At 53.9% G+C, this 56,474-nt stretch carries 54 protein-coding genes and 1 tRNA gene (1 of these 55 running past the window's edge); 27 read left to right on the top strand and 28 right to left on the bottom strand.

Going from position 1 to position 56,474, the window contains the following annotated elements; all coding sequences use genetic code 11:
- From JXQ85_RS16170 to JXQ85_RS16155, 4 genes are all read right to left on the bottom strand, one after another.
- Positions 1 to 630, bottom strand: partial view of a flagellar hook assembly protein FlgD gene (locus JXQ85_RS16170; RefSeq protein WP_421750002.1) — the 5' portion only. The gene continues 42 nt to the left of window position 1, outside the view; only the first 630 of its 672 coding nucleotides appear in the window; the start codon lies at positions 628 to 630; its stop codon lies beyond the left edge, outside the window.
- A gap of 10 nt (positions 631 to 640) precedes the next feature.
- Positions 641 to 2,065: a flagellar hook-length control protein FliK gene (locus JXQ85_RS16165; RefSeq protein ID WP_421750001.1), complete on the bottom strand. Its 1,425-nt coding sequence runs from the start codon at positions 2,063 to 2,065 to the stop codon at positions 641 to 643.
- A 129-nt stretch (positions 2,066 to 2,194) separates the two neighbouring features.
- Positions 2,195 to 2,656: a hypothetical protein gene (locus JXQ85_RS16160; RefSeq protein WP_421750000.1), complete on the bottom strand. Its 462-nt coding sequence runs from the start codon at positions 2,654 to 2,656 to the stop codon at positions 2,195 to 2,197.
- Between the two features lie 332 nt (positions 2,657 to 2,988).
- Positions 2,989 to 3,687: a response regulator transcription factor gene (locus tag JXQ85_RS16155; protein WP_421749999.1), complete on the bottom strand. Its 699-nt coding sequence runs from the start codon at positions 3,685 to 3,687 to the stop codon at positions 2,989 to 2,991.
- 262 nt (positions 3,688 to 3,949) lie between these two features.
- Between JXQ85_RS16155 and JXQ85_RS16150 the strand changes: the two genes are divergently transcribed.
- The 3 genes from JXQ85_RS16150 to JXQ85_RS16140 all read left to right on the top strand — a co-directional run bounded on the left by JXQ85_RS16150 (position 3,950) and on the right by JXQ85_RS16140 (position 6,296).
- Complete coding sequence (locus tag JXQ85_RS16150; protein ID WP_421749998.1) at positions 3,950 to 4,156, top strand: hypothetical protein; 207 nt, start codon at positions 3,950 to 3,952, stop codon at positions 4,154 to 4,156.
- Between the two features lie 182 nt (positions 4,157 to 4,338).
- The gene (locus tag JXQ85_RS16145; RefSeq protein ID WP_421749997.1) at positions 4,339 to 4,815 is read left to right on the top strand and encodes a MucR family transcriptional regulator; all 477 of its coding nucleotides are present in this window, start codon (positions 4,339 to 4,341) and stop codon (positions 4,813 to 4,815) included.
- A 164-nt stretch (positions 4,816 to 4,979) separates the two neighbouring features.
- Positions 4,980 to 6,296 (top strand): flagellar motor protein MotB, encoded by a 1,317-nt coding sequence (locus tag JXQ85_RS16140; protein WP_421749996.1) that lies wholly within the window; start codon positions 4,980 to 4,982, stop codon positions 6,294 to 6,296.
- Between the two features lie 2 nt (positions 6,297 to 6,298).
- On the opposite strand, the gene JXQ85_RS16135 is transcribed toward JXQ85_RS16140, so the two are convergent.
- Positions 6,299 to 7,477 carry a hypothetical protein gene (locus JXQ85_RS16135; RefSeq protein ID WP_421749995.1) on the bottom strand — a complete coding sequence of 393 codons (1,179 nt, stop codon included), beginning with the start codon at positions 7,475 to 7,477 and terminating at the stop codon, positions 6,299 to 6,301.
- A gap of 198 nt (positions 7,478 to 7,675) precedes the next feature.
- Here JXQ85_RS16135 and motA point away from each other — a divergent pair, with 198 nt between their 5' ends.
- Positions 7,676 to 8,542, top strand: a complete 867-nt coding sequence (gene motA / locus JXQ85_RS16130) for a flagellar motor stator protein MotA (RefSeq protein ID WP_421749994.1) — start codon at positions 7,676 to 7,678, stop codon at positions 8,540 to 8,542.
- Positions 8,542 to 8,982, top strand: a complete 441-nt coding sequence (locus tag JXQ85_RS16125) for a hypothetical protein (protein WP_421749993.1) — start codon at positions 8,542 to 8,544, stop codon at positions 8,980 to 8,982. Before motA ends, JXQ85_RS16125 begins: the two co-directional genes overlap by 1 nt.
- 111 nt (positions 8,983 to 9,093) lie before the next feature.
- Here the strand turns inward: JXQ85_RS16125 and JXQ85_RS16120 are convergent, their stop codons facing one another.
- Positions 9,094 to 9,468 carry a VOC family protein gene (locus tag JXQ85_RS16120; protein ID WP_421749992.1) on the bottom strand — a complete coding sequence of 125 codons (375 nt, stop codon included), beginning with the start codon at positions 9,466 to 9,468 and terminating at the stop codon, positions 9,094 to 9,096.
- Between the two features lie 39 nt (positions 9,469 to 9,507).
- On the opposite strand from JXQ85_RS16120, the gene JXQ85_RS16115 reads away from it, so the two are divergent.
- Positions 9,508 to 10,047 (top strand): winged helix-turn-helix transcriptional regulator, encoded by a 540-nt coding sequence (locus JXQ85_RS16115; RefSeq protein ID WP_421749991.1) that lies wholly within the window; start codon positions 9,508 to 9,510, stop codon positions 10,045 to 10,047.
- A 72-nt stretch (positions 10,048 to 10,119) separates the two neighbouring features.
- On the opposite strand, the gene JXQ85_RS16110 is transcribed toward JXQ85_RS16115, so the two are convergent.
- The 4 genes from JXQ85_RS16110 to JXQ85_RS16095 form a co-directional block, all read right to left on the bottom strand.
- Positions 10,120 to 10,515, bottom strand: coding sequence for a response regulator (locus JXQ85_RS16110; RefSeq protein ID WP_421749990.1), 396 nt, complete (start codon positions 10,513 to 10,515; stop codon positions 10,120 to 10,122).
- Between the two features lie 31 nt (positions 10,516 to 10,546).
- The gene (locus tag JXQ85_RS16105) at positions 10,547 to 13,876 is read right to left on the bottom strand and encodes a PhnD/SsuA/transferrin family substrate-binding protein (RefSeq protein WP_421749989.1); all 3,330 of its coding nucleotides are present in this window, start codon (positions 13,874 to 13,876) and stop codon (positions 10,547 to 10,549) included.
- The gene (locus JXQ85_RS16100) at positions 13,866 to 14,222 is read right to left on the bottom strand and encodes an Hpt domain-containing protein (protein WP_421749988.1); all 357 of its coding nucleotides are present in this window, start codon (positions 14,220 to 14,222) and stop codon (positions 13,866 to 13,868) included. The genes JXQ85_RS16105 and JXQ85_RS16100 overlap by 11 nt, the downstream gene beginning before the upstream one ends.
- A 251-nt stretch (positions 14,223 to 14,473) precedes the next feature.
- Positions 14,474 to 15,418 (bottom strand): response regulator, encoded by a 945-nt coding sequence (locus JXQ85_RS16095; protein WP_421749987.1) that lies wholly within the window; start codon positions 15,416 to 15,418, stop codon positions 14,474 to 14,476.
- Positions 15,419 to 15,748: 330 nt separating this feature from the next.
- Here JXQ85_RS16095 and JXQ85_RS16090 point away from each other — a divergent pair, with 330 nt between their 5' ends.
- Positions 15,749 to 15,871 carry a hypothetical protein gene (locus JXQ85_RS16090; protein ID WP_421749986.1) on the top strand — a complete coding sequence of 41 codons (123 nt, stop codon included), beginning with the start codon at positions 15,749 to 15,751 and terminating at the stop codon, positions 15,869 to 15,871.
- An 8-nt stretch (positions 15,872 to 15,879) separates the two neighbouring features.
- Here the strand turns inward: JXQ85_RS16090 and JXQ85_RS16085 are convergent, their stop codons facing one another.
- From JXQ85_RS16085 to JXQ85_RS16070, 4 genes are all read right to left on the bottom strand, one after another.
- Positions 15,880 to 16,908, bottom strand: a complete 1,029-nt coding sequence (locus tag JXQ85_RS16085; protein WP_421749985.1) for a LysM peptidoglycan-binding domain-containing protein — start codon at positions 16,906 to 16,908, stop codon at positions 15,880 to 15,882.
- A 12-nt stretch (positions 16,909 to 16,920) separates the two neighbouring features.
- Positions 16,921 to 18,003, bottom strand: coding sequence for a peptidoglycan-binding protein LysM (locus tag JXQ85_RS16080; RefSeq protein WP_421749984.1), 1,083 nt, complete (start codon positions 18,001 to 18,003; stop codon positions 16,921 to 16,923).
- A 91-nt stretch (positions 18,004 to 18,094) separates the two neighbouring features.
- Positions 18,095 to 18,868 carry a hypothetical protein gene (locus tag JXQ85_RS16075; protein WP_421749983.1) on the bottom strand — a complete coding sequence of 258 codons (774 nt, stop codon included), beginning with the start codon at positions 18,866 to 18,868 and terminating at the stop codon, positions 18,095 to 18,097.
- Between the two features lie 186 nt (positions 18,869 to 19,054).
- Complete coding sequence (locus tag JXQ85_RS16070; protein WP_421749982.1) at positions 19,055 to 20,149, bottom strand: hypothetical protein; 1,095 nt, start codon at positions 20,147 to 20,149, stop codon at positions 19,055 to 19,057.
- 101 nt (positions 20,150 to 20,250) lie between these two features.
- On the opposite strand from JXQ85_RS16070, the gene JXQ85_RS16065 reads away from it, so the two are divergent.
- Positions 20,251 to 20,778, top strand: a complete 528-nt coding sequence (locus JXQ85_RS16065; protein ID WP_421749981.1) for a hypothetical protein — start codon at positions 20,251 to 20,253, stop codon at positions 20,776 to 20,778.
- Between the two features lie 56 nt (positions 20,779 to 20,834).
- Here JXQ85_RS16065 and JXQ85_RS16060 read toward each other — a convergent pair whose 3' ends face one another.
- Positions 20,835 to 22,499 carry a BCCT family transporter gene (locus JXQ85_RS16060; RefSeq protein WP_421749980.1) on the bottom strand — a complete coding sequence of 555 codons (1,665 nt, stop codon included), beginning with the start codon at positions 22,497 to 22,499 and terminating at the stop codon, positions 20,835 to 20,837.
- 201 nt (positions 22,500 to 22,700) lie between these two features.
- Between JXQ85_RS16060 and JXQ85_RS16055 the strand changes: the two genes are divergently transcribed.
- Entirely contained in the window at positions 22,701 to 23,627 is a 927-nt protein-coding gene (locus tag JXQ85_RS16055) for a LysR family transcriptional regulator (RefSeq protein ID WP_421749979.1), read from the top strand.
- On the opposite strand, the gene JXQ85_RS16050 is transcribed toward JXQ85_RS16055, so the two are convergent.
- Complete coding sequence (locus JXQ85_RS16050; protein WP_421749978.1) at positions 23,624 to 24,622, bottom strand: LacI family DNA-binding transcriptional regulator; 999 nt, start codon at positions 24,620 to 24,622, stop codon at positions 23,624 to 23,626. The two genes, JXQ85_RS16055 and JXQ85_RS16050, sit on opposite strands and share 4 nt — an antisense overlap.
- A gap of 177 nt (positions 24,623 to 24,799) precedes the next feature.
- Between JXQ85_RS16050 and gap the strand changes: the two genes are divergently transcribed.
- Together gap and JXQ85_RS16040 are read left to right on the top strand one after the other, a co-directional pair.
- The gene (gene gap / locus JXQ85_RS16045) at positions 24,800 to 25,801 is read left to right on the top strand and encodes a type I glyceraldehyde-3-phosphate dehydrogenase (protein ID WP_421749977.1); all 1,002 of its coding nucleotides are present in this window, start codon (positions 24,800 to 24,802) and stop codon (positions 25,799 to 25,801) included.
- A gap of 303 nt (positions 25,802 to 26,104) precedes the next feature.
- Positions 26,105 to 27,526 carry an FAD/NAD(P)-binding protein gene (locus tag JXQ85_RS16040; RefSeq protein ID WP_421749976.1) on the top strand — a complete coding sequence of 474 codons (1,422 nt, stop codon included), beginning with the start codon at positions 26,105 to 26,107 and terminating at the stop codon, positions 27,524 to 27,526.
- Between the two features lie 158 nt (positions 27,527 to 27,684).
- Here the strand turns inward: JXQ85_RS16040 and JXQ85_RS16035 are convergent, their stop codons facing one another.
- Both JXQ85_RS16035 and JXQ85_RS16030 read right to left on the bottom strand, forming a co-directional pair.
- Entirely contained in the window at positions 27,685 to 28,740 is a 1,056-nt protein-coding gene (locus tag JXQ85_RS16035) for a ParB/RepB/Spo0J family partition protein (RefSeq protein ID WP_421749975.1), read from the bottom strand.
- Entirely contained in the window at positions 28,740 to 30,116 is a 1,377-nt protein-coding gene (locus tag JXQ85_RS16030) for an AAA family ATPase (RefSeq protein ID WP_421749974.1), read from the bottom strand. Before JXQ85_RS16030 ends, JXQ85_RS16035 begins: the two co-directional genes overlap by 1 nt.
- 614 nt (positions 30,117 to 30,730) lie before the next feature.
- Here JXQ85_RS16030 and JXQ85_RS16025 point away from each other — a divergent pair.
- From JXQ85_RS16025 to dld, 3 genes are all read left to right on the top strand, one after another.
- Complete coding sequence (locus JXQ85_RS16025) at positions 30,731 to 31,996, top strand: replication initiation protein (protein ID WP_421749973.1); 1,266 nt, start codon at positions 30,731 to 30,733, stop codon at positions 31,994 to 31,996.
- A gap of 191 nt (positions 31,997 to 32,187) precedes the next feature.
- Positions 32,188 to 34,404 carry an NADP-dependent isocitrate dehydrogenase gene (locus JXQ85_RS16020; RefSeq protein WP_421749972.1) on the top strand — a complete coding sequence of 739 codons (2,217 nt, stop codon included), beginning with the start codon at positions 32,188 to 32,190 and terminating at the stop codon, positions 34,402 to 34,404.
- Positions 34,405 to 34,568: 164 nt separating this feature from the next.
- On the top strand, positions 34,569 to 36,260 hold the full coding sequence (gene dld / locus JXQ85_RS16015) for a D-lactate dehydrogenase (protein WP_421749971.1): 1,692 nt from the start codon (positions 34,569 to 34,571) through the stop codon (positions 36,258 to 36,260).
- Here the strand turns inward: dld and JXQ85_RS16010 are convergent.
- Entirely contained in the window at positions 36,249 to 37,319 is a 1,071-nt protein-coding gene (locus tag JXQ85_RS16010; protein WP_421749970.1) for a response regulator, read from the bottom strand. The two genes, dld and JXQ85_RS16010, sit on opposite strands and share 12 nt — an antisense overlap.
- A 324-nt stretch (positions 37,320 to 37,643) precedes the next feature.
- Between JXQ85_RS16010 and JXQ85_RS16005 the strand changes: the two genes are divergently transcribed.
- Genes JXQ85_RS16005 through JXQ85_RS15995 form a run of 3 tightly spaced genes read left to right on the top strand, consistent with a single transcriptional unit; the run spans position 37,644 to position 39,296 of the window.
- The gene (locus JXQ85_RS16005) at positions 37,644 to 38,042 is read left to right on the top strand and encodes a flagellar biosynthesis regulator FlaF (RefSeq protein ID WP_421749969.1); all 399 of its coding nucleotides are present in this window, start codon (positions 37,644 to 37,646) and stop codon (positions 38,040 to 38,042) included.
- A gap of 3 nt (positions 38,043 to 38,045) precedes the next feature.
- On the top strand, positions 38,046 to 38,468 hold the full coding sequence (locus JXQ85_RS16000) for a flagellar biosynthesis repressor FlbT (protein WP_421749968.1): 423 nt from the start codon (positions 38,046 to 38,048) through the stop codon (positions 38,466 to 38,468).
- 9 nt (positions 38,469 to 38,477) lie between these two features.
- The gene (locus JXQ85_RS15995; RefSeq protein ID WP_421749967.1) at positions 38,478 to 39,296 is read left to right on the top strand and encodes a DUF1217 domain-containing protein; all 819 of its coding nucleotides are present in this window, start codon (positions 38,478 to 38,480) and stop codon (positions 39,294 to 39,296) included.
- Here JXQ85_RS15995 and JXQ85_RS15990 read toward each other — a convergent pair whose 3' ends face one another.
- From JXQ85_RS15990 to fliF, 5 genes are all read right to left on the bottom strand, one after another.
- On the bottom strand, positions 39,297 to 40,319 hold the full coding sequence (locus JXQ85_RS15990; RefSeq protein ID WP_421749966.1) for a flagellar motor switch protein FliG: 1,023 nt from the start codon (positions 40,317 to 40,319) through the stop codon (positions 39,297 to 39,299).
- Between the two features lie 121 nt (positions 40,320 to 40,440).
- Entirely contained in the window at positions 40,441 to 41,187 is a 747-nt protein-coding gene (fliP, locus tag JXQ85_RS15985; RefSeq protein WP_421749965.1) for a flagellar type III secretion system pore protein FliP, read from the bottom strand.
- Positions 41,188 to 41,270: 83 nt separating this feature from the next.
- Positions 41,271 to 41,657 (bottom strand): flagellar motor switch protein FliN, encoded by a 387-nt coding sequence (gene fliN, locus JXQ85_RS15980; RefSeq protein WP_421749964.1) that lies wholly within the window; start codon positions 41,655 to 41,657, stop codon positions 41,271 to 41,273.
- A 3-nt stretch (positions 41,658 to 41,660) separates the two neighbouring features.
- Positions 41,661 to 42,335 (bottom strand): hypothetical protein, encoded by a 675-nt coding sequence (locus tag JXQ85_RS15975; RefSeq protein WP_421749963.1) that lies wholly within the window; start codon positions 42,333 to 42,335, stop codon positions 41,661 to 41,663.
- Positions 42,332 to 44,113, bottom strand: a complete 1,782-nt coding sequence (gene fliF / locus JXQ85_RS15970) for a flagellar basal-body MS-ring/collar protein FliF (RefSeq protein WP_421749962.1) — start codon at positions 44,111 to 44,113, stop codon at positions 42,332 to 42,334. The genes JXQ85_RS15975 and fliF overlap by 4 nt, the downstream gene beginning before the upstream one ends.
- A 159-nt stretch (positions 44,114 to 44,272) precedes the next feature.
- Here fliF and JXQ85_RS15965 point away from each other — a divergent pair, with 159 nt between their 5' ends.
- The 4 genes from JXQ85_RS15965 to JXQ85_RS15950 are packed head-to-tail and all read left to right on the top strand — an operon-like array spanning position 44,273 to position 46,883.
- The gene (locus tag JXQ85_RS15965) at positions 44,273 to 44,911 is read left to right on the top strand and encodes a flagellar basal body-associated FliL family protein (RefSeq protein WP_421749961.1); all 639 of its coding nucleotides are present in this window, start codon (positions 44,273 to 44,275) and stop codon (positions 44,909 to 44,911) included.
- An 8-nt stretch (positions 44,912 to 44,919) separates the two neighbouring features.
- Positions 44,920 to 45,873 carry a flagellar motor switch protein FliM gene (locus tag JXQ85_RS15960; RefSeq protein WP_421749960.1) on the top strand — a complete coding sequence of 318 codons (954 nt, stop codon included), beginning with the start codon at positions 44,920 to 44,922 and terminating at the stop codon, positions 45,871 to 45,873.
- Positions 45,854 to 46,192, top strand: coding sequence for a flagellar motor switch protein (locus JXQ85_RS15955; protein ID WP_421749959.1), 339 nt, complete (start codon positions 45,854 to 45,856; stop codon positions 46,190 to 46,192). Before JXQ85_RS15960 ends, JXQ85_RS15955 begins: the two co-directional genes overlap by 20 nt.
- A 25-nt stretch (positions 46,193 to 46,217) precedes the next feature.
- Positions 46,218 to 46,883 (top strand): MotE family protein, encoded by a 666-nt coding sequence (locus JXQ85_RS15950; protein WP_421749958.1) that lies wholly within the window; start codon positions 46,218 to 46,220, stop codon positions 46,881 to 46,883.
- A gap of 135 nt (positions 46,884 to 47,018) precedes the next feature.
- On the opposite strand, the gene JXQ85_RS15945 is transcribed toward JXQ85_RS15950, so the two are convergent.
- A complete protein-coding gene (locus JXQ85_RS15945; protein ID WP_421749957.1) occupies positions 47,019 to 47,762 on the bottom strand; it encodes a YdhR family protein in 744 nt (247 codons plus the stop codon).
- Between the two features lie 92 nt (positions 47,763 to 47,854).
- On the opposite strand from JXQ85_RS15945, the gene JXQ85_RS15940 reads away from it, so the two are divergent.
- Positions 47,855 to 48,274: a winged helix-turn-helix transcriptional regulator gene (locus JXQ85_RS15940; protein ID WP_421749956.1), complete on the top strand. Its 420-nt coding sequence runs from the start codon at positions 47,855 to 47,857 to the stop codon at positions 48,272 to 48,274.
- Between the two features lie 368 nt (positions 48,275 to 48,642).
- Positions 48,643 to 50,157 (top strand): ABC-F family ATP-binding cassette domain-containing protein, encoded by a 1,515-nt coding sequence (locus tag JXQ85_RS15935; RefSeq protein ID WP_421749955.1) that lies wholly within the window; start codon positions 48,643 to 48,645, stop codon positions 50,155 to 50,157.
- Between the two features lie 53 nt (positions 50,158 to 50,210).
- On the opposite strand, the gene JXQ85_RS15930 is transcribed toward JXQ85_RS15935, so the two are convergent.
- The 3 genes from JXQ85_RS15930 to JXQ85_RS15920 all read right to left on the bottom strand — a co-directional run bounded on the left by JXQ85_RS15930 (position 50,211) and on the right by JXQ85_RS15920 (position 52,501).
- The gene (locus JXQ85_RS15930) at positions 50,211 to 51,182 is read right to left on the bottom strand and encodes an NAD(P)H-binding protein (RefSeq protein WP_421749954.1); all 972 of its coding nucleotides are present in this window, start codon (positions 51,180 to 51,182) and stop codon (positions 50,211 to 50,213) included.
- 262 nt (positions 51,183 to 51,444) lie between these two features.
- On the bottom strand, positions 51,445 to 52,062 hold the full coding sequence (maiA, locus tag JXQ85_RS15925) for a maleylacetoacetate isomerase (protein ID WP_421749953.1): 618 nt from the start codon (positions 52,060 to 52,062) through the stop codon (positions 51,445 to 51,447).
- Positions 52,055 to 52,501 carry a MarR family winged helix-turn-helix transcriptional regulator gene (locus JXQ85_RS15920; RefSeq protein ID WP_421749952.1) on the bottom strand — a complete coding sequence of 149 codons (447 nt, stop codon included), beginning with the start codon at positions 52,499 to 52,501 and terminating at the stop codon, positions 52,055 to 52,057. Before JXQ85_RS15920 ends, maiA begins: the two co-directional genes overlap by 8 nt.
- A 153-nt stretch (positions 52,502 to 52,654) precedes the next feature.
- Between JXQ85_RS15920 and hmgA the strand changes: the two genes are divergently transcribed.
- From hmgA to JXQ85_RS15900, 4 genes are all read left to right on the top strand, one after another.
- Complete coding sequence (hmgA, locus tag JXQ85_RS15915) at positions 52,655 to 54,016, top strand: homogentisate 1,2-dioxygenase (protein ID WP_421749951.1); 1,362 nt, start codon at positions 52,655 to 52,657, stop codon at positions 54,014 to 54,016.
- Positions 54,013 to 54,864, top strand: a complete 852-nt coding sequence (locus JXQ85_RS15910; RefSeq protein WP_421749950.1) for an MBL fold metallo-hydrolase — start codon at positions 54,013 to 54,015, stop codon at positions 54,862 to 54,864. Before hmgA ends, JXQ85_RS15910 begins: the two co-directional genes overlap by 4 nt.
- Before the next feature lie 41 nt (positions 54,865 to 54,905).
- Complete coding sequence (fahA, locus tag JXQ85_RS15905; RefSeq protein WP_421749949.1) at positions 54,906 to 56,165, top strand: fumarylacetoacetase; 1,260 nt, start codon at positions 54,906 to 54,908, stop codon at positions 56,163 to 56,165.
- Positions 56,166 to 56,319: 154 nt separating this feature from the next.
- A tRNA-Thr gene (locus JXQ85_RS15900) sits at positions 56,320 to 56,377 on the top strand.
- Positions 56,378 to 56,474: the final 97 nt, after the last annotated feature.

Below are 56,474 nucleotides of genomic sequence, written 5' to 3'. Positions count from 1 at the left end.
TTCATCACCAAACAGCTTGAAATAATTCTGCCCCTCAGTGAATAGCACCTCTTCCACCAAAGCCTTACGATAAGAGAAATGCTGAACCGCATTATCGTCACCGTCCACTGCGGTGAGCTTCACCGTGTAGTTGCCATCCAGAACTGAATTGCCGTTGTCATCCAGACCATCCCATTCAAGCTTAAGCAGCTTATCGTGCTCTTTTGGCAAATCAGTAAGCGTGCGCACCACTGTATCGGTCAACGGATCGCGAATTTCGGCGGTCACAGACGCTGTACCCTCGGGTAGCTGGTAATAGCTATCAACGTTTCCACTATCCAATGTGACTTGCGTAGAACTGATCGTCACCTCACGACCAATTAAGTCTGACCCACTTGCGGACAGCAAAGATGTCATCTGTGCGCCCAGATCTGTCAAATTGGTGTTGGTTTGAACGGCCTGTTCCACCTGACTCAGCTGCGCCAGCTGTGACACAAACTGGGTGGCATCCATCGGCTGCAACGGGTCTTGATACTGAACCTGCGCGGTCAAAAGTGTTAGAAACCGCGTATAATCTTCGCCCAGCTGGGACAGTGAATTGCTGCCCCCTGTGGCCGAGGTCCCGCCTGATGTAATTGGTGCAAGTCCCATGGTTCCTACCTTATGTTGTCAGATCCAATTGGCCATTGCCAATGGTCTGAGTGTCCTCGGTATCAGAAAGTTCCAAGCTCGTACCGTTGCCAGCTTCATCCTCAAAACCACCTGCTGAGGCAGCGTTCTCGCTAAATTCCTGTCCCTGATCAGAGCCGAATTCCTGAAAGTCCAAAGTGCCTTCGCCTGATTGCCCGACGATCTGAGCAAGCAGATCGGTCTCACTGCGCAAGCTGCTTAAAACATGCGCGCTTTCTGCACGCACCACGACTGACAGCGTGCCATCACTATTAGTTTTCATCTCGACTTCAACTTGGCCAAGACCACGTGGATTTAGTGCAACCTTCGTAGTGCCTTCTTTGAACTCAAAAGAGCGCAATTGCCCCACAACAGCCTGCGTGAATTTCGCTTGCGGCGTATCTGGCCGCGCCTGTTGCGCAGCTTCAACCGACTTTGCGTCGATACTCAATTCAGGTGTCGACTGAACCAGGCTGACCGCCTCTTGCGGCACGATTTGGATCATCTCGCGTGGCAGATCGATCGCGCCGGGGTTCATTGGGTTTAACTGTGCTGGCGGCGTACCAACTTGAATCGATGGAGTTGAAGTCGCCTTGTTGGCTCCGAAGCGTGTCAGCGGCACAGTGAAATCTGTCTTCTCGCCCGCCTCCGCATCAAAAGGTCCAGCATCTGTCGTCAATGCAGCCGACGTAACAAAGCCAGGCTGTGGTGTGTTTGCGCGTTGCATAACAGATTGTGATGTTTGATTTACAAACACAGTTTTCTGTTCAAGATCCGGTGTCACCACAACCGGATGCATCGCCGCGACAGGACGCGCCAGCTTTTGTACATCACCCAAAACCTGCATAATCGCACCCAGTTGCAGTGCTGGCTGTGAGGTCTTTAGGTTTGGCATCGCTGCACTCAGAGTTTGCTCCAGCTCTTGCAATCCCTGATGTAGGGTCTGCACTCCATTGGCCTGAGGCGGCAGCTCTGAATTTGCCCCATTACTTAATTCTGCCAAAAACGCCTTTGGTATCGCCCCGTCACGCTTTACCGCGACGGTTTGCAATTGCTCAATCGCGCCTGCAAGCTTTTCAATTGCACCTTGGATCTTCTGCGAAAGTTCCGCAGGAACATCCGGCGCATGCGCCAGTTCAGTCAATTGATCCAGAACGCGCGTTATCTGATCCATCAAGGCGGACAATGGCGAAGGCTGATCATCAATCCCCGCCTCGGATAGTAATATGTCGGAGTTGTCAGACGATGGCGCCAGTGGCGCATCAGAAATCAGACCGGCAAAGCTGAACATGTTCGGCGCTGCGGTCTCCGGATCTGCCTGATCGTCCACGGCCCCATTAAGGCCCGAGATCATCGCGGGATCACCGGGCTTTTTTAAGCCCAAAGATAGGAGCAATGGATTCATCGCTGTTTGCATTGGTTTTCACTGCCTCACGAAATCTTCGTCTCGTTAAGGATAAAAGACCACATAAGCAAGAATACGCAAAGACAAATGTGATTAACGCTTGCTTAAAGCTAAACCGCCTCAAGGATGAGGCAGAGCCATTTATTGTAACCGGGATCCGCTTAAACCGCTAAGTTTCAAAGCGGCTGCTTGCCCGGATGCGGCCAGATGGACCAGATCTTTTGCCTTACCCGAGACATCCGGAGTGACAGAATACTGCCCCTGCGTCATGTCCAGAATGATATGGCCAAGGATTTCGCCAAGCTTTTGACCTGACATATCTTGTGATCGAGAAAAATCCTTCGGCATGACCAAGATCAGCGCACCATACGGTACATCGATCCCCATTTCTTCTGACAGCACATCCCCAAGGCTGGCGCCGTCTAAAATCTCGGTTTCTTCCATGACAGCGATTGGGCGCTTCATCTCGGCGTCAGACGCCAATGTAATGACTTGCACATCCATCAGAGACTCCAAGAGACCCGCCAGAGGCGATCCTTGTAGGCTCTCGCCTTCGGAAAGATCGCCACCCCAGATTTGCGCGATTAGACCGTTGCGTTCCACTATATATTCCCCCACGACATATTTTTTGTCCTGATAACTCAACTTAACGTTAATCACCTGAAAGGAGAATTATTGCTTTGTAAAAGGTTCACACTCACCCTGAGGTCGCAATTTAGTGTCAGATTGAGAAATTAGAGAGACTCTAAGTTGTAACAAAAACTTAACTTTCGCCAATTCATTCAACAAATCTTATGAACTAGGCAGATTTGGGGGGCATTTAAAAGTTATCCACAAGCCCTAGTGTGACCACCCAAGAAAAATGCACCCTGCAATTGACCTGTGGATATTTACAATTCAATCCTTGACAGAGCATTAACTAACGGTGTTTTGCGCTAACTCAGCAAATGTTGCATGCCCTGCGTGTCGATTGTTAATTTATAGCCAGCTGCACGCACCGTGCTCACAGCAATATGATCGCCGAACACCGCTGTTAGCTTTTTGCGGATATTGGCCACATGCACATCGAATTTCCGATCGCCATAATCCCATGGTCGCTGGTCAATTGCGAAACTCAGAACATCCCGGCTGACAATATCACCGCTATGGCTGATCAACACATGCGCAATCTGCGCCTCAGCAGAAGTCAGCCCAGCATGATGCGCAATATACGCACCTGAATCCCAACTATCCGCATCCCGCAGAATTTCCAGGCCTTCAGGCGTGTCCAATAGGCCAATACGAGTTCGCAATCGAGCGGCCAAAACTCGCAATGAAAACGGGGTGCGCACTGCATCATCAGCGCCCGCCAATAGTGCCTCGATTTCATTGGAATCTGTTTCCGACGGAACCAACGCAATAACAAAAGGCGCGCCGGCGGCCTTCAACTCTGAAATCACCCTACTCTGATCAGGGACGCGGCCCAACACAATCACTTGCGGCCAATCACTGCCCCTTGTGACTTTTAACAAGTCATCAGGATTTTCCAAGATTTCTGCAGATTGCCCACAGATCACTTGAAACAAATGACGCACAGACAATGCCGAACTCGCATCACCATCAACTATCAATGCATATTGCGCTGTGTCAGCCATGTGCCCCAAATTCGCTCGAATCGCTGTCTTTGAATTGACCACAATAAGCAATTTAGCAGGCAATTGTTCAAGTTTTATGTGTTGGATATCAATTGATATCCAAGAAGTTCTCTTGCCGACATCCAAGAACAACGAAAGGATTCTTTAACCAATAAAATTTATTCTCGCCAAATTTTTGGCAATTTCTTAACCCAAAGAATAATAGTCTTTGAGTCGAGGCGACAGAATGCGCCCGTCAATCCTTCAGAATGGAGTAGCAGCTATGGCAGGAACCCTCGGGTCCGCAGCCGACATGCGCGTTGCGCTTGTGGCCGTTGCATCAATTGATCGCCTCAAATCCCTCAAGATGCGCGATCATCATCTTCAAGAAATCCTGAACTCTGCGGCAAACGTGCTGCAAAAATCCAGTGAGAACGCTGCACAGACATCAATGCGCCAGGACGTTAATCAACCCAGGCGACTACATTGAATCTATTCTTGCACCCAAAGAAGAGCTGGAACTCTACTTGGCGCAACTGAATGAACAAATCGTCTCAACCCCAAGTTTTATTGAGGTTTTTCGATCACGATTCCGTAAGGACAAGCGCAGTAATTCTTGACGGAAATGTAACAGAATGCTTATAAATCGCCCCGAGACAGGCACCCGTAACCATGGCAGAAAAAAATAACATGGATAATCACAAGAAACAAAATGCTGACGCAGTTGCGACCGTTGTCGCGGCTTTTGCGCAGCGCTCGGACGTCACATCCGACCAGATCGTCGAGCTCACAGCGCGGCTTCTTCCAGTATTCAACGGCGCGCCAGCGCCCGTGCGTACCGAAACAGCCCCGATTCAACCCGCCCAAAAAACCGCATCCATCGTTCCCGCCATCCCGTTGGATCAGGCCGTGACCGATGAAAAGGTTTACTGTCTTTGCTGCGGCAAAGGCTTCACAATGCTGAAACGCCACTTGAAGGCGGAGCATGGATTAACCGAAGAAGAATACCGCCAAATGTTTGGCCTTGAGGATAGCTTCCCACTGGTCGCGCCCAAGTATTCTGAACGTAAAGCCGCCTACGCAAAACAGGCTGGTCTGGGCAAATACAACCGCGATGCCGCGGAAAAAGAAGGCCTGGAAGCGCGCTAATCTAAAGCGCGCCACAGGCATTGCCTTATTCTTTGCCACAATTAAGCCACATTTGCGCCTTTCTGAGGTCGCTCTTTGCCGCGATAGGTTGACCGACCCAACGTGCGCAGAAGCCAGCGTTGAGAATAAGCCGGACAAAACCGGCAGACGCGAGGCAAGACGCGATGGCCGACGGCACAGTTAATATCATTCGTAAAATTGAAGTTGTGGAAGGCCACGGCCACCACGGCGGCGCTTGGAAAGTTGCTTATGCGGACTTTATGACCGCGATGATGGCCTTCTTCCTATTGATGTGGATCCTGTCATCTTCTGATGAACAGAAACTCCGCGGTATCGCTGAATACTTCACCAACGCCACGCTGCCTGGCGGCAGCGGCGTTTTGGATGGCGCAACCCTCGGCCCTCCCGGCACAATGACAGCATCAAACGGTGCAACCGTTGCACGTGGCGCAGAATTTGGCGAAGCCGATGACCCCTCCCCTGCGAAATGGGAAGTGATGGACACCACGCCAACCGCCGATCCAGAAATGAAAACCCGCGGTACAACCGTTGGTCACCATGAAAACCCGGCTGCAGGTGCGGCCAGTGAGGTTTTCCAGCAGAATGCCAATGACGATGCGGTTACAAATCAGCAAAGCGCCGGCAAAGCCGAAGACGCTGCTGAAACAACCGATCCCAACCAAGCTGCAGCCGCGCAGTCGATGACACAATCTGATGCGACCACGCATGTTGAGGATTCTGAAAAGATGGCTGCGGGCGATGTGGACAATGCCAAACCAGATCACACTGCAGATGAAGAACGCTTTGAGGACCTGAAGGCGAAAATCCTGCAGGCGATGCAGGCGAGCCCTGATCTTGCACCGCTGCAGGAAAACATCATGTTTGAAAAGACACCGGATGGTATGCTGATCCAAATCGTGGACAGCAAAGGCAAGCCGATGTTTGCCAGCGGCAGCGCAGACATGAACAGCGCGACAATCAAACTTATGGCTTTGCTCGGCCAATCGCTTGTCGAACTGCCAAATGACATGGTTATCACCGGCCACACCGACGCCGTTCCGTTTTCAAATCGCAAGTCATATGATAACTGGGATCTGTCCACGGATCGCGCCAATGCAATGCGTCGCGTTTTGAAAAACAACGGCGTCACACCGGACCGTTTCACCCGCGTTTCTGGCATGGCCGCGACGCAACTTTTGAAACCCGAAGCGCCAAAAGATGCCTCCAACCGCCGCATCGAAGTCCTTCTGGAATACCAAAGAATCCAAGGCCCTAACCCCGCCCCGGCAGAGATGGCCAAAGATAAAATGACTTCAAAACCTGAAATGAAATCCGCTGCAGCGGCACCAACGGCACAGCCGGAGATGGTGAAACCTGAAATGGCCGCCCCTGCAAGCGTGGCCGACACCATTATCGTGCAAGACAAGGCGTCACTTCTGGATGAACAGGTCTTTGAAAATCTGCGCAGCGCGCTCAGATAGGCCTATTTTTCCGACTGCATAGACAAACGGAACTGGCTCCAATCAATGGGGCCAGATTCTGCCGCTTGATCAAGCGCCTCTAAAGGCTGCAATCCCATGATCACAAATAGGGCCGCCGCTGTTACCGTGGTCAGCGCAAAAAGCCGAACCGCGGCGCGGCGCTTGGCAGATTTCCACATCGACGGACGAGATTTTTCCGCTTTTTCCTGCGCCACCGGTTCAACCGCCGCTTCAACAGGAAGCGTCACATATAAAAATGGATCTTCGCTCGACACATCAACCGCGCCACAGGCCGCACGTAAAGTGGCCCGCAACGAATTCGGCAAGACATCGGTTTTGATACGCACCGTACCCGGTTGCGCTGCCGCATCTGTGCCGATCTGGATCGCCAACAACTGACGATCATCCCGCAAGAACAATCGCGCTGCCCCCTCGATGCGCAGTACCGGACCTGCCCCATTTGACAGCACAAACTCATTCATTTCTTCGCGCAATGCATAGGCGTCTGGTGACGCATCTTCTTGCAAATCAGAAACCGGCTTAAAGGCAGCACCTGGCATTGCCAAAGGCGCCGCAGCGCGAGAAGGGCTGCTTGGTTTTTCAACAGGCACATCTGATAGAGGTGCAGCATCGACCAATCGCGCGGCTTCGCGCACCAAATCCAAGGTCAGTTTGCGCGCTTGTGGTGCTGCCGGCTGAACCGGCGCAGGCCGGCGACGGCTTGCAAATGTCATTGGTCCCACTGATTCCGATGCTGCGGGTGCAGCAGTTGGGATCGGTTCAAAATCCGCCTCAGCATCAACACCCAAAAACGCGACCGGGTCCAAACCCTCTTCCAGCGCAAAGGCAAAGTTGACGGAATAATCCGTCGCATCCTCAACCAACTGCGGACTGTCTGCCAAAAGCGCCGCCAAGCCCTGCTGATCTGAATAGCGCAATTGGCGGGTTGGGAAGCCATGAACAGGTGGATGTATGCACAGCTCAGAGGCACGCAACCGCAAATGCTTACGCAATCGCGCTGCAAAAATACCGGCCTCTTCCTGACGGAACAACAGCAATTGGCAATCGCCATTGGGCATCAGGCAAACAGCCAAACGCATTTTGCGCGGCCAATCGCGATGCACCAGACGGAGGTCATCTTCCTCCAATAAAACTGCCATGACTTGCTCGATGCCAGACATGCTATCCCCCAGACGCATATACAGACGTTAAATTATTCTTTAAGTTTAGCGGCCGATAAAGAATATATCCATAGATATTCTTGCATTTTTCTACAATTCGCACGGCAGAATGGATTTATCCATCATTAATCCTTGCTAGCCCGCCCCTGCATGTGGCAAAAATAAGGCAAATCGAGCAGCTAAGAATAGCGAAATATAATGAACATTATTGTTGGATTCATCCTGGTTATGGTCCTCGTCTTCGGCGGCTTCTTGTGGTCCGGCGGCGAAATGGCCCCGATTTTGCACGCGCTGCCTTACGAGGGCATGATGATTGGCGGGGCCTCGCTTGGGGCCTTTGTTGCCGCGAACTCCTTTGGTGATGTTGCCGCGACGATCAAATCTATCATCAAATGTCTGAAAGGACCGAAGTGGAAGCAAAGCGACTACATCGACCTTTTGAACCTGATGTATGGTCTGACCAAGATCTACCAGAAAGACGGTGTTCTGGCGCTGGATGAGCATATCGAGAACCCGCATGACAGCTCGATCTTTTCGCAGTTTCCAAAAATCCAACACGACCACCATGCGATCGATCTGATCACCGACAGTTTCCGCATGTTGGCGCTGAACTTCGATGATCCCTTCCAAACCGAAGACGTGATCAACAAGAAGCTAAAGAAACACCACCACGAAGTGCTGGTGCCAGCCCACGGCCTCCAAACCGTGGCCGACGGCCTTCCTGCGATCGGGATTGTTGCTGCGGTTTTGGGTGTTATCAAAACCATGGGCTCGATCGACAAACCACCTGCGGTTCTGGGTGAAATGATCGGCGGCGCGCTTGTTGGGACCTTCCTTGGGGTTTTCTTGGCATATTGTTTTGTGGCCCCACTGTCCTCACGCCTTTCTGCAATCGAAGAGCAAGACGGCGCATTCTACAACGTAATCCGCGACATCTTTATCGCGATCCTACAGGAACACTCCCCAACGATTTGTGTAGAAATTGGCCGCGGTAACATTCCAACGGTCCTGCAACCATCTTTCTATGAAATGGAAGAAGCGCGTCAGGATCTGGCTGAAGCCTAATGGATCGCCAACGTCGCATAGAATCCTTGCAGGTTCTGCAGCGCGTCAAAGAGCACGAGCTTGATACCCACGCTGCACAGATGGGCGAAATTCGCGGCCATCAAGCGCAGGTGCAGGCCGAACTGGACAAGCTCGAAGAGCGCATCGCCACCGAGGCCCATATCACCTCCCCTGAATCCGCGCCCTTCCTGGCAGGCTTTCTAAAAGCCATCGAAGCGCGCCGCGTGTTCTTGCAAAAAGAAATGGAGCGCCTGGATGAAAAAGCCGCCCTCATTGAAGGGCAGCTTTTTGAAACTTACACCGAGGCGCGCTCTAACGAGGCTGTCTTGGACAAAAACCTTTTCGAACAACGTCGCGACGCAGAGATGGCCGAAACCGCGTCCCTCGAAGAAGTCGCCCGCAATCGGTATTTGCGCCAAATGCGCGGCATCGAAGAATAACCGCGCCTCAAAGCGCTTTCCCCAATTTCATCCTTCACAAAATCCTGCGGGGGAAGTCGAATTCTCTAAATTCGATTGAGGGGGCAGCGCCCCCTCTTCAACCTTGGTCGATCAAGCGCCGGTCAAATCCTGTGCTAGCATCAAAGCATTCCCATCAGGATCATAGAACGTCGCGGTTTTCACCATGCCTTCGACGACATCGGTCGGGCCATCAAACTTAATATCCGCTGCTTCCATGCGACCGCGCGCACCGTCCAGATCAGCGACCCCAAAGACAGGCACACAATTGCCCGGCACTGGTTCGGTATGCTCGCCCAGTCCCAGATTCACGCCATCAGTGTTGGTCTGTAATTCAGACCAGCCCGCCTCGTCCGCGTGATACATCGCCTCAAATCCAAGCGTTTTCTGGTACCACGCTGCGCTTGCGTGCCTGTCTTTGACAGACAGCGCGATTGTGATCGTTTTATCTACGTCAACCAATGCCATGGGGTTTCCCTTTGATTCTAAATATAGTAACTATACTTTATGGACATTAATCTCATTGTCAACATCACAGCCCGCGCCTGGTCCCTACCCATTTTGGCAAAGCTGCACGAGGGCGTGCCCGGACGGCAGGCCCCTCTTTTGGCAGCAACCGGCGCAAGCCGAACCGCGTTTGGCCAAAGCATTGAGCACCTGATCAAGCTTGGCCTGCTAGAACGCAATCCTGGATATGGCCATCCTTTGCGACCAGAGTTTCGATTAACACCCGCCGGAGATGTCGCCGCCGCCATGGCGCAGGACATTCTGATGACACCCAAACCAGACGCACATAAATTGCTACGCCGCTCATGGACCGTGCCGGTGTTGATCACCCTCAGGCAGCCCAGACAGTTTGCCGAAATCAAACGGGGCTTGGGAACGATCACTGATCGCGCCCTGTCGCAATCATTGCGCACCATGGAAGACATGCGCTGGATCGACAGAACCGTGGACCACGCGGCCCGCCCGCCTCGGCCACTCTATTCTGCCATCAACCACGGCGCATTGATCCGGGATGCAACAAGCGCAGTCCACTTGCACTAAACACAAACTGAAAAAGGCCGGCACATTGCGCCGACCTTTCTAAGATAAATGACCAAAACCTGGCAGGCTTCGTTAAGCCGCGTTTTGAAAACCGGCTGCCCACATTTCGCGGATTTGCGTGGCCAATGTCATCGGATCAAACGGTTTCGCGATAAAGCCCAGCTCGTATTCACCCAGCAAACTGTCTTTGTCGGACTCGCCAACTTTCGCCGTCATATAGATCGCTGGGATTTGCTCATATCCTGGCATTTCACGGATCTTTGCGATGGTTTCCGGCCCGGTCAAACCCGGCATCTGCACATCACACAACAAAAGATCTGGTGCAAAATCACCGACGATATCCAAGGCCACCGTGCCCAGCTCGGCTTGCGCCACCTGAAAACCACCGATCATTTCCAACGCCATATTCGCGATCTCGCGAATATCGCCTTCGTCTTCCACATGCAGGATTTTTGTCAGTTCACCCATCTTATTCACCTATATCCAAGACCATATTCTTTTAGCCGCGCGCCCGACGACGAGCCTTACCGCGACCTGCGCCCGAAGGACGCGCAAATTTCGAGACCACGCCACGCTCTGCTTCTGGCGCTTCGATCTGTGTCACCATCACAATCACCGGCAGCGATTCAGGCAGTCGCCCACCAGTCACCGGGATAATTGTCATGCAGTGTGCCAACCCAATTTTGTCAAAATGAAGGACAGCGTCGAATTGATCGTTTTCGGCAAGTACCAGCGCTTGCGGCACATCCCCGGCTTCCATCATCGACACGTCTTCCGCATCCACACTTGGCAGATCATTTTGGCCCACAGACATCAACTTAAAGCCACCCTCAGGCGTGACCATATTCGGGATCATGCTTAACCAGTTGCTGTACATATTGGTGCGCAGACTGTTCAGGATCATGCCGTCTGACATATTACTGTCTTCGGATTTCGCCTGCAGCACGGAGACCTTCAGGTTTGAAAGCGTCTCGCGTTCAAACATTTCAGTCACTAGCGAGCGCCCGTCATCCGACAGCCAGTTAAAGATCGAGGACTGACCCACAACACCCTTACCGCTGACAACCTGACTGACGGTCACGCTGCCAGTTTCCAACTCCACTTCAAAGCCGCCTGATTGCATTTGTGCCAACAGCACTTGCATCTCTGTGCCATCCCCAACCGGGCCACCCGCCATAGCAGCATCCGCAATCCCAGCTTGTTCCGGCGTTAGGCCTGCGCCTGTAAAGGCAACGGGTTCACCTTCGATCGGCTCAAACGGCATCACCTTGTCACCCACCATACGTGGCAGATCGACAAAGAACTCGGTTCCGATGTCATCCTCGGTAGCAAAGAAAATCTCGCCCTTGTGGCTTTCGACAATCAGCTTCGCGACCGCCAGACCAAGACCGGTGCCACCCTGCGAACGCGTGTCGCCCATGTCAGCCTGCGTGAACTTATCAAAGATCGTCGCATGGGCCGGTTTCGGAATACCCCGGCCAAAATCACGCAGCGTGAAGCGCAGACGCCCACGGTGAATTTTCAGCGTTGCGATGATCTCTTTGCCTTCACCAGAGAACTTGGACGCGTTGGACATCAGGTTGTCCATCACCTGTGTCAGGCGATCCTTATCGCCCATGGCCATAAAGCCATCACCGTCTTCCTCAAGATTCAGACGCATCGTGCATTTGAACTTTTCAGCGTAGAATTTGTTGGACTCAATCGCCTTCTCGACCACATCCAGCACATCAATGGGTGCCATCTTGAAGTCCATCTTGCCCTGCTCGATCTTCTCCATATCAAGCATATCGTTGATCAGCAGAACCAGACGATCACAGTTATCAGCCGCCATGCCGATCATCTTATCCATCTGCGGCGTCAGCTCGCCAATGGCACCAGATTTTGCCAGCCCCAGCGCGCCTTTCATGGAGGTCAAAGGTGTGCGCAGTTCATGGGAAACCGTCGCCACAAACTCGTTCTTGGCTTTCTCAGCAACCTTTCGATCCGTGATATCACGGTAGATCGAAATAAAGCGCGGCTCGTCATTGTCCGGCTGAACATATTCCAAGCTGATTTCGTATGGGATGCCGTTGTTACCGGTCACTTCCCACGTCATGCGGCGCTGCGGACCTTCTTCCAATGTCTCACACCGCATTTGCAGTGCACGCACATCAGTGTCGGTCAGAATGTCTTTAATCGCACGCCCATGCCATGAGCCACCAATCCTGTTTTCGATCAGCTTTTCATTTGCAGTTCGGTTGCAATAAAGCATCTCCATCGAACCAGGGCGGAACACCACAACTTGATCTTCGATTAGCTCAAGACTGTTGTTAAAGCTTTCCTCGGAAATGCCTTTGCGAGTCTGCGTCATATCGGTTGCGACAACCGCGATCTCAGACAGTTCTTCACCAGAACCCGACACCGGAATAACCGTACATTGCGCCCAGGCCACCGATCCATCTTCTTTCAGGATTTTCAGCGGGCCATCCCAAGGCGCGCCAACATCGACGGATTTCATAATCTCTTCTTCCAAGATCTCCTGCTCATGCGCTGGCAGAATATCTTTTAGGAAGGTGCCCATAAGGCCATCGCGTTCCCGGCCAGTCGTCTCGCAGAAATTCTCATTCACATGCGAAATGCGACCATTGGGGCGCAGCATGAGGAATACTGTGTGTTCCTCGACCGCAGAGCGATAGAAAATCTTAGATCGGATTTCGCTTTCCAGAACATCCTTGCGCTGTTCGGCCAACATGATGTTGCGGCGCAGCTGTAAGATCAGGAACAGCAGCGAGCAAATGATAAAGGTGGTCATCCCAAAGATGACCCATTTGTAGCTGCGATAAATCCGGGCCGTCGCCTGGATCAGATAATTCTCATAGGGGCGCACGCGCAGGGAGATCAGCAGATCATGCACATCCTGATAGTTCTGCGGCGCTTGCCAAACAACATTGCCGCCATTCACGGATTCAACTGATCCGGCTTCAACTGACAACATCGAGTTGATCATCAGGGCCAAGGCCTCATCCGGCACATCCGGCAAAGCCGACAACACCCATTCAGGGTAAAGCGGGGTCGAGACCCAAAACGGATAGTCTGGGAAAGCCATGGGCGACAGTGGAATGAATTCATCCAGATTGATGACGCCTTCTGCAGCGAGTTCTTCAAGAACGCCTGCAGGCACAACGCCCGCATCCACCAAGCCGCTTTGGACCGCATAGACCACTTCACGTTGGTTGCCACCGGAAAACACCAGCTCGCTTAGCATGTCTTGAACATCCAACCGGCGGCGACGGAATTCTTGCTCCGCCAGCCACCAGCCAGAAAAATCACTGGCCGCCACGGCCATCACGGACCCTCCACGCAACTGATTGATCTGACGCACCGGGCTATCAGCACGCGCAAAAACCAGCGCACCGACCTCATTATAAGTCCGCCCTTCCCAGAACCGCGCCTGTGACAGCACAGCCCGCGCGCCGCTTTCGACCTCGGCGGTCACAAACATCGCAGGGTTGGTCAGGGCAAAATCAACTGTGCTGTCCTGAATGGCTTGCATAAGGGTCGCATGGGAATACGGCCGCACCACAAATCGGTAAGGGGAATCCACGAACAAAGCTTCGCGGTTCAAATATTCAACAGTCGGGCGCCAGGCCTCCAAAGCCCGCGTGGCCCCTTCGGTCGACAAAACGCCAACAGTGAAAACCTGTGTATCAGCGGAAAATTCGGTTTGCTGCGCTTGCGCAGCGGTCGCACGTGCAACCAGGGTCACGGTCAGCGCCGCGAGCGTAATCCAGAACCCAAACCATCGGCTGAGGGCTTTAAGCCGTCGCCAAACAGATGCGTTATGCGCCATCCACATTCTGCTCCATCTCATCAAGGAGCGCATTCAGAAGTTCGTCGACAAAGTCGGTGTTGAGGGGGCGCGGGCCAGCCAATAGCGTGTCGATGTGATGCTCCACCTGAGCTGCCAAAGCCCCCATCCGGGGCTGGCCGACACTGCCGCAAATACCATGCAGCTTATGGGCGTCCGCGCGAATATCCACACAGGCGGCTTCTGCCGTCGCTGGATCTTCTAGACGTTCAAGCTGAGCACAAAATCCATCGATGCGATCTTCCAAGGAGTCAATGAACCGCGCGCGAATCTTCGCGAGGCCTGCCTCCAGAAGGGCCGCTTTACTGGCGTCCATTCCCTGCATCATGATCTGCTCATCCTGACATCTTATTCCTCAACGCTCTTCTGGCGCTGATTTTTCTTGCCACCTTCAGGTTACCATAGATCAAGGCAACAATGTGGCGAAATCAGCCGAAGTCATTAAGGAATGGTTAACGTTTTCCATGGTTTAGCGCCGTTTTTCCACAGGTGGTGCCGCTTGGTCACGCATCAAACCACGGGAAATGTGGAAAATTGAAAGGGGGGCCATGGCCTCCCTTCCGAATGACGGCCTATATATTAAGCCGCGAAACGCCCGCCGGATTTACCGCCGCCTGCTTCGTTCAGCTTCTCAACCGCGCGGTCCAAGAAGCGTAGATCGCCGCGTTTCTCGAACAGTTTCGGTGCTGCGATGTCACCGATCTGCGCCGAGAAGCCCGTCGCAACCTCTTCACAATACACCAGGTCCGGATCGTTCAGCATCATGACAAATTCATCATGCATGCTGTCAGCGGACGGCAATTTGTTTTTCGCGCCGACACAGACAAAGTTGCCACCGCCCAGATAAGAAAGGAAGGCCTGCGCACCGACCAGACAGTCGGAGATCACCTCAGCAATATCGGTGACCACATAGGTGAACTCATCGATGTCCGAACCCGCGTGTACAGCTTCGAGTTCCGGTATACGGATCGCAAAAGCACCCATCGCGAATTGTTTCTGCTCCAGCATCAGCATCACGTAGTTATCAAGCGCGGCACTTTTCACCACACCACGCACGTCTTTCACGGTCACTGGGTTTTTGAACGGAGGCTTTGGCGCCGCCGCTGCCGCTGGGGCCGCCGCTGCTGCTTCTGCCGCTTTGCGCGCTTCAGACTGGAGACGGTCTGCAAGGCGGATGCGGGTCATCAGCTCAGTGGTATCAAAAGGCTTGGTCACATAGTCGGTGGCCCCGGCCATAAAGGCACGGTCGACATATGTTTTATCGTTCATCGCGGTGATCATGATCACCGGGGAATTCTTGTAGTGATCCATTTGACGGACGTGCTGACATAGCTCTGTCCCGTCCATACCCGGCATCTGAATGTCGAACATGAACCCATCAAATGGCGTCGGGGACGCGGCGATCTTCTGCAGAGCATCTTCACCAGATTCCGCCAGGGTCACATTTGTGTACCCATGCGCCTCTAGTGTCGCTGAAAGAATTTCGCGGATCAGTTCGTCATCATCGACGGCAAGGATCTTCATGTGTCTCTCCAATCGCAGCGCCGCCGAATTGCGGCTATGAATGCTTCTGCACCCGGTTGCGGATGCCCCAACGCTGAGATGCTTTCTGCACCAATCAGACCGTCAAGGTTGTCCTCATGTCTTATTGTTCAGTTTATCAGGACAATTGTGGCGCAAATTGGGCGATCTTTAGGATTGAGTAAAGCAGTGCATACCGAATTTAACCCGGCTTTAACCACTTAGAATGATTAACGTTTTTTTAACCAACAAATTCAATGCCTTACCGAAATATCAATTTGGAAGCTTCGGCAGAATGAATAAAACCAGAGGTTGAAGAAGGGAAATTCACAAATGCTTTTGGCGCATATCCGGGATCAGCTGAAAGTTGATTCTGGCGCAGTTGATTTTGCGCATCCAATCCAGACTGTATCGGACCCAGAAACAGTGCGCCCGACCCATTGGCCGGGCGCCTGATACTATATTTATTGCAGACGACCCCAGATCGCCGCGAGGTGGCGATTTAGGATTTCGTCAAACCGCCCGCTTGTTTTCAAAGCCTTCAGGCCAGCATTCACACGATACAGATGTGCAGTGCCGCGCCAGTGGCGTTTGGAAATGATCACATGCAGCCCCACTTCAGAGACCGGGCGCTCAAGCGGAACCACACGATCTCGCAGACCAAGGTCCATCAATGTCGCCGCCCCCAGGAAGACACTTAAAGAAACGGCTTCAACTTGGCCGTCATCCAAAAGCGCAAAACAATCTGCAGGGGTTTCCGGACGGACAAGATTAATCTTCTCATCCTTCAACCAATTGCGACCATTCCAATCCAGATCAAAACTGAACCAAGCCGCCGGACGACAAATTGTACGGCCCTCAATGTCTTCATCCTTGGTAAAAGCAAACTGCTTATCCGCTAGGGTGAACAACATCACCGGCATGGTCATCAGAGGTTCTGAAAAATGGAAGTCCGCACACCGACGATTGTCCGGCGTGGCCTCGCAGTCAGGTTTGTACCACGGGAAGCCCATGTCAAAGTCCTGACCGTCCAGAATATCAAGATGCTCTGACCACTTGTCATGCCATGAAACCGAGTAAGACACCGGCTGCGGCGCCAATTCCAACGCCGCATTCAACAGCTCGGTCACCATACCATCACCCGGCAACGATTGGTCGGTGAATGGCTGGTTGTTGTTGCCGGTCAGTAGGGTCAATTCCGCTTCGGTCTGGCGCAAAGGAGTCGCGTCAGGCTCCGGATTGTCCAGTGGGCACGGGATATAAAGCGAGCGCCCCGGCACCACCGAAGATCCAACCAACTCGGTTTGGTTGCGGTAATAGATGATGCTCCAGCGGCTGTGATCGCCATAGTGCTTTTCGGCAATCGAAAACAGGTTGTCCCCAGCCTGCACCTTATATTCGACATCACAAATCGCGAAAGCCGCGCTTGGCGCAATCAGCGCCACGGCCCCAAGGACCGCAGCACTGAAAACCTTTTTCAAACGATAAATCATGCTGATCGCTCCTTAGAAGCCAGCCCAAATACGGGTCATGTGATCCTCAACGATCTCTTGGTAACGACCAGATTCGCGCAGGCCATTCAGACCACGGTCGATGGTTTCGAGGATGTAGTCCTTTTGTGGGTGAGTCTTGTGCACGATCAAGTGGAACGCCTGAATAGACACCGGCTGAGGCACCACTTGGAACTGATCGGTAAAGCCCAGCTCTGCCAGATGCGCGCGGCCGGTGAATTCATTCATCATGACGGCATCCGCAGTGCCCTCAAGCACCATTTCATAGCATTCCTTTGGTGTGGCCGGAGCAACTACGGTCACCTTGCCATCACGCCACCAGTAACGCTCGTCCTGATCCAGCATGTAGCTGCCGTAGCCCTGCGGGCGGCAGATGGTTTTCCCAAAGATGTCTTCGTCTTTCTCAAAGACCATTGGGCGATCTTTGGACGCGAACAGCAGAACCAGCAGCTCAAACAATGGCTTTGAAGTATCAAAGTTCTGGCAGCGGTATTCTTCTGGGTTGTTCTTACAATCTGGCATGAACCACGGGAAACCTGCGTCTAGCAAAGCGTTAGACAGCAATGGCTCTTCATGGGACGCCCAGTGGTCGACCCAATGAATCGCATAGCCTTCTTTTGGCTCTGCAGTAGCCATCGCGGCATCCACGATCTCGGTCATCAGACCCCCGTTGTGGGACTCCTTATGGGTGAAGGGCGCGTAATCCGTTGCGGTCAAAAGATTGATCTTTTTGCGCACGGACGCGTTGCCCGCTTGGATCTTCACAGGGGCTGCGGCGGCAGGGGCAGCAGCGGTGATTTTCCTCCCACCCGGCAGACCTTTTGGAAGACCATCCAAGCAAGTCACATCCAGCTTCATGCCAACACGGATCGCATTTGGCTTTGGACCAATAGCGCCGATGTTTTTGCTATGAATCAGCGTCCATTTGCCAGCGTCTTTATAAAGGCTATCGGCGATCACAGACAGGCTGTCGCCTGATTTCACGGTGTAAACACCGCCACACGTGTCCGCCGCGGCAACAGAAGCTGTTGCCAAAGATGCAAGGCCAAACAGCCCCGCCAATAGTGTACGTTTCATGAAAGTCCCCAGTTGGATGGCTGCGGCTTATCCCTGCCGCAGTTGATCTAAAACATGATCCAAAGACGCAGCATCTTTGGACCGATACGAGTTATTGCGCGCCAAACATCGCCATGACGCTTTTGGTATCCACACGCCCGTTTGGCAGCATCAGCGCCGCGGGCACGGTGATCTCTCCGCTTTGCAGCGATTCATTCAGAAGTTGGTCAATATAGGCCGCGGACTGACCCTGCGCGAAGGCGCCGGTCACCAATGTATAAAGACTGCTGATCGCTGCGGTTTGTTCCGTTGTAGCAGGCGCCGCCGTGGTGCCAGCCACTGCCTCCGTATTGGACCGGCGCAAAGCATCGATGATGTTGGTCACCATCTCGTTATTGTCGCCAGTCGCCAGCGTCGCTGCTGGCGCAGCGCCCGTGTCTTCAGCAACGGTAGCCGCGGCTTCAACAGCAGGTGTTGCAGGCGCAACCGCAACATCTTCGCTGCCGCCAGAAAACTGCGCAACCAACAAAGCCACCACAATCAACAAAAGTCCTGCCACGCCCCAAACGCGGTACTTCACAGTTGAAGACCGCTCCTCGAGAGCCGCAAACAATTCGTTTTTGGTTTTCGCTTTTTTGGCCTCAGGTTCTTTAGGCTCTGTCTTAGGGAAACGCGCCTTGGAAAATGGCTTATTCAAAGCCTTACGCTTTACCTTTGGTTCCGCTTTTTTCTCAGCCTTCTCGGGTGCTTTGGCTGGGAATGTCTCATTGGCAGCATCGTGAAGTTTCAAATCCACATCAATGCCACCTTTAGCTTTGATCGATTTCACTTTAACCGCTGCCGGCTTACGCTCAGCACCGGATGGCTGTTTTTTTACACTTTGCATGAAATGACATCCCTCCAAGGGCCAACGTAATGCGTGACCCTGTGACTTCCCCGGTTAACGAATCATTAACCACAGGATGTAGATGCGTCAACATGTAGTGGAATGCGTAATTTGGAAATCAACCCCTGCGCGGTTTTAGGGTATTCTCCGGGTTTTGAAAAGCACCAAAAAACTAGGTTTTTCGCCTTAAAGCCGCGCGGACCAGAACCGATAGCGAGATTGCCCGGTGACCTCTTTTATCAGGCCGCGATCCTCAAAAAGCTTCAGATTTCGGCGTGCCGACATTGGCGCGCAGCCTGCCAGACGCGCGGCCAAATCCGCCGAGAACACAGGAAAGCGTAAAGCGGCTTCAATCAGGATAGGCGGAGTGCGTCCCGAAAGATCAGCCGTGGTTTCAATGGCCTTTTCCCGCCAACTTAACAGGCGCTCCACTTCCATCAAAGCCGCCAAGGCCCCCTGCTCTGCTGTTTGATAAAATGCACTCAGAATATCCTTTGGCGTGCCACCCCGCACCGGCGCCCCACCACTGCCCTCGGGCACCGGCAAAAACGGTGCATGGCCGCCTGCTGCAATCAGGATCGCCGCCACCATCGGTTCCAGCGTTTCATCCGGCGCCGTGATCTGCAAACGCCGCCATGCAAAAAGCGCACCAGCCGCGCGGGTCAGAGGGTGCAACTGCCCCATGGCGCGCATCTGATCGGCCCAGTCTCGCCCGGCAGTGTCCAACTCTTCGCCCAAGGCGCGGTCATCATTGGGCAGCTCTTGCAAGTCACTCACAGCCTGCCGCCCCAGAAAGCCACGCAGCCCATCATCGATCCATTGATCTGTGCGCATCGACATCAGCCGCCTGACCGCCCAAGAAGCACGCTCCAGATCACGGGTTTCCTCCTGCGAGCTGACCCGCAAGGCGCGGAACAAAGCAATCTGATCTGTCTTTAACCAAACCCCCTCGCCACGCAAAATGGCCGTCACGCTTTGCAAGGCAATACGCTCGACCACGTCAGAAGGCAGCGCCGCCAGTCGTGCACCAAAGCGCGCCAAAGCTTCAGCCGCGCGCACCAGCCCGCGATATTCGGCGCGCTCAGCCACCAGCCAATCCTCGGGTGCAATTGTCTTTTGCCGCTGCACAAAAGTCAGCGGGCTTTCACCCGGCGCAAAATCCTCGGGGGGCCCAGGCAGGAACCACAGGTCTTCTTCTGGTGTTGGCTCTGTCTCATAGATCGACGGGGGCGAAACGCCGTCTTCATACTCATCAGAAGTGTCATCAGGATCAGAGCTCATGCCACAACCTAAGACGATTCCAAGAATTCCCGAAACCCTATCTTTTTCCTTGAACCTGACGGTAATTTGATTAAACCATACGCTGACGTATGGAGAAGTTCATGTTCACAGTTTCCCAGTGCCCCCTGCCCCAAGACACGTTGCTGTATCGCTATGAAAGCGGCCCCGGCCTACACACCGACTGCTTTGAAACTGAGGTCGCAAAGGGCGTCAGTCTTCCCGATTATATCGAGGCTTTTTTCAACTCACCCATTCTACGGATCGAACGCAAACTGCTTGGACTTGCCTTGCCCAAATCCAACTATGACGACGTGGTGTCATTGGCCCAAGGGCAGTCTGATCACCTCTCAGGCTGGCGGACCGAAGACCGTACCGATCAGGAAATATTGCTCACCGTCATGGGTGGCGGCGTGCGCACCTGGCTGAAAGTCATCCCCGAAAAGGACCACAGTCGCCTCCTGTTTGGCTCCGCCGTTGTGCCACCCGATGATGGCCCCGTCGATGATACCGGCGCACCCAAAATGGCGTGGTGGGTCACCGCATTGATGGGGTTCCACAAGCTCTATTCCCACATCGTACTGGGGGCGGCCAAATGGCAACTCAAGCGGATGCAGCCCGCACAGGCGTAAACGAAAAAAGCCGGGCCCCATAGGACCCGGCTTTCATGATTTAGGAAGACCGCTGATTACTCAGCAGGTACAACGCTTTCTTCAGCAGTTGTTGCAACGCCAGCTTGCTCGCGCTTGCCGTCGTTCCAGATTGCTTTCACCAGCGCGAAACACTGCAGAACCATCACAATCGAGAACGGGAAGGCGCCAATCACCATTGCAGTGGTGATCGCTTTGTGACCCCCAGCAATCAGCAAGGCCGCCACAACACCACCCAGGGCAATACCCCAGAAGTAGATATGTGGGCGTGCTTTTGGACCTTCGTCGCCAGCTGCGTTGATGGTGTTCACGATCAGAACCGCGGAGTCAGCTGTTGTGACCAGGTAGGTCATCAGCAGAACCACGATGATCACAGACATGATCCAACCCAGCACGTCGCTCAGCATGAAGTTCACCATGGCGAAGATCTTATCGCCATCAGGAGCACCGGCGATTGCGCCGTTTGCTGCACCGTTCAGTTCCAGATCGATCGCTGTACCGCCAGCCCATGTGAACCAAACGAAACACATGATGGACGGAACAATCATCGCACCCAGAACGAATTCACGGATGGTACGGCCCTTGGAAATACGTGCCAAGAACAGGCCTACGAATGGCGCAAAGGCCACCCACCATGCCCAGTAGAACACGGACCATGCACCCTGCCAGCCTTCAAGCGTAGAGGCCACAGAGCCTTCAACACCGTCAGAACGCCAAACAGTGAACATCAGGCTGAACTGGTTCACCAGGTAATCCCAGATACCAACCACCAGAGCTTGCAGCCCGAAGAAGGTCGAACCGAAGATCAGGAAGAAGGCCAGTAGGAAGATGGACAGACCCATGTTCAGGTTGGACAGCCATTTGATGCCTTTACCAACACCGGACAGTGCAGACAGCGTGGACGCCGCCATGATCACTACGATCGCCAGCAGAATACCAAATGTGTTTGCTGTGCCCGCTTCGTTGGTCAGGCCACCGAAACCGATACGGGTCAGACCCGCAACAAACTGCTCAACGCCGAAGCCCAGAGTTTGTGCAACACCGAGGATGGTCGCAACAACGGCAACGATGTCGACGACGTTACCCAATGGGCCAGCCAGCGATTTGCCAAAGATTGGCGTCAAAGAGGAGCGCATTGTCAGCGGCAGGCCGCGACGGTAGCAGAAGTAAGCCAATGCGAGACCACAGATCGCATAGCAAGCCCATGCGCCTAGACCCCAGTGATAGAAGGACCACTTATAAGCATTGCGCACGTTCTCAGCTGTGCTGCCTTCGACCATGCCCTGAATGACTTCTGGGTTATTGCCAAAGTGGTACATTGGTTCAGCAACGGCCCATGTCAGCATGCCGACACCGATACCGGCACCGAACATCATGGAGAACCATGAGAAGTTAGAGAACTCTGGGCGGTCGCCTTCGACACCAAGCCGCATGCGTCCTGCGGTTGGCCAAAGCGCAAGGGCTGCGCAAAGAATTACGAAGAACGCCGCAATCCAGACGTACCAATAAGCGGTGTTTGCCAAGATGAACCCGTTGATCGCATTCAGAATCCGGCCTGCGGACTCTGGGAACACGACGGCCCAGATCACCAAAAGGGCGATGATGATCTTGGAAATCACCGCTACGTTTTTACTGAACCCAGCATAGAAACCACTATCAGCGGTTTCAATTTCCAGGTCCATTAAAGGGGGTTTAATAGACATGTTACCTCACTGTCGTTTCGTCCTGGACCACATTCGCTCGACGTATTGGCTGTCCGCGATTTGCCACTAGCTCACCCAGTGACCATGTTGTTAAGGTGTCCAGAACCTCAAGAGACCTTGATCCCTTGAACTTACCTCTATTAGCAGGTTTGATAATTAACAACATTCCCCTATATGGTTTCATAGACAGGCAACCTTGAATTGGTCAAACGCGCACTTTTATCGTCCCTAAGCGACATCGACATCCGTCTGCTGCGTATTTTCGTCACTGTGACGGAATGCGGAGGCTTTGCCGCTTCCGAGCTCGAATTGAACATCGGCCGCTCTACAATTTCCAAACATATCGCGGATCTCGAAACCCGAATTGGCCTTATTTTATGCAATCGTGGCCCCGCCGGTTTCTCTTTGACAGAAGAAGGTGAACAGGTGCTTTTGGCGACCCGCAGGCTGCTCAATCGCATTGATGAGTTTCAGTCAGAGATCGATAACGTCCATGCAACATTGACTGGCACATTGCGGATCGGGATCTTTGATCAATCCACAACCAACCCTGCCGCCAATGTTCACAAAGCCATCCAAGCCTTTGATGATCTTGCGCCTGATGTGGATTTAGAAATTGTTCTGGATCAGCCGAGCACTTTGGAATCCCGTGTGATTGAAGGCTCACTTGAGGCCGCAATTGTACCGATGTACCGCCAGTCCACGTCGTTTCTATATATCTCGCTTTATGCCGAGCGCATGACGCTTTATTGCGGCGAAAACCACCCGCTCTTTGGCACCGACAAAAAGACGCGCGCAGAGGGGCTGAACCTCGATCAGTTCAAATATGCAGGCTATAGCTTTAACTCCCCCAATATGATGGCGGGCCGTGGGCTGGGGCTGACGCGAGCAGCGCGGGTCAAAGAAGAAGAAGCACTGTCGCTATTGATCCAATCAGGCCGCTACATCGGCTATTTAGCAGACCACGTTGCGGAAACATTTTTGAAAAAGGGAACGCTTTGGCCCATCTGCCCAGCGGAAACAGGCTATACCACGGAATATAGCGCCATCGCCCGCAAACAGCCCAAGCCAGACCGAAAGACCCTCGCCTTTTTGACCTGCCTAAAAGAAGTCCATGACGCAGACTAAAGGCTTTCGCCCAAGGTGATGCGCGGTTGCATCTGCTCCATCACCCAAGGGCGATTATCATCAGACCCCTGCAAAATGATCTCAGCGGCCCGCACTCCGATTTCTCGACGACAAGCGTCCGTGGTGGCTAAGGCCAAGGGAAGCCCTTCCAGGATCTGCAGATTATTAAACCCGGCAAGGGCAATATCCCCTGGAATCGACAGGCCCGCGGCAAGACAATGCATATAGCCCCCCACACTCATCACATCGCTGGAATAATATAAGCACTCCAAATCCGGCGTGCGCGCCAAAAGCTTTTCGGTCAGCTGCCGACCGGTCTGTATCGAAGAATCCCCGGCGTATTTTTCCTGGTCGGCCAGCTCTAGCCCCGCCTCAGCCAAAGCTTCAACAAACCCCTGATGACGTTTCATAGCCCTGAAATCTTGCGGCATCTTGGTGCCGATAAAGCCGATCTTGCGAAATCCGCGCTCAACAATCTTGCGCGCCATATCGCGCCCCGCATCCAGATGCGAAATCCCCACGCAATGCCCCACGGGTGCGCCATCCGTATCCATAACTTCCACCACCGGGCAATGCGCGCTGCGCAGCATGTTGCGGGTGGTTTCTGTGTGCTCGAGCCCTGCAACCACCAACCCAGATGGCCGCCAGCTTAACATCTCGCGGATCACGCTTTCTTCTTCTTCAATGTCATAGCCCGACACGCCCACAACGGGCTTTAACGAACTGTCTTTCAGAACCGAAGAAATCCCAGACAGCACCTCAGGGAAGACATAACTGTTCAGCGACGGCACCACGACTGCGACCAGATTCACCGATTGCGACGACAGCGATCCCGCGATGCGGTTTGGCACATAGCCAATCGAGCGCGCCGCTTCTTCCACGCGCAACCGGGTTTTTTCAGACACATCCGGCGCGCCACGCAACGCACGGCTGGCGGTCATTTCACTGACCCCCACCAGGTCCGCTACGTCTTTTAAGTTCAACCGCTTTGTCATGCGCGCATCGTCACGGCAATCGGGGGCAACATCAAGCCCTACGACGTGTCCCCCACCGAATGAGCTTCGCAAATCTGTTGTGACTTGCAATTTGACATCGGTATCGATAACGGTAGCGCCAATGTTACCGCTAACAAATTTTAGTGGTTAAGAGCTATTTAGATCGGAGATCTCGGGATGACCCTGAATATCGCAATCAACGGATTTGGTCGCATTGGTCGCAACGTACTGCGCGCCATCATTGAAAACGGTGTCGAGGACGTAAACGTCGTCGCAATCAATGACTTGGCCCCAGCGGCCACATTGGCACACCTTCTGCAGTTTGACTCTGTACACGGTCGTTTGAACGCGGACATTCAGGTCGAAGATGACGCGATGATCATCAACGGCAAACGCATCGCTCTGACCGCGATTCGCAATCCAGAAGAGCTTCCATGGGCTGGTGTTGACATCGCCTATGAATGCACCGGCATCTTCACAACCCGCGATAGTGCTGCGAAACATTTGAAAAACGGCTCTAAGCGCGTTCTGATTTCCGCACCGGGCAAAGAGGTCGATCGCACCGTTGTCTTCGGCGTAAACGACAAAGAGCTGACCGCAGATGATGTGATCGTTTCCAACGCATCCTGCACAACAAACTGCCTCGCGCCTGTTGCCAAGATTCTGGATGACACCTTCGGCATCAAGACCGGCTACATGACCACCATCCACGCCTACACAGGCGATCAGCCAACCCACGACGCGGCCCACAAAGACCTGTACCGTGCCCGTGCTGCCGCTGAATCCATGATCCCAACCTCCACAGGTGCGGCCCGCGCAATCTCCGAAGTGCTGCCACATCTGAAAGGCCGTCTGGAAGGCTCTGCGATCCGCGTGCCAACCGTGAACGTGTCCCTGGTGGATCTGACTTTTGTTCCTGAAAAAGCAGCGACTGTTGAAGCCATCAACGCGGCGATAAAAGAAGCAGCCGAAGGTCCTTTGAAAGGCGTTCTGGCCTATGAAGAGCGCCCACTGGTCTCTGTTGACTTCAACCACGACCCGCATTCTTCAACATTTGCAGCACCACAAACATCCGTGACCTCCGAAGGTCTGGTTCGCGTGGTCAGCTGGTATGACAACGAGTGGGGTTTCTCCTGCCGTATGATCAACACCGGCCGTGCGATGGGTGCCCTGCTTTAAGCAGCCCCCACCTAAGACTTGCAAAGAAACCCGTGGGCGCAGCCTGCGGGTTTTCTTTTTGCGCCACAGCATTTAAAGAGCCGCCAAACCCCGATTGGACGCGGATTCGACATAAAACGTCGATCGTCGCATGTTACGCGTGTGAAAAATTTGTTAGATTTTTCACAACACCGGACTCGCACAGTTGAATCGCGCTGAAGACCGGCCTCCAAGACGGCTGATCAGGCTCTAGGCCTCCACCCGCATGGGCACCACGCCCTCTCGAACAATGGGGCGCAAGCCCACTTACAATATGGATGAAGAATGAACGACACAGTGCGCTCCGAAACACATGCCAAAACTCATTTAATCGTTGGGGACGGCACAACAGCCGTGGCCTTTCTTGAGAAATGCACCTTGGGCACGGGCGACAAGTTGATCATTCTTGGTAAAAACGCCTCTGAACTGGGGCGCGGGGCCGCCTATGCCAAAGGCAACGACGGCGATACATGGCGCTACGCCTACCTGCTGAACTCCCCGGCTGATGACATCGACCGCGAATTCGCTCAGTGGCTGACAGATAACTGGCAGCGCATCCGATCCACCATGGAAGGCCGCACGCCAAACTGGCTCGCCGCCGCCCAACCGCTGGTCGATGCTGGCAATATCTTTGGCCTCAATGCCCCGCGCGAATTCTATGGCGACTTCATGTGTGAACACACTGAAACGGTATTGGCGGGTCTGCGCGGCAAAGGCGTGCAAATCGACATTCTGAACGACGAAGCCACCGCTCTGGACACCACCGACGCTGGCATCCGAGTGCGCACAGTTGCAAATGGCGATTTGATTGTGGACTCCGTTGATATTGCGCCGGGCGGCCCTTCTACCCTACGCATTCCCGGTGACGAAGGCGCCTTTGGGGTTCCAAACGTCTTTGGCTATGAAGCTCAGATTGCCGAGCACATCTTGGCTGGACGCGAGATCTTCTGCATCGGTGGCAACGCCGCCATGCTCGATGTGCTGCGGCTCTGTCAAAGCTTGATCCCGGATGCGGAAATCAAGATGGCCTTCTGCGCGCCCGACGGCGAGGTCCCTGCCCCGCTGATCCCACGCCTGCCGCGCAAACTGACCGAGCCGACTTTCTCTAAGGGTCACGAAACCGCCGAAAGCTTCCTCAACGAAGTGCGCCGTGAAATCGACCTGGCACTAGAGCGTGGTGACGAGATGCGCGAAATCCGCGCAGGGTTCCGCGGACACTTCCTAGAAAATCCATTGTCGAGCTACATCACCGATGCCGACGAAGCCCGCAGTGTGCCAGCCACATTGCGGTTCTGGCTGCGCGGCGGCACCCGCGACACCATTCTAGACCTGCATGACTTCATCAAGGGCGGTCAGGCCCGCATTGTCACTGGCCTTGTGAAACAAGTCGAACATGGCACCGATAGCGCCACGGTGCGTGTCATCGATGCGCTCGGTAATGTGACCAGCGAAGAAACAGGCTTTGTGATCAACACTGCTGGTGCAGGACCGAACTCAAAATACGACCCGCTCACCGAAGACATGCTCGATAAAGGCCTGATCGAGGCCTGCCCGATCAGCAAAGGCATCAAGGTGGGCGATGGGTTGCGCAGCTCCCTGCCCGCCGTACGGCACCTTTCCCCGGCCACTACAGTCATTGGCGAAGAAACCATGGCTATGCCGCTTTATGACGTGCACATGCTGCGCCACTTTGTGGCCAAGGCATAGTTTTACGCATGATTTCGGCCTTCATGCCGCATGAGCCCGAACTTATTTTAGGCGACATAAGCTTTTAAGCATCAAAACCATAAACAAGTGGCGCACATTATCATTCCATAATGTGCGCCACATGAGCATTCGATTTTAGATACACATTCGAAACAAACTCATCCGAGTCGGTTTTTGATTTCCGTCAGCAAATCCTGAGCAAAGTCAGCGTCGATCTCCTTGCCCTTAATCTCTAGTTTCATTCCCTTCGAAGAGACTGAAACATCGATCTGTCCACCACTTTCCAAAAAGACAGTCGGCAGCCTTTGGATTTCGGTCGGCCGCCCACCGCGAGATAGATCTTTCGTTTCGGGCTGCGAAACTTCCAGCGCCTTCTCAAGCGCCGCAGCCTCCTGTTGGGGTGTGATCGGCGCAACGTCCACCAAAACAGCCCTCAATCGCGCCTGAGCGCCTCCACGCAGTGCTGAGGCCACTTTAAGCCCCGTGCGCTCAGTAAGCTCCTTAGGAAACTGCAACAGGTCCCCCAGCGCCTCATGCACCGATGCAAAGCTGCGCACCTTAGACCGCTTTGACTTAGATCCGCTGCCAAACAACTGGTTGACGGCTTCGTCAACGGTCTCAAACACGCCGTTTTGGGTCGAAATTACAGCAATACGTCCACGCTCATAATGTGACAGGTTCGCCCGAACTTCGTTCTCTTCGACCATGTTCACATAGGCATCAGCGCTATCGCTTGGGCTGCGAATGAACGCTGGGATAAATCGAAATTGGTCATCCGTCGTCGCGAGTGTTTTAAAGGCGTTCAATCGACGATGACCGGCGATCAAACCGTAGCCTTCGTCTAAAGCAATGACTTCAATCGGGCCACGCAATCCATGCTGGCGGATGGACTCCAACAGCTCTTGCCGCGCATCCGGCGCTTCATCGATACGATCTCGACGCAGATAATCCGGCTGAATGTCGTCAATTGGGATCAGCTGGACCGTATGCCCTGCCCCATCCGCCTCGCGCCACTTTTCAGCGTCTGCCGCATTCTTGGCCGCCTCAGCCCGATCCTCGACGGATGCCATCGCTGATAAAGCAGCAGCTTCACCGGCAACCTGGGCGATGGGTGGCGTCATGGATTGCCCTAGCGGAGGTTTCGCGGCGAAACCTTCGTCGAGTTTCGCAAGCTCATTTTGGTCCGGAGCAACCAGTCTTCTGCGTTTCGCCATCACTCATCCTCCATATTTGCATCGCGCCACCAGCTACCAATCAGCAGCTCTTTGAACTCTGCGTAGGTCCGGTCAAACGTTTCCCGGCCGCGCACATAGGTATCGCGATTGAAGTCCCGGTAATCCGCTTCGTAAATGCCGTTCACCTGTTCACCCGCCTGCCCTACGAGCGCCGTGTAGTCCTGACGATAGGCATTCATGAAATCGCCGAAATAGGCCTGAATCACATTTGCCATATCGGTCTGCTGGCTGGCGTCAAAGCGAGTCACTATGGCCCTCACTACATCCCATTCAAACTTAAGTTCCGGTAAACCCACAGCCCGAGCGGCGGCGTTTTCCCCATCTTCGATGCTGGCGAAGGTTGAATAAAGCATGTCGAAAAAGCGCCCTGTGGAATCAAACTCCAAGAATGACGCCCCAAGCGGTACCAGCAAGATATCTGCCGCGGCCAAACCATTGATGGTCAAATAGCCGAGGGCAGGGGGCGTATCTAAGAACACGACGTCGTATTCTTCCAAGATGCCTTCATCTTCCAAGAAATTTGTCAGACCATCCCAAAGTGGCCAATTGCGCAGCCCCATGCGCCAAACGGGGATCTGGAATTCTGCCCAATAGAGATTGAGCTGCGCCCCGATGAGATCGATATTCGGCCAATGGGTTTTCTGAATGACATCTTTAGATGTCACTCCAAGCGCCTCATTCAGAGTTTCATCCAATGGAATTTCAGCGTGTCCGCCAGCTTTACGCACTTCATTCTCGGCAACCACAGCCTTGGCGTAGTCTTTGGCTATGAGTGGGAAGACTGTGCTCCATTCGTCTGGTACTTTTCCGCCCAGGATCGAGGTCATGGAACCCTGAGAGTCCAAGTCGATTACCAAGACTTTATAACCATCCAAAGCCGCTGACATTGCAAGATGCGCTGCGGTCGAAGTTTTTCCAACACCGCCTTTGAAGTTCGCAACAGCAACCACCTTTGCAGGCAATCCTTCCGGACGGTAGGGGAGGTATTCTTTGGTGCTGACACCTTCCTGATGGAAATGATTTCTAAGAATTAACACTTCTTCCAATGTGAACCATTTAGAACCGCCAGAGCCTTCACCTTGCGGCAGGTCTTCGTTGGCCTTCAACACGCGGCGCAAATGGGCAGGTGCGACGGGGATCAAGTATTTGGTGATCTCCCAAATCGAAAATTTGCGCAGCCGTTTTTCGCCATCTGGTGCATAGCCACGACGAGCCATATCTTCGCGCCCTTTGGCGCAGAAGGCGGCCGCTTTCGCGAATCGTGTTGTGTCGATAGGATCGGGTAGCTTCTCTGCCGCTGCCTTGGGATCCAGGTTCAGATAAGGGGGCAGGGGAGGTGTGGGAGCTTTGCTCACTGTTCGTTGCCTCTAAATATGTTCGCCTGTTTTTAGGATATACCCGAATCTAGCGCACATTTTGCCAAGGCGGAAGCATTGGCTGCGTGATGGGACAGAAAAGTAACTCAGAAGTCCTCAGTTTCGCGCCGAAACCCTCTATCCAAATCAAAATAGAAGAAAACAACGGGCAACAAAGAGTTTATTTAGTTTAAGATCTTTAGAATCTTTGGGTCTAAAGAGTTGTTTATTTTTAATCACTTAGACATGTTTGGGGACCCATATCCAGTGCGAAGGGTATCCAATTCCGGGATCAAAGGGACCTAAATACGGGATCAATGGTACCCAGACACAGGATGAAGGGGACCGATTCCCGGTGTGCTCTTTGAGTGGCTATATCTGGTGTCATTTCGCCGACCTTAGCCTAGATTATCGCGAATTCCCGCCTCAGATCGACGTAAATGGACTCTCTGAGTCGCGGTTGGTGCCTCTGATTCGAGTCAGTGCGTACCCCTATGAGTCAAGTGGAGTCTTTGGGTACCCGTTTGCAGGATCGGTTAAAGAACCCAGAGAGTTCTTGCGACTGGGTACCTTTGTGTGTCAATCTTCGGGGCAAAATCGAGCGATGCAGAATCATGGCACAGACCCAGATTGATATGGATAACCTCACCGGTGCGTTGCGGCGTGAGACGGTAAAAAAGAATGTGGCTGCAATCCATATCAGCGGCAAGCTGAGCCTGTTGCAGCGCAAGCTATCCAATGTGTTGTTGCTCAATGCCTATGACTCTCTGACCTCCGCTCAAAGCCATTCGATAGACGCGCGAACTTTGGCGATGATGGTTGGCTATAACTCCAACGACTTTGACACGCTCCGGGCCAGTCTGCGCGCGCTGGCTGAGACCGTTGCGGAATGGGACATGCTGGATGAGGATGGCAAACAGGAGTGGGGTGTCAGCTCGCTTTTGTCTTTTGCCAAGCTCAAGAACGGTGTCTGTGAATATGCCTATTCGCCGGCTTTGGCGCAGAAACTGCATGATCCGAAAATCTATGCCCTTATTAATGTCCACATTCAGAAGAACTTTAGTTCCGGTCATGGCTTAGCGCTTTATGAGAATTGCTATCGCTTTGTGCGCACCGGCAGCACCGGGTGGTGGTCGCTGGATACATTTCGCAAACTTATGGGGGTTGAAGGCTCGAGTTATTACGAGAGCTTCAAGCATCTGAATGCCAAGATCATCAAACCCGCCGTCGCTGAGGTGAACAAAAGCAGTGATATTGAAATCACGCCGGAGTTTCAGAAGAAGGGCAGGGCGGTCACGGATATTCGGTTCCTGATCAAAGAAAATCCGCAGCTGGCGATGTTCCAGATTGATGACAGCGACGGAACGCGGAACCTGCCAGTCTATAAGGCGCTTTTGGCGCAGGGGATCTCGGATCGGTTGGCGCGGCAGTGGATTGCGGAACACGGCGAGGAATACGTCAGCGAGAAGCTTTCTTATATGGAAGGGCAGGGGACGGTGAAATCCAAGGTTGGCTATCTGACGGCGGCGATCCGGGATGATTATAAGCCGACGAAGGATGTGGTTGCCGAGCCATCGGAGGATGCGAAACGTGTCGCTGCCCATCGGGCTGAAAAACGGCAGGCTGAGGAAGTCGAGGTAGACAACCGGCGCGCGGCCAAGGCCGAGCGCGGGCGCAAGTTTGCGATTGTCGCGGATGTGGTCAGCAGCCGGAACCCGACGCAGCGGGATGCGGACAAGCGGCTGTTTATGGCCTCGCTGGAAGATGATCTGTCACGCGAAGAGTTCCGAGCGCATGGCTGGAATTCTGCGCTGAATGCATCGGCGATCTTTGCCTTTTGGGAAGAGCTGGTGCCAGGTGTGTTTGAAGAGAACGTTTAATCGGTGAGGGCCACGCGTCGTCCAAGCCTGCGGTACGAACGATTTAGAGCCATTGATTGCAACGCAAACCTGTTCTAAAAGGGCCGCGAACGAGTCCCTCTGGACTTGAACAGGATCTCGAACTGGCGCTTTCCCCCGCAAGGCTGGACGCGCAGAAACCCCTTCTAGGAACGGTGAAAGGCTAAAATTTCATGACCGACACATCGAAACCAGACGTATTGTATACAATTGTAGACGAAGCGCCGGAGCTGGCCTCCGCGTCGCTTTTGCCAATCGTACAATCCTTCGCAGCAGCGGCGGATCTGACCGTTGGCACCAAGGACATTTCTTTGGCGGGTCGTATCATTTCGACCTTCCCAGAAGTTTTGACAGATGCGCAGCGCCAATCTGACGATCTGGCAGAGCTGGGTGTTCTGGTGAAGACACCAGATGCAAACGTCATCAAGCTGCCAAACATCTCTGCGTCCGTGCCACAGTTGCAAGCTGCGATCACTGAACTGCAGGGCAAAGGCTATGCGCTGCCAGATTATCCTGAGGCACCTTCTTCTGACGAAGAAAAAGCCATTCAGGCGCGTTATGACAGCATCAAGGGGTCTGCTGTGAACCCGGTTCTGCGCGAAGGCAACTCTGACCGTCGCGCGGCGAAGGCTGTTAAGAACTACGCACAGAACAACCCGCATTCCATGGGGGCATGGGTGGCCGACAGCAAGACCAAAGTGTCTTCGATGCCGGGCAATGATTTCTACGCGAACGAAGTGTCTGCAACCATCACGGATGTACAGGCTGGTGACGCGAAAATCGAATTTGTCGCCAAAGACGGTGCCGTCACGGTTCTGAAAGATGTCTGGCCTTTGGACGCTGGCACAGTGACCGACGCGACCTTTATGTCTGCAAAAGCGCTGGCCTCTTTCCTGGGGGATGCGATCGAAGACACCAAAGCAGATGGCACCATGTTCAGCCTCCACATGAAAGCAACCATGATGAAGGTCTCTGACCCAATCATCTTTGGTCATGCGGTTGTGGCATGGTTGGGCTCAGTTTGGGAGAAGCACGGCGACGCAATCAAAGCGGCCGGCGGCTCCCCGAACTCTGGTCTGGGTGACGTTCTAGCGGCTATCGATGGTATGGCAAATGCTGATGAGATCAAAGCAGAGATTGCGGCGCTGGATCGTCCGTCCATGTATATGGTTGATTCAGACAAGGGCATCACAAACCTGCACGTGCCATCTGATGTGATCATCGATGCGTCCATGCCAGCTGTGATCCGCGCAGGCGGTAAAGGTTGGGATGAAGCGGGCAACAAGGGTGACACAAACTGTGTGATCCCAGATCGCTGCTATTCCACCATCTATGATGAGGCGATCAACTTCTTCAAAGCGAATGGTGCACTGGATGTGACCAAATCCGGTTCCGTGGCGAACGTGGGCCTGATGGCTCAGAAGGCTGAGGAATACGGGTCTCACCCAACCACTTTTGAAGCCCCTGCAGACGGCACAATTCGCATTGTTTTGGCGAACGGTGAGACACTGCATAGTCATGACGTTGAAGGTGGTGACATCTGGCGCTCTTGCACAGCGAAAGCCGCGCCGATTGCCAACTGGATCGAATTGGCGATGGATCGTCAGCGCCTGACAGGCTCTGAAGCGATCTTTTGGTTGGATGCGAACCGCGCGCATGATGCGCAGCTGATCGCGTTGGTGACCCCGGTTCTGGAAGCCGCAGGTGTTGCGGATAAATTCCAGATCATGGCGCCACGTGAAGCAACCGCGCAGACTTTGAAAACCATCACATCCGGTGCAGATAGCATCGCGATTTCTGGCAACGTTCTGCGTGACTACCTGACTGACCTTTACCCAATTCTGGAACTGGGCACCTCTGCGAAGATGCTTTCTATCGTGAAGCTGATGCAGGGCGGTGGTCTGTTTGAAACCGGTGCGGGCGGTTCTGCACCAAAGCACGTTCAGCAGTTGGTCGAAGAAAACCACCTGCGCTGGGACTCTATGGGTGAGTTCTGTGCACTGGGTGAAAGCTTTAACTTCCTCGCGGACAGCAAAGGCAACGCGAAAGCGGGCGTTCTGGGCCGTGCGGCAGAAGAAGCGACACAGGGCATCTTGGACAACAACAAATCGCCATCCCGTAAAGTCGGTGAGCCTGACAACCGCGACAGCCACTACTGGTTTGCGCGTTACTGGGCAGAAGCACTGACCAAGCAGACCGATGATGTTGAGCTGGCGACGCACTTTGAGCCAATCGCGGATGCGTTGGTCAAAGGCGAAGCAGCGATCTTGGCAGAGATCGCGGCAGTTCAAGGCAAGCCTGCTGATCTGGGTGGTTACTTTAAAACCGACGCTGCGAAGACAGCCGCTGTGATGCGTCCGTCTGCGACGTTGAACGAGATCATCGGTTAAACCGAACTGGTTAGAAAATTTGGAAAGGGCGTCCTGATTGGGGCGCCCTTTTTTGTTGAAGAAGAACCTCCGTAGCATTTGGTATGCGCCGATTCAGGTCTTGCTGATAATTCAAATTCGCGATAATTGGTAAGATAGTTATACCAATATATCGAGTTCGATTGATGCAAAATGCGGAGCTGATCAAAGCCCTTAAGGATGCTGTTGGTCAAAAACATGTACTGACGGATTCACGCGCCACAGAGCGGTTCCGGCGCGGGTTTCGCTCTGGCGAAGGGGATGCTTTGTGCGTGGTCCAGCCGGGGAACTTGTTGGAACTTTGGCGCGTACTTCAGGCCTGTGTGGCGGCGGATAAGATTGTCATCCTGCAGGCGGCGAATACCGGTCTGACTGAAGGATCGACACCTAAGGGCACCTATGATCGCGATGTGGTTTTGATCAACACGCGCCGGATGGATCAAATCGAATTGCTGCATGGTGGGGCGCAGGCTGTGTCCTTTCCCGGTTCAACCCTATTCGATTTGGAAAAACTGCTCGCACCGTTGGGGCGGGAGCCGCATTCCGTGATTGGCTCGTCCTGTATTGGCGCGTCGATTGTGGGGGGCGTGTGCAATAGCTCTGGTGGGGCGTTGGTTGAACGCGGGCCGTCTTATACCGAGCTGACCATGTATGCGCAGATAGATGAAAACGGGCAACTGCATCTGGTTAATCATCTGGGCATTGATCTGGGTGACACACCAGAAGAGATGCTGACCCGGCTGGAAAGCGGCGACTATGATAAGGCGCCGGCCATGAGCAACAAAAAGGCTTCGTCGACGGACTACGCCAGCGAAGTGCGGCAGGTCGATGCAGAGACCCCAGCGCGGTTTAATGCCGACAAGCGCCGGCTTTATGAAAGCGCGGGCTGTGCAGGCAAACTGGCGGTTTTTGCGGTGCGTCTGGATACCTATGAAAAGCCACCCGCACAGAAGACATTCTATATTGGCACCAATGAGGTCGATGATCTAACGGAGTTGCGTCGTCACATTCTGAGCCAGTTCAAAACCCTGCCGGTGTCTGCAGAATATATGGAACGTGAGATCTTTGATGTGTCCGAGCGTTACGGCAAGGATACGGTCATGATGATCGACTGGCTGGGCACGGATCGCCTGCCGACGTTCTTTGCTATGAAAGGCGCGATTGATGGGCGGCTGCGAAAGTTTGGGCTGGGCAATCTGACGGACCGCTGTATGCAGCTTTTGGCTCGGATCACGCCGCGTGTATTGCCCAAACGCATGATGGAATATCGCGACCGGTATCAGCACCACTTGATCCTGAAAATGCGCGATGGCGGGATTACTGAAGCCGAGACCTATCTGGCGGAGCTTTTTGCTGGCAGGGAAGGGGGCTTCTTTGCCTGTGATGACCGCGAAGCCAAACTGGCTGGGTTGCATCGGTTTGCGGCCGCGGGCGCAGCGGTGCGCTATATGGCCATTCATGGGTCAGAGGTTGAGGACATTCTTGCGCTGGATGTGGCGCTGCGGCGCAATGATCGCGATTGGTCAGAAGAGCTGCCGTCTGAGATTGCTGATAAGATCTCTCATAGGCTCTATTATGGGCATTTCATGTGCCATGTGCTGCATCAGGATTATGTAGTCAAAAAAGGCGTTGATGCAAAAGCACTGAAGGCCGAGATGTTAAAGCTGCTGGATCAGCGCGGTGCGGAGTATCCGGCGGAGCATAATGTGGGGCATTTGTATTTGGCCAAGCCGGATTTGGCAGACCATTACCGGCTGTGTGACCCGACCAATTCCCTCAACCCTGGGATCGGGAAAATGGCGCGGGCAAAATACTATGCCGAGGCGTCAGACGCTTGAGCGGCTGAGCATGCGCTTGTCTTGAAACTCTTCGCGCAGCAGCGATTGATAGGCTTTCCGTTCTTCCAGCATGGCGCGATTGCGGGTGTCTTTGGCCTGCATGACGCGCGTCGACATCTGCAGGATTTCTGAATAGCTGCTGGCGCGGGCTTCCGCCCGGCCGACAGCATTTTGTAGGCTCGATAGGGTGCCGGCTTTGGTCAGTGAGATCAGCGACACGGGTTCTCCAGAACAGATTTGCACGGAGACCCCGGCCATGCGGCTGGCGGCCAATTCGCGGATCTTTTTGTTCAGCGCCTTTTCCAGTTCGAATTGTGAAAACGGTCGCCGGCTGGAAGTCGCGCAGGCAAAGACGCCATTGCCGCGATAGGTGATTAGGTCGCTGTCTTCTTGATAGGTCTGACCCAGAAGCTGGGCGATGTCAGACAGCAAATGCCGGAAAGAGGCGCGCGGGAGATTGCGGAAGACCTTTTCGACATTGAGAATTTTTAAGGCAAAGACGCTGGTGGTCAGCATCTTCATGCGCGAGAGCTGCAGCAGGTAGTTTTCAAAGGATACGTAGCCCACGATGCGCTCAATCCCGAGCAACTCAACAGGTTCGCTGAGGCTGTGTTCTAGGCTGCGGGTCAGATCGTCTTTCAGCGCCATGACCTCAGCCTTGCGGCGGTCTGTGCGGGTGCGGGCGTCGACGATTTGTTCGGCCACATTTAGGCGGCTAAACAGCTCGAGGAATTCAAATGGCTTGGAAATGTAGTCCGTCGCACCGGCCTTAAAGGCGCGGTCGATGAATTTCTTTTGCTGCATCGCTGTCAGCATCAGGATTGGCGTATGACGATAATCCGGCATCTCGCGCAGGGCAGCACAGAGTTGTATGCCATCCATTTCTGGCATTTGGATATCCAGAAGGAAGCAGTCAAACGGCTGCTGCGCAGTCTTTACGATGTCTAAAGCATCGCGACCACAGGTGGCGGTCCACACTTTGTGCGGGGTTTCAGCCGCGATCGCTGTGGATAGCAAATCACGGATGTTGTTGTCGTCATCAACAGCCAGAATACGCATGAGATCTCCCTCTTCGGTTTCAACCGAAACGAGAAGTAATATTGGATGCTTCTGCACCAGAACAGAACCCGTGAGGCATGTGGTCCCGAAAAATCTAACTATTCGTATAGTTTGGCAGGATCAGGGCGAAATGAGACCAAATTGCGGCGGATAACCTATGAGTAGAGCAACAGACTGGTGTCATATTTGAAACAAACGCTAACAAAGGATGAATATTCGTGAATTTATCCACATTTATCCCCAAGGATTAATCCGGTTTTAACCACGATCGGCTTACTCTGTTCTTCGAGGCAGAAAAAATAATAGTTCGAAAGAAACTAGAAAATGAGCATAGCTGCGTACAAGCGTACGATTTCGGAAACGGAGTCGCCGCGGCAGATTGAGAGGCGAGTCCTGTCAAATGTGACCGCTGAAATGGAATCCAAATATCTGGCGTTTGATCAGGCGGAAACGTCTGGCGATAAGCTGGCCCTGCTTGCGGAAGGCCTGCGTGACACGCTTTGGTATAATGAGCGTATTTGGCTCGCCATGCGAAACGATTTGTCAGAAACAGGCAACGCATTGAGCCCGGACTTAAAAGCCGGCTTGATTTCTCTTGCCCTCTGGGTTGAAACTCATACGCAAGGCGTCCTTAAAGGCGAAAGAAAAGTGAAACCATTGCTGGACATCAACCGCAGTATTGTTCGCGGTCTGGAAGGCAATCCGATGCATGTGATGGAGTAGATATTGGCCCTTCGTCTGACTCTGAAACCCAATGAGAAAATCGTCATCAACGGCTGTGTGATCCGCAATGCGGACCGACGACAGATGCTGACGATTGAGAACCATGCCGACATTGTGCGTGGTGTTGATCTCTTGGCAGAAGATGAAGCAGGCACGCCGGTCAAGAACGTCTACTTCTTTATTCAATCCTGTTTGCTGCGTCCCGACATCCGAGAGGAGATGGTGCCGGTGATCCAAAAGGATTTGGCCCGATTGGTTCCGATTTTTCACGAGGAAATTGGCGGCCATATTTTTGAAGCGGCCAACCATGTGTCGATTGGCGACTATTATAAAGCCATGCGCGCGCTGCGCCCATTGATCAAATATGAACAGCGTTTGCTTGATATGATCCAGGGCAAAGAGAGCCTGGCCACGGCGGCAGAGTAGGGGTGTAAGATGGTCCTTTCGATCTCTGGCCTTGGCAGTCAATTGGCTTTGAATTTCATCGACGCGACGAAAGATCGCCAGATGGAAACCCTGCGTGGAGAAGCGCGGCATCAGCGCGAGGCCGATGCGTTTCGCGAACGGATGGCATCGATCACCAGCCCCGAAGAGTTTGTTCAGGACTATGAAGTCTATGCCTTTGTGATGAAGGCTTTTGATCTGGAAGATCAGATTTTTGGCCGTGGAATGATCCGCAAAGTGTTGGAAAGTGATCCATCTGACGATCAGTCTTTGGTGAACCGGTTGACCAACTCTTCGCTTGGCGAATTGCACGCAGCGTTAGAATTCACCACGGAAAACGGACCGCAATCGCCGGACTTTTCTGATGTGTCCTGGCAAGAAGGCATTGTGGATCGGTATTTTGAAACTGTGTTTGTGAATGAAAACGCAGAGCAGAATTCGACCGTCGGCACGGTACTAGAACTGCGTGCAAAAGTGGGTGAAATCGACAATTGGTTCGATGTGATGAAAGACACTGATATCAGTAGCTTTTTCCGCACGGCCTTGGGATTGCCATCACAAATGGCGACGTTGGATATCGATCAGCAGGAACGGATTTTCGAAAGCAAGTTTGACCTTAGCAAGTTGAGCGATCCGGCGGAGGTCGACAACTTGATCACGCGATACGTGGCTATTTCCGACATTTTGAGCCCGCCACAATTTGCGACCAGTACAGCAGTTTCATTGCTAAGTTCATCGGTAGGTCAGTTCGTGCCGATTACCATTGATATTCCGGCAATCAATTATTCCAGCGCGTCAATTTACAGCTGATCACTCGATCATATCTTCGTCGTCGGTGTCAGGCAGTTCGATGTCGCCTGATTCAGCAAGCCGCAATGCGACCTCAACCATTTCAGATTGCGCGGCTTTCACATCGCGGGATTTGACCGGGCCCATGGCCTTCATTTCATCCACCAACATATCGCGAGATCGGGCAGGCATCGAATTTAAGAAATGCTCGCGCACATCTTTTTCGGCGCCGCGCAATGCAAGCGGAAGGTTGTTGCCGGTGACCTCGCGCATGACTTTCGCAAGCGCGCTTGGCTGAATTTTGATGAGATCGTCAAAGACAAACATCTTTTGTTTGATCGAGCGCAGCTTTTCCGGGATTTTTTCTTCGAGGCCGCGCGACAGTGCATCAAAGAGTTTGCCATCGAGTTTGTTAAAGACTTTCACCAGCTGCTTTTCAGCCTCGGCTTCGGCGTTGTGACCGGCTTTGGCGAGCACGTCGTGACGCAGGCTGTCCTCAATGGCGCGGATAGCTTCGGTAGGAAGCTCCTCCATGTCGACCATACGTTGCACCAAATCAACCGAGCGATCATCCCCCAAGAGCGGCAGCACTTTGGCGACGGCATCGGGTGAAATTTTGGACAGGATCACCGCAACGGTCTGGTTGTGTTCTTTGCGCAGGTGATCCGCCAGCATTTTTTCGTCAAGCAGTGAGAGGTCTTTCCACAGATCCCCTGTGTTTGAGCCTTCGATTTCCTGCAAGATTTCGTCAACGCGATCTTCTGGTAGGAAACCCTTGAGCAACCCGCGGGCGGCTTCGACCGAACCGGTTATGCCGCCGTATCCCGAAATCTTTTGACCGAACTCGCGCATAACTTCTTCGACCACCTCGGCCTGCACTTCGCCCATGGCGGAAATGGCGCGGGTGATTTTGGAAATTTCGCTGGTTTCGAGTTGTTGCATCAGGGCGCTGCCGCGTTCTTCACCGAGGCATAGAAAGAGGATCGCGGATTTCTCCGGGCCGGTGAGGCGCTTGGCGCGTCTGAAAGATGCAAATTGGTTCATAGACGTGCCCCGATGGTTGGGATTTCAAGGATAGTTATCCATGGATACCGCAATTTATCCTTGGTGCGCAATGATAACCTTTATGCTCGGTTAAAGTCGTGGGTGGAGTCCAGACCCACTGCTACCCTCCTCCGGCATAGGGGAGGTAACTTTCCATCAATGAGCCGGCCAGCATATACCAGCCATCGATTAACACGAAGAAGATGACTTTGAATGGCAGCGAGACAATCACCGGGGGCAGCATCATCATGCCAGCGCTCATCAGGACCGAGGCGACGATAAGGTCAATCGCAATGAAGGGCAGGTAGAGCAAGAAACCGATGGTGAAGGCGCGCCTGAGTTCGGAAATCATGAAGCTCGGGACAAGCACGCGCCAAGAGACGTCTTCGGGGCCATTGATCGCGGCGTCTGGATCCGTATTTCCAGCCATGTCACGGAACAACGAGATGTCTTTTTCACGTGTGTTTGCGAACATGAAAGAGCGGAAGGGATCAGAGATTGCCGTGACCGCTTGTTCTTCGGTGATCGAATTTTGAATGAGCGGGCGCAGGCCTGATTCATAAGCGTCGTTAAATACAGGTTCCATGACAAAATAGGTCATGAAAAGCGCCATGGCGTTGAGCACCATATTGGGTGGTGTTTGGTTGAGGCCAAGCGCTGAACGCAGCATCGAAAAGACGATTACAAAGCGGGTGAAGCTGGTCATGACCACCAGCAGACCCGGTGCAATCGAAAGCACTGTGATCAGGGCAAAGAGCTGGATGATGCGGCCAGACAAGCTGGCGCCGGCATCGCTGCCGGGCTCTGCGTTTCCAAAAGAAGAAGACAGATCCCGCAAGAGGCTGCCAACATCTGCGTCCTGAGCCATTGCGGGGGCCGCAATGGACACAAATATAGAGCCTAATAAAGCCCAAATCAGGGGTTTTAACGCGACACAGCGCATGGGATTACTCAGCTGCCTGGAATGAAATCTTTGACGATTTCTCGCAGCGCAACGCCGATGAAATCCCCGTTCACTTTCACCAGATCGCCGCGGGCCACCATGCGGTCGTTGATCATGATATCAATCGGATCACCGACTTTGCGGTCCAGTTCAATGACGGATCCACGGGTGAGTTCCAAGAGGTCAGAGATCGACATGCGGCTGCGGCCCAGCACCACGCGCACATCGAGTTTGACATTGTAGAGAGCATCGATATTGCGCCCATCACCGCCAACAAGCGCGCTTTCCAGAGTGGCCGGGTCAATGCCCTCGCCATCGCCGGTTTCCAAACCTGCCGCCGCTGCGTCTGGCTGTTCTGTTGGCTCTTGTTCTGGGGTCGGTGTGTCTTCTGACATGGCTTAGACCTTTTGGGTTTGAAGTTTCATTTGCTCGGACGCGTGGCGCAGGGCGAGGAGAATTTCTTCGCATACACGGTCGAGGCTGTATTGCATAAATCCGTTTTCCCAAGTCATGCGCGCTTCGCCGTTTTTCAGGCTGACATCGGCAAAGATTTTTGGGGCTACGGTTTGATCGGGGGGTGTGATCTGGGTGATGACATCGGTCAGAATCGTCTCTGTTTCAGGCGAAATACGGATTTCGAGCTCGGCGTGACGCGCGCCTTTTCCGATGGCGTCGGCAAGGCGGGCTTGCACTTGATCTGTTGAATGCGCCTTTAGCAAGTCCGGTACTGCGCGTTCGCAGATGTCCAACACCATATCGATAAGATCGCGTTCCAATTCAGCACGGCGCTGGCTGTCTTGGGAGACAAAGACAGCAAATTGATCACGCAGTTCCTGCGTGGCAGCGGTGGCTTGCGCTTGCAGGTCGGCCTGAGCTTCGCGGCGGCCTTCTGTCAGCCCCTCTTCGCGCCCCTGTTTCATGCCTTCTTGGCGCGCTTCGACCAGCAATTTGCCAAGCTCTTCTTCAGTGAAAGAATAGAGCGGTGTTTCAGCGGCCGCAGCGACTTCTGCGGTTGCGTCGCCCCCATAGCGATCACTTTCGGCGTCAAAGTCGCGCAGAGAAAGGGCCATCATGCCTCAGCCTCCGTATGCAGCCATGTGCGCAGGACGCGCAGCACGTCTTCGGGTTTTTCCTCGGCCATGTTCTGGATGGCTTCAACGCGGGCTTTGATCAGATTGCCGCGCACGCCGAGGGTTTCGATGTATTCATGCGGGCCGTTGTCATCATCCAGATCAAAGATGCTGGTCATGCCCGGCGCATTGGGATCGATCTGCAGTGATTCAGGCAAGGCGCGTTCAGGCGCTGCGGGATCGCCTGCCTGTTCCGCAACAGGCTGCAACCCTTCAGCGCCCGTTGGTGTGATGCCTTCAGCAGGCGGCAGCACCTCTGCACCATCTGCTGTTTGCAGCGGCAGTGCTTCGCCATCTGGGCCTGTCAGCGCTGCGGCTTGGCCGGCAGGTGGCAGCTCTGGTGTTGGCTTTTCAAGCAGGGTCTTTAGGGCAGGGCGCACGCCAAGGATCATGACGAGGGCGACAACCACCAGACCAAGCAATCCGCGCAGAATAGAGACGATATTTTGGGTGATCTGATCACCGATCGACATGGAAATCGGGTCGCCAACCTCCATGGAATAATCCATGAAACGGAGGCTATCGACCGACACGTCGTCTCCACGTGCAGAGTCAAAGCCAACGGCGGTTTTCACAAGTTCTGTAAGCCGTTCGATTTCTGCAGTGTCGCGTTCCTGATAGATCACTTCGCTGTCTTCGACATTGTAGATGCCGTTCACCAAAACCGCGACCGAGATGCGTTTGACTTCGCCCGCCTCGCGCACAACCTCTCGGCGCGTATTGCCGATTTCATATTGTACGGATTCGCCGGTGCGCGATTGGCTGGTGTTGTTGCCGCCACCTGCAGTGTCTTGAAGGGCGGCTGGGATGTTGTTTTCAACGCCGACGCCACCGCCACCTTCGGTGCCGGAACGTTCTTCGTTGTCACTTTTGGTGGAGCGTACAACCTGTTGATCTGGGTTATAGCTTTGCTCAATCACAACTTCGCGGCTGTTGGTCAGCTCGACATTAACGCGTACTCGGGCATTGCCGGCACCCACGCGGGCGGTTAGCATATTGCGCACTTCTTGCGCCAGACGTTCCTCGATGGAGGATTGGGAGCTTTGTAGGCTGGAGCCGCCATCACCTTCGCTAGATTCAGCCAGGATGACTTCTCCGCTGGCTGACAGGACGGTCACGCGACCAAGATCGAGTTCTGCAACCGAAGAGGCGACCAGGTTTCTGACCGCCGCCGCTTGTTTGCGGTTGATGGTGCGGCCCGGGACGGCGCGCACGATAACCGAGGCGCGTGGGTTTGGACGTTCACGAGAGAAAGCCTCGCGTTCAGGTAACACCAGATGCACGCGGGCACTTTGAACGCCTTCTAAGGTCTGGATAGAACGGGCCAGTTCGCCTTCCATGGCGCGCAGGCGATTCACGCGCTGCATAAAGGTGTTCATCGCAAGGCCTGAGTTTTCGTCAAAAAGCTCCCAGCCCGGATCGCCTTCGATTGGGATGCCGGTTTCTGCCAGAACCATCCGGGCGCGTGCCAGATGATTGGCAGGGACCATGACGGATTGGCCGTCTTCGGACATGCGCGCGTCAAAACCTGCGTTGGCCAATGTGGCCTCAACCGAGGTCGCCGTGGCCGGCGAGAGATTCTTATAGAGCGTTGCGTAGTTCGGTGTGGTGACGGCGGAGAGGCCAAACATCAGCGCAAAGACCATGCCGACCGCCACGGCACCAAGAATCATGAGCCTTTTCTGGCCCAGTTCCATCAGGTTGTTGATCAGATTCTGCACGTGGGTTCCTCGCGGCCCTTAAAGGACTTTATTGAAGTGTTCTTCTTGTGGTTAAAAATATACTAATCTATATTTGGAGTCCAAGTAAATATCCATGTCTATACTTGCTTTTATAAAGAATAGATTGGATTATAGTTCTTGAAGACATAAGAGTGGTCCATGGCCGAAGATACAGAAAAAACAGGCGAAAACCCAGAAGCGGACGGGGAAGACGCCAAGCCGAAAGGCAGCAAGAAGCTCTTGCTGGTGGCGGTTGTTCTGTCCTTGGCGTCCATGGGTGGCGGGTTCTTTTTGGCGCAGATGGCCTTCAAGCAGGACGCCAAACAATACGAACCCGACTATGTCGAGGAGGTCGAAGGCGCCCCTGCCGAGGGCGATGAAAAGATGGCCGACAAGGGCGGTAAAGAGGGGTCTGAGGATCCTTATGCCGAGGGCGATGAGAAGGCCAAAGAAGAAGGCGAGGAAGTTGTCGCGGTTGATGAGGGCATGTTGGAGTTCGGCGAGATTCTGACCAACATCACCAGCGTCAATGCGCAGGGCGTGCCGCGCAATGCTTTCCTCAAGCTGAACGTGGTCTTGGTCTATCGCCCGGACGATGGCGCCAAGAATCTGATGGAAAGCCGCCAGCCCTTTATGCGGGATTTGTTTAACGGTTATGCCCGCAGCCTGACCGAAGCAGATGTGCGCGGCATGGCGGGGATTTTGAACGTGAAGTCCGAACTGTTGAAACGGGCAAGAGCTGCGGCGGGCAACGACCTGCCACAGGAAATTTTGATCAGCGATCTGATCGTGCAGTAGGGGCCACTATGAGCCAAACGATGACAGCAGAAGAAATCGAGGCCCAAAGCGGTAAGGTGATCGACGAGATCATCCGCATGTCCGATTTCTCTTTCGAGCGCCTGCCGATGCTGGACATCATTGGCGAGCGCCTGGCTGATTCCATCAGCATTGTGATCCCTGAGATGACCGGGGTGATCTGCGAAGCGTCGTTGAACTCGTTGGATTATCTGCCGATGGCGCAGGCCACAGAGGCGCTGACGCTGCCAGCAATCATGGGCATTGTTGTGGCGCAGAACCTGGATGGTGAAATCCTGGTTGCCATGGATGCGACCTTTTCGTTGACCGCGATGGAACTCATGTTGGGTGGGACGCCCACGGGCGAGATTGAGCGGCAGTCCGATACATTTACCGGCATTGAAAAAGGCTTTGGGGCGCGGCTCGCAGACACCATCGCTCAGGAACTGAGCCGGTGTCTGGCTATGGTTGGTGAGGTCGAGTTGGAGTTGGATAGGGTCGAAACCGATCCTGATTCAGCCTCCGTGACCCAGCCAGCAAACCTTTGTGTGCGCATGCGCATTGCTGTCGGGCTTGCCGGGCGCACAGGTAATATCGATGTGGTCATTCCCTATGATGCTCTGGAACCAATCCGTCCGAAGCTGGGCAAAATCCACTTTGGGGAGCCCAATGAAGACGGCAACCCGTGGAAAGACCAGCTGTCGGGCCAGATTGAACGTTCGAATGTTGAGCTGGAGGCCGTCTTGACGGATGTGGCTGTGCCGATTCAGCAGATCATGGACTGGAAGCCCGGCGTGACGATCAACCTATGGATCGAAGAAGACCATGAGGCGAAGGTGATTTGCGCCGAAACCGAAATGTTCAAAGCCGTGATGGGCAAACGCAACAACGGGAATACGGCGATCCGTATTACCGAACAGATTGAAGCTGAAGAGGAAACCGAAAATGGCCGCGACCCTTACTGATTTCTTTATCATTGCCTTGCTTTTGGGGGCAATTGGCTACGGCTGGTATGTCTCTCGTAAAGTGCAGGTTCTGATGACGGCACTGAAGGACATGGAGCCTTTGGTGAAGGAGTTTTCAACCGCCGTCGATAAGACCGAAGACTCTGTGCATCAGCTGAAGCTGAACCTTGAGGAACCTCAGCAGCGGGTGGTTGAAGAAGAAGAGGACGAGCCGATGTTTGCGACCCGTCGTCAGCCTGCGCATAAAATCCCTGGCGCACGTGTGGTGCGCAACAAACAGGATTTGGTGCGCCGCTTCTTTGAAACCTCACGCGCTTAACACTGACCAAAGACAGGCGTAGATCATGGCGAAGTTTCTTGTTGGTAAATTGCTGATCGGCGGGTTGGTCATCACGGTTTTTGCAAAAGCTGCGGTGTCTTTTCCGGATTTGGCAACCGGCGAGGACCTGCCGCCTGTGACCAACGTGCCCATTGTCTTGGCGGCTGGCGAAGCAGAACCCGAAGAAGAGAAGGGTCCAACGCCAGCAGAAGCACCGCCGCCGATCGTTGCGGGGCTCGGCGAAGAGGTGGGCATCTGTGAGACGCCTGAAGAAGTGCTGCGCAACCTCGCCAAAGAGCGCCGCCTGCTGGAAGATCAACGCGAAGCCATGAATTTGCGCGAGGCAGAGCTGACCTTGGCCAAAGAAAAATTGGGCATCGAGAAGAGCGCTTTGACAGAACTGAAAGGCTCTATTGAGGACCTACTTGGGCGGGTAGAAGCGCAGCAGACCGAAGATCTAGATCGTCTGATTTCCTTCTACAAAAACATGAAACCGGCCGAGGCGGCGGGCATCATGGATGAGATGGATATCGAAGTGACCATCATGGTTCTGGGCACGATGAACCCACGCACGGCTGCGCCGATTTTGGCGAAAATGACTCCGGTGCGCGCGCGGGCCGTATCCAAGATTATCTTGGAGCGCGGGCAATTGCCGGGTGATCAGGATCTAACGGGTATTCGGTTGAATTAGTGTTGGGTTGCGGTGAATGTCCGTTTCGAGCCCAAAGTACCGAATGCTGCATTTGTCTCGAATGTCCGACATTGACACTATGCCAAAGGAACGTGTCACGCCTCGGCTCGTGCTAAGGCGCGACATCAGGTTCTATTAGCGATAAAATGGCGATTGCATCTGACGGCTCGCTTCTGCCGTGGTCGCCGCGTCAAAGACTCTTGTATAGAAGGCTGCTCCCAAACTTTCGGCAACTTCCGGGAATTGGTTAATCGCGTAGTCGAGCGCCAGATCCAGAGTGTCAAAAGCGTCAAAGCCACCAAGCGTGTTGGTCGAAACGCCACTCAGCCAAATTTTACTCTGAAGGCCGGGAACCTGTTTGAGTTTTTTGTTGCGGACCTGCCAGTCAAAGGTTTCGAAGGGTTGGGAAAACTGGAGTTCTGTGTAAACAAACGCACCGGGGGCCTTTGCAGGCGATGCACCGTAATGCACGGCTCCTAGGTCTTCGCTGGCCTCTCTAACAATCTCTGCATCAAACAAGCGTGTATTATGCGCAACGCCAAAAGAGCGGGGTTCTGTCGGGAAGTATCCCGTTACGAAACTGCGGGCATTCTCACGGCTGTCGAACGCATACAATCCCCCGACCGAGCTTGTTCCATGGCCGTGCAGCCATGTTTTGTTTAGAAATCCCGGTTGTTTCTTGATTTCCTCGTTGATGGTTGGCCACGGCGCTTGGTCGAATGGGATCGAAATTGCAACTTCTGTGTAAACGAAGGCTTTTGGTGTCATCGGATGCTCCTTTGCTTGAATGATCGAAGGGGCCAAAGCAGCTCCGGCCGTTGCAAAAAGCAACTCACGGCGGGAGAGCCTGGTCTTCGTGTTGGATCTGGGTGAGTTCATCGTAATGCTCCTTATCAACTTGCGTTATGCAAGTTGATACAGCTTTGATCGATGTGATTGCAAATTGCAAGTTGATAATTTAGGGTGACAAAATGAGTGAAAAATCTAAACGCCCCTTGTCAGGATGCCCCATCGACTACGCTCTCAGCGTGTTCGGGGATCGCTGGTCACTGCTGATCGTCCGCGACCTCGCGATAAAGGGCGTCAAAACCTATGCAGAACTGCTGGAAGGTTGGGAGGGAATATCAACGAACATTCTTGCCCAACGCATGAAGCATCTGGAAGACAAAGGCATCGTTGAGAAGCGCAAAAACCCCGCTAACTGGCGAAGCTCCCTCTATGAGTTGACGCCAAAAGGGCGCGACCTTGCACCGCTTCTGTCAGAGATCATTCTATGGGGTGGCACCTACAATGAAGCGGAAAAACCAATGAACGAAGCCTACAACAAAGTTCGGTCTGAGCGTGCCGAGTTTGAAGAGGAGATTCGCGCCAAGGACCAAAATGCGCGTTGACGGCACGCAAGATACTGAGACCCGTTGAGTTGGGAACCAATTACGTAACTTATCCGAGCGACGCTGTGATCGCAGAAGCGGCCATTCTGCATTGTAACCTCAAAGTTGGTTGTGTCCGCATAGGAGCCTTAAAGGACGATCCGTTATCCCACCTTGCCCCGTCTAATTTTCTCCCCTAACCTCCTCCCCATCAAGTCACATCACACAACGGGAGGACACGAGCTGAACATGCGCATTATTCGTCGACTTCAGCATGGTCCCCGTATCGCCCTGTAAATCCGTTTGCAGGGCTGACCAGAGACATAACACCTCATTCGGTCTGCCCAAAGCCGCCGTGCGCGGCATCCTATTTGTGACTTGAGACTTCAATGACTGTTATGAACATCAACGCTTTGGGCGTTATTCTGGGCGATCCGCTTTTTACTGATCTGAATCTGACCATTTCTAAAGGCAACCGCATTGGACTGGTGGCCGCCAATGGCCGCGGCAAGACAACCCTGCTGGAATGTCTGGCGGGTTTGGCAGAACCAACCCATGGCGAGATCACTTCGGCCCGCGGTTTGCGCGTTGGCTATGTGGCGCAATATGTACCTGAGGCGGCCTATGCGCTGACGCTTTATGATTGGGTGTTGAAAGCCCTTCCGTCAGAGCAGGCGGATTATGAAAGCTGGCGCGTGGATGTGGTTCTGGGGGATTTAAGTGTGCCTTACGAGGTGCAGCAAAAACCTTTGTCAGAGCTGAGTGGCGGCTGGCAGCGTACGGCGCTTTTAGCGGCGGCTTGGGTGACGGAACCTGATTTGCTGTTGCTGGACGAGCCAACAAACCACCTTGATCTGGGGCGGATTGCTTTGTTGCAGGAGTGGCTGGCAGGGCTGCCGAAAGATGTGCCGGTGGTCATGACCTCGCATGATCGTGCGTTTTTGGATGCGGTGACCAATCGGACGTTGTTTTTGCGCACTGAACATTCTCGCGATTTTCCGTTGCCGTTTTCCAAAGCGCGTGCGGCTTTGGATGAAGCTGACGCGGCGGATCAACGTCGGTTTGCCAATGATCTGAACAAAGCGCAGCAGTTGCGCAAACAGGCGGCGAAGTTGAAAAATATAGGCATCAACTCGGGATCAGACTTGTTGGTGAATAAGACCAAACAGCTGAGTGAGCGCGCGGCGCAAATCGAGGCAGCGGCAAAGCCAGCGCATCGTGAACAGGGGGCAGGGGATATCAAACTGGTGAACAGTGGCACCCATGCCAAGGCACTGGTGACGCTGGAAGATGTTGAGGTCGAAACACCGGATGGGCGTGTGCTTTATAAGACCGGGCAAAAATGGATTTTGCCGGGGGATCGGATTGTTTTGCTCGGCACCAATGGCACCGGGAAAACGCGATTGGTGAAGTTGATTGCGAAGGCTTTGGTGGGCGAGGAAAGCCCTGTGAAATGTGCTCCTTCGGTGGTGCCGGCTTACTCTGATCAGCATCTGAGCCAGTTGCGGGATGAGGATACACCCATGGAGGCGGTGACCTCGGAGTTCGACGTCGGCGACCAGCGTGCGCGGGGGATTTTGGCTGGTGCTGGTGTGAAAATCCAGATGCAAGACACGCGGATTGGTGCCCTGTCTGGTGGGCAAAAGGCGCGGTTGGCGATGTTGATCCTGCGGTTGAGGAACCCGAATTTCTACCTGCTGGATGAACCAACAAACCATCTGGATATCGAAGGGCAGGAGATGCTGGAGGACGAGCTGATCTCGCACAATGCATCCTGTCTGTTGGTTAGCCACGACCGCAGTTTTCTGCGGAATGTGGGCAATCGGTTTTGGCTGATCCAGGGCAAGAAGCTTGTGGAGGTTGATAGCCCGGAGCCGTTCTTGGAAGGCGAGATGGCGACCTAAATGCAAAACGGCCCAGTATTGCTTTGCTGGGCCGTTCGCTATGTTTGATGTAGTTAGAGTTTCGCCGCGTCCTTCATGGCGTCTTCGCCTTTTTTCCAAAGGTTGCCCTGCCACAGCTCTTCTAGTCCGGTTTCACCTGAAGCCCCTTTGGTGGTCAGATAGTCGTAGTAGCTGGTCGGTTTGTGGCCGGTCAGATTGTAGAAATCTGGGCTGCAGCGGGTGTAGAAACCGTTGGTGAGGTATTCAAAGAACTCGGCGCGGGTGGCGCCGAAATCGTTTTCGAAATCGACCATGGATTGCGGGCGGTATTCGATGTCTTTGCCCATGGCGCGGCCGAGATCAGCGGCGATTTCAGCCATGGATTGTGGGGCAGGGCCGGTGATGTCGTAGAATTTATTGGCGTGACGCTCTGGGCCTTCGGTCAGGCAGACGGCGGCAGCTTCGGCAATGTCGCGCGTGGCCACGAAGGAGTTGCGCATGTCGCCCAATGGGTTTGAGAACCAGCCTTCGGCGTCGATGCTCTCGCAATCGGTTTTCAGAAGGTGGTTCATGAAGAAGTTGTTGCGCAAGGCCGTCACGTTTAGGCCTTCGTCGATTAGCGCCTTTTCGCCCCACCAGTAGTGCTGCAGCATCAATGGGATTGCCGCGCCAGGGCGGGAGGCGTGTTGGTTGGCGATGTATGATGCGGTGTTGGTGTCAGCGCCCATACACGAGACGCGAACCACGTGTTTGATCTGATCTTTGCGTCGGCCGAGTTCTTTGCAGAAATTCATATGGCCTTCGAGCATTGGGTCAAGCGAGGCGGAATAGACGGCTGTGACGTCTTGTAGTGCAGCGGTCCAAGTGGCGGCGTCAGAGAGGTCGAATTTCACCACTTCGTCTGCGCCGAGGGCTTTCAGATCGTCGGCTTTGGCGTCGCTGAAATAGCAGGCGCGGACCTTGATGTCTGGGTTCTGCGCGAGGCGGGCCACCAGTTCTTTGCCGATGCGGCCGGTGGCGGAGGTGACGAGGATGGTTTGGGACATATCTGGGCTTTCCGTCGCTTGGGAAGAGGGCAATTGCAGGGGGCAGATTGCCCTTTGAGCGTTTGGAAAAGGGTTGGGTTTGCGTCAGATTTGGCTTGGTTTTCTTGGAAGTCAGGTTCAGGCTGAAAGCTCGGACCACGCCCGACCCTCCCCCCGGGAGGGCGTTTTGCGACGTCAAGGAAGCTGCCGTGAGCTCGAGCTAGGTGATGTTGTGTGCAATCAAGTGCGTTTCACGCCCACCCAGGGTCGGGCGTGGTCCTAGTCACTTATTGCACTTATCCGGATGCGCGTTGGCAAAGGCTGGGATGGCATCAAGCGCTTCTCGCACACGACGGATTTTTGGCATGTCTGTCAGATCCACGCCCCAACGGTCGGCATTGTAAAGCTGCGGGATCAGGCAGATATCTGCGATGGTGACGGTGTTGCCATAGCTGTATGTGCCCTCGCCGATCATTGCCTCATAGGCGCGCAGGCCTTTGTCGATGAAGTGCTTCATCCACTGTTCGGTTGTGATGTTTCCGTCTGATTCACCCACCGCAAATTTTGCGACGTTCAGATTGCAGACCGGGTGGATCTCCATCGCGATGGCATAAGACAGGGCGCGCACGCGGGCTCGATCAATCGGCAGGTTGGGCAAGAGGCCCAGTTTGAGCGTTTCGTCCAGATATTGGATGATCGCGAGCGACTGCGTCATTGTATAACCGTCGATGTCCAGCGCAGGCACCAGACCCTGCGGGTTGCGTTCCAGATGGTCGTCTTCCAGATGCGCGCCATCCAGCAGGTTCACAACCTGTGTGTCGTAATCCAGTTCTGCAAGACCCAAGGCGATGCGGACGCGGTAGCTCGCCGAGGAGCGCCAGTAATCATAGAGTTTAGCCATCAGAAAGCTCCTTCATCAATTGCGTAAGGTTGGTCTGCAAGGCGGCAAATTCGCCATTAAGTTTTGCTGCGACGGTGCTCTGGAATTCTTCGGCCAGCGGGACGAGTTGCGCCACCAGATCACGGCCCGAAGCGGTCAGTTCCAGATGCAAAAGCCGCCGGTCGTCGCCGTCGATTTCCTTGGTCAGAAAGCCACGATTTTCCAACTGTGCGACTGCGCGGCTGACCTTGGCTTTGTCCAGACGCACGCGTCGTTGGATGTCTCGCACAGAGCGGCTGTCGGAATAGGCGAGGTTCACCAGAATGCGCCACTCGGCGACCGAAATGCCAAACCGGTCTTGATACATCGTAGCCAGATTCGCGCTGAGTTGGGCGGATATGATTGAAAATTGATAGGGGACGTAATGTTCCAAATCAAAGGCTGGCAGGTCGTCTGACATGGTGGTTGCTCCCGTAGTTCTACCCAAAATGCCGCGAAGATCGTTTCATTTGCAACAAATATCTTGACTTCGTTTCATTTACAACGAAATTTGGGGCGGGATTTTAAAGCGCCTTCTGCGGGCGCTGTATCTTTAATGTGATGGAGGCATGCGATGAGTGAGACGGGGCTGACCAGTTCGACCAACACCATGGGCACGACGCCGGGCTATATGCCGGGTTTTGGCAACGACTTTGAAACCGAGGCCCTGCCGGGCGCGCTGCCTCAAGGCATGAACAGCCCGCAGAAATGTGCTTATGGGCTTTATGGCGAGCAGCTGTCTGGCACGGCCTTCACAGCACCGAGCCACCAGAATGAACGCACTTGGTGTTACCGTATTCGTCCATCTGTGAAACATGTGGGCCGCTTTGAAAAGATCGATGTACCGTATTGGAAGTCCGCACCACATGTGCTGGATGACGTGATTTCATTGGGTCAGTATCGCTGGGATCCGATCCCTCACGCAGGGGAGCCGCTCACATGGGTCACTGGCATGCGCACCGTCACAACGGCGGGCAGTGTTTACACGCAGGCCGGCATGGCGAGCCATGTCTATTTGGTCACCGAAAGCATGGAAGACGAGTATTTCTTCTCAGCCGATTCCGAGCTGTTGGTGGTGCCGCAGGAAGGTCGTCTGCGCTTCTGTACCGAGCTGGGTGTGATTGACATCGAACCCAAAGAGATCGCCATTCTGCCACGTGGTCTGGTTTACCGCGTGGAGCTGCCTGACGGCAAACCGGCGCGTGGATTTGTCTGTGAAAACTATGGTCAGAAACTTGACCTGCCGGGGCGCGGCCCAATTGGTGCGAACTGTATGGCGAACCGTCGTGACTTCAAAACGCCTATTGCTGCCTTTGAAGACCGCGACGCGCATTCCCGAGTTGTGATCAAATGGCAGGGTCAATTCCATGAGACCTTTATTGATCACTCGCCTTTGGATGTGGTGGCTTGGCACGGCAATTATGCGCCCTGCAAATATGACCTGCGAGATTATTGCCCAATCGGCGCAATCCTGTTTGATCATCCGGATCCGTCGATCTTTACGGTACTGACTGCGCCGTCTGGCGTGCCCGGCACGGCGAATATCGACTTTGTTCTGTTCCGCGAACGCTGGATGACGATGGAAGATACCTTCCGCCCGCCGTGGTACCACAAGAATGTCATGTCCGAGCTGATGGGCAATATCTATGGCGAATATGATGCGAAACCAGATGGCTTTGCGCCGGGTGGCATCAGCCTGCACAATATGATGCTGCCGCATGGGCCGGATAAAACCGCGTTCGACAAAGCGACCCATAGCAATCTAGCGCCAGAGAAGTTGGACAACACTATGTCCTTCATGTTCGAGACCCGCTACCCGATGCATTTGACAGAATTCGCCGCCAAAGAAGCGCCGCTACAGGACAACTACATTGACTGCTGGGATAGCCTTGAAAAGAATTTCGATGGCACACCTGAAGGAAATTGGAAGCGATGACACGCGTAGCACTCTTGGGCGTAAAGGGTGGCCCGGCCATTCGGCCGGGAGCTCCGATGCCGACGTCTTCTCTGTTGCAAATGGCAGGGAAGACGGTCGTTGTTGATTGCGCATTGGGAGTGTCACAGGGTCTGATCAAGCAGGGCATCGGCGTGCATGAGGTGGATATGATTTTCATCACCCATCTGCATTCTGATCACTATCTGGAGCTTGGCCCGTTGTTGCACACCGCCTGGACGGCTGGGTTAAAGCACAAGGTTGTGGTCTATGGGCCAGCCGGGCTGGACGCTTATTTCGACGGGTTCTTTGCTTCGATGAAAGCGGACATTGATCTGCGGATCGAAGACGAAGGGCGTCCCGATCTGCGCGGCTTGATTGATCTGCGACTGATGCCGGAAGGCACGGCTGAAATCGCAGAAGGGCTGCAAGTTCAGACCATGCGCAACGTACATCCGCCTTTGGTGGATACCTTTGCGCTGCGCTTTGAATCCGGTTCTGAGTCCGTCGTCTTTTCGGGCGATACAGCGGCGATGCCTGAAATGGTGGATTTCGCCAAAGACGCAGATCTTTTGGTGCATGAAGCCATGCTTACGGCGGGCATCGATGCGCTTTGCGCGCGGGTTGGTAATGGTGATGACCGGTTGAAGACCCACTTGCTAAGGTCGCATTGCCCTGCCGCAGAAGTCGCAAAAATCGCACAGGCGGCTGGGGTTTCGCAGCTGGCGTTAAACCACCTCGTTCCTTGCGATGATCCTGATTTCACCGAGGCCCATTGGCGGGCGGAAGTGACCCCTTATTACACTGGCACATTCTGGCTTGGTCATGACGGCCTGAGCCTTTCCATTTGAGATGCCAGTGCAACGGAAATACTTAAAAGAAAGATGTATCAATGACTGAACTTCTTCGTTCCTGGGTTGAGAGCGCGAACTCTGCAACCACTGACTTTCCTCTGAACAACCTGCCTTATGGTGTGTTTTCTACCGGTGGTGAGGCCCGTTGCGGCGTTGCGATTGGCGATCAAATCCTGGACCTGACCGCTTTGGAAGCGGCAGGTAGGCTGACGCTGGACGGTGGCCCTTTGCTGCAAAACGCGGCGTGGAACGACGTTATGGCGGCAGGCTCTGCGGTTTGGGACGCGCTGCGCGCAAAACTGCAAGCCGCACTGGCGGAAGGCGCAGCAGAGCAGGCGGATTTCGCAGGCCATCTGGTGGCGCAAGCGGATGCCACCATGCACATGCCGTTTGTTGTTGCGGAATACACCGATTTTTATGCGGGCAAAAACCATGCTGTGAACGTGGGCACCATGTTCCGTGGCCCGGAAAACGCCCTGCCACCAAACTGGTTGTCGATTCCAATCGGCTACAACGGTCGCGCCTCTTCCGTGGTTGTTTCTGGCACCGATATCGTGCGTCCAAACGGCCAGTTGAAAGGCCCAAATGACGAGCTGCCACGCTTTGGTCCATGCGCACGCTTTGATATTGAGCTGGAAATGGGGGCCATCGTAGGCCAGCCATCAGATGGCATGATTTCTGTGCAACAGGCGGACGATAATATCTTTGGCTATGTGCTGCTGAACGACTGGTCTGCGCGTGACATCCAAGCTTGGGAATACCAGCCGCTTGGCCCATTTCAGGCCAAAGCGACAGCGACCTCCATCAGCCCATGGATTGTGACCCGCGCGGCCCTAGAGCCATTCCGCACATCAACTCCTGAACGTGAACGCCCGCTGCTGCCATATCTGACAGAGCCAGGCCCGATGCTTTATGACATCGATCTGGAAGTCGGCCTGTCACCAGAGGGTGGTTCTGAATCCATCATCGCGCGCACCAACTATAACGAGATGTATTACTCGGCAGCGCAGCAGCTCTGCCACCACACCACATCTGGCTGTTCCATGCGCGTGGGTGACCTGCTCGGCTCCGGCACCATCTCAGGCCCAGAGAAAAAAAACCGCGGCTCGATGCTGGAACTCAGCTGGGGTGGCAAAGAGCCGATGACCCTAGACACAGGCGAATCCCGCAGCTTCATCGAAGACGGTGACACATTGGTTCTGCGCGGTGCAGCGCAGGGCGAAGGCTATAAAGTTGGGTTTGGCGAAGTGACAGGCACCCTCCTACCAGCGCCAGAACTGCCTGACTTTGCAAAGTAATATCGCGAATTAAGCGATGACGAATAGTAAGAACGCCCTGCTCAGTTGCGGGGCGTTTCTTTTTTAAAAGTTTTTCAAAAAAATTATCATCCGGTGAAAAACCTGTCTTGCGCATGCCAAAAGGTTCGTCTAAATGAGCCTCCAGTGCCCCTATAGCTCAGCTGGTAGAGCAACTGATTTGTAATCAGTCGGGTATGAGTTCAAGTCTCTTCGCTAGCTTTTAAATGGTTTTTTGAAAACTGACTAGGTATTTATATTGTTTCGGAAACTATAATATACTTATTATATCTATATAGTTTATACTCTTAG

It is taken from the genome of Cognatishimia sp. (genome assembly GCF_049116455.1).
In the GTDB taxonomy this organism is placed as follows: domain Bacteria; phylum Pseudomonadota; class Alphaproteobacteria; order Rhodobacterales; family Rhodobacteraceae; genus Cognatishimia.
This window is presented reverse-complemented; position numbering and strand designations above follow the sequence as displayed.

Bases quoted from the DNA above. Each gene is read 5' to 3' on its own strand.
- JXQ85_RS16165 (WP_421750001.1), bottom strand. From the start codon at position 2,065: ATGCAAACAGCGATGAATCCATTGCTCCTATCTTTGGGCTTAAAAAAG.
- JXQ85_RS16155 (WP_421749999.1), bottom strand. From the start codon at position 3,687: ATGGCTGACACAGCGCAATATGCATTGATAGTTGATGGTGATGCGAGT.
- JXQ85_RS16150 (WP_421749998.1), top strand. From the start codon at position 3,950: ATGGCAGGAACCCTCGGGTCCGCAGCCGACATGCGCGTTGCGCTTGTG.
- JXQ85_RS16145 (WP_421749997.1), top strand. From the start codon at position 4,339: ATGGCAGAAAAAAATAACATGGATAATCACAAGAAACAAAATGCTGAC.
- JXQ85_RS16140 (WP_421749996.1), top strand. From the start codon at position 4,980: ATGGCCGACGGCACAGTTAATATCATTCGTAAAATTGAAGTTGTGGAA.
- JXQ85_RS16135 (WP_421749995.1), bottom strand. From the start codon at position 7,477: ATGTCTGGCATCGAGCAAGTCATGGCAGTTTTATTGGAGGAAGATGAC.
- motA (WP_421749994.1), top strand. From the start codon at position 7,676: ATGAACATTATTGTTGGATTCATCCTGGTTATGGTCCTCGTCTTCGGC.
- JXQ85_RS16125 (WP_421749993.1), top strand. From the start codon at position 8,542: ATGGATCGCCAACGTCGCATAGAATCCTTGCAGGTTCTGCAGCGCGTC.
- JXQ85_RS16120 (WP_421749992.1), bottom strand. From the start codon at position 9,468: ATGGCATTGGTTGACGTAGATAAAACGATCACAATCGCGCTGTCTGTC.
- JXQ85_RS16115 (WP_421749991.1), top strand. From the start codon at position 9,508: ATGGACATTAATCTCATTGTCAACATCACAGCCCGCGCCTGGTCCCTA.
- JXQ85_RS16110 (WP_421749990.1), bottom strand. From the start codon at position 10,515: ATGGGTGAACTGACAAAAATCCTGCATGTGGAAGACGAAGGCGATATT.
- JXQ85_RS16105 (WP_421749989.1), bottom strand. From the start codon at position 13,876: ATGGCGCATAACGCATCTGTTTGGCGACGGCTTAAAGCCCTCAGCCGA.
- JXQ85_RS16100 (WP_421749988.1), bottom strand. From the start codon at position 14,222: ATGATGCAGGGAATGGACGCCAGTAAAGCGGCCCTTCTGGAGGCAGGC.
- JXQ85_RS16095 (WP_421749987.1), bottom strand. From the start codon at position 15,418: ATGAAGATCCTTGCCGTCGATGATGACGAACTGATCCGCGAAATTCTT.
- JXQ85_RS16090 (WP_421749986.1), top strand. From the start codon at position 15,749: ATGCTTTTGGCGCATATCCGGGATCAGCTGAAAGTTGATTCTGGCGCA.
- JXQ85_RS16085 (WP_421749985.1), bottom strand. From the start codon at position 16,908: ATGATTTATCGTTTGAAAAAGGTTTTCAGTGCTGCGGTCCTTGGGGCC.
- JXQ85_RS16080 (WP_421749984.1), bottom strand. From the start codon at position 18,003: ATGAAACGTACACTATTGGCGGGGCTGTTTGGCCTTGCATCTTTGGCA.
- JXQ85_RS16075 (WP_421749983.1), bottom strand. From the start codon at position 18,868: ATGCAAAGTGTAAAAAAACAGCCATCCGGTGCTGAGCGTAAGCCGGCA.
- JXQ85_RS16070 (WP_421749982.1), bottom strand. From the start codon at position 20,149: ATGAGCTCTGATCCTGATGACACTTCTGATGAGTATGAAGACGGCGTT.
- JXQ85_RS16065 (WP_421749981.1), top strand. From the start codon at position 20,251: ATGTTCACAGTTTCCCAGTGCCCCCTGCCCCAAGACACGTTGCTGTAT.
- JXQ85_RS16060 (WP_421749980.1), bottom strand. From the start codon at position 22,499: ATGTCTATTAAACCCCCTTTAATGGACCTGGAAATTGAAACCGCTGAT.
- JXQ85_RS16050 (WP_421749978.1), bottom strand. From the start codon at position 24,622: ATGACAAAGCGGTTGAACTTAAAAGACGTAGCGGACCTGGTGGGGGTC.
- gap (WP_421749977.1), top strand. From the start codon at position 24,800: ATGACCCTGAATATCGCAATCAACGGATTTGGTCGCATTGGTCGCAAC.
- JXQ85_RS16040 (WP_421749976.1), top strand. From the start codon at position 26,105: ATGAACGACACAGTGCGCTCCGAAACACATGCCAAAACTCATTTAATC.
- JXQ85_RS16035 (WP_421749975.1), bottom strand. From the start codon at position 28,740: ATGGCGAAACGCAGAAGACTGGTTGCTCCGGACCAAAATGAGCTTGCG.
- JXQ85_RS16025 (WP_421749973.1), top strand. From the start codon at position 30,731: ATGGCACAGACCCAGATTGATATGGATAACCTCACCGGTGCGTTGCGG.
- JXQ85_RS16020 (WP_421749972.1), top strand. From the start codon at position 32,188: ATGACCGACACATCGAAACCAGACGTATTGTATACAATTGTAGACGAA.
- dld (WP_421749971.1), top strand. From the start codon at position 34,569: ATGCAAAATGCGGAGCTGATCAAAGCCCTTAAGGATGCTGTTGGTCAA.
- JXQ85_RS16010 (WP_421749970.1), bottom strand. From the start codon at position 37,319: ATGCGTATTCTGGCTGTTGATGACGACAACAACATCCGTGATTTGCTA.
- JXQ85_RS16005 (WP_421749969.1), top strand. From the start codon at position 37,644: ATGAGCATAGCTGCGTACAAGCGTACGATTTCGGAAACGGAGTCGCCG.
- JXQ85_RS15995 (WP_421749967.1), top strand. From the start codon at position 38,478: ATGGTCCTTTCGATCTCTGGCCTTGGCAGTCAATTGGCTTTGAATTTC.
- JXQ85_RS15990 (WP_421749966.1), bottom strand. From the start codon at position 40,319: ATGAACCAATTTGCATCTTTCAGACGCGCCAAGCGCCTCACCGGCCCG.
- fliP (WP_421749965.1), bottom strand. From the start codon at position 41,187: ATGGCTCAGGACGCAGATGTTGGCAGCCTCTTGCGGGATCTGTCTTCT.
- fliN (WP_421749964.1), bottom strand. From the start codon at position 41,657: ATGTCAGAAGACACACCGACCCCAGAACAAGAGCCAACAGAACAGCCA.
- JXQ85_RS15975 (WP_421749963.1), bottom strand. From the start codon at position 42,335: ATGATGGCCCTTTCTCTGCGCGACTTTGACGCCGAAAGTGATCGCTAT.
- JXQ85_RS15965 (WP_421749961.1), top strand. From the start codon at position 44,273: ATGGCCGAAGATACAGAAAAAACAGGCGAAAACCCAGAAGCGGACGGG.
- JXQ85_RS15960 (WP_421749960.1), top strand. From the start codon at position 44,920: ATGAGCCAAACGATGACAGCAGAAGAAATCGAGGCCCAAAGCGGTAAG.
- JXQ85_RS15955 (WP_421749959.1), top strand. From the start codon at position 45,854: ATGGCCGCGACCCTTACTGATTTCTTTATCATTGCCTTGCTTTTGGGG.
- JXQ85_RS15950 (WP_421749958.1), top strand. From the start codon at position 46,218: ATGGCGAAGTTTCTTGTTGGTAAATTGCTGATCGGCGGGTTGGTCATC.
- JXQ85_RS15945 (WP_421749957.1), bottom strand. From the start codon at position 47,762: ATGAACTCACCCAGATCCAACACGAAGACCAGGCTCTCCCGCCGTGAG.
- JXQ85_RS15940 (WP_421749956.1), top strand. From the start codon at position 47,855: ATGAGTGAAAAATCTAAACGCCCCTTGTCAGGATGCCCCATCGACTAC.
- JXQ85_RS15935 (WP_421749955.1), top strand. From the start codon at position 48,643: ATGACTGTTATGAACATCAACGCTTTGGGCGTTATTCTGGGCGATCCG.
- JXQ85_RS15930 (WP_421749954.1), bottom strand. From the start codon at position 51,182: ATGTCCCAAACCATCCTCGTCACCTCCGCCACCGGCCGCATCGGCAAA.
- maiA (WP_421749953.1), bottom strand. From the start codon at position 52,062: ATGGCTAAACTCTATGATTACTGGCGCTCCTCGGCGAGCTACCGCGTC.
- JXQ85_RS15920 (WP_421749952.1), bottom strand. From the start codon at position 52,501: ATGTCAGACGACCTGCCAGCCTTTGATTTGGAACATTACGTCCCCTAT.
- hmgA (WP_421749951.1), top strand. From the start codon at position 52,655: ATGAGTGAGACGGGGCTGACCAGTTCGACCAACACCATGGGCACGACG.
- JXQ85_RS15910 (WP_421749950.1), top strand. From the start codon at position 54,013: ATGACACGCGTAGCACTCTTGGGCGTAAAGGGTGGCCCGGCCATTCGG.
- fahA (WP_421749949.1), top strand. From the start codon at position 54,906: ATGACTGAACTTCTTCGTTCCTGGGTTGAGAGCGCGAACTCTGCAACC.